The sequence below is a fragment of the Brevundimonas sp. AVps31 genome (genome assembly GCF_058681355.1).
The window spans coordinates 1945946-1999975 of record NZ_CM178736.1 but is presented as its reverse complement, the minus strand read 5'-3'; the positions used below and the strand labels follow the sequence as shown (position 1 = coordinate 1999975).

Genomic DNA, 54030 nt, shown 5'->3' with positions numbered 1-54030 from the left:
CCAGGAAATCGCGGGCATGTCGCTGGAGGTCTATGTCGTGACCTTCGACCACGAGAAGATGACCCTGCGCGTCCCGACCAAGAAGGCGAAGACCGCCGGCCTGCGTTCGCTGGCCGCCGACGACGTCGTGACCAAGGCGCTGACGACCCTCAAGGGCCGCGCCCGGGTCAAGCGGACCATGTGGTCGCGTCGCGCCCAGGAATACGAAGCCAAGATCAACTCGGGCGACCTGGTCTCGATCGCCGAAGTGGTCCGTGACCTGCACCGCGCCGACAGCCAGCCGGAACAGTCGTACTCGGAGCGTCAGCTGTACGAGTCGGCCTTGGACCGCATGGCCCGCGAAGTCGCCGCCGCCAACAAGATCGACAAGGACGCCGCCGTCGAACTGCTCGGCAAGTCCCTGAGCGCCAAGAAGGCCGCCGCCCCGGCCGCCGCCGAGGCCGAAGCCGCCTGATCGACGCGCATCGCTGAAAAGCCGAAGGCCCGGGAGCGATCCCGGGCCTTTTGTTTTGCGCGACGGACGGCGAGAGCGGCCTGCGTCGACAACAGCGTGGCTGCCCCCGCCGCCTCGCGACCGGCCTGACGCGCATCGACAGCCGCTCCGCCATCCCCTACCTCTGCCGACCTCCCTCTTCTGCCTCGCGGACCGCCCATGCCCTCCGGACTTATCGCCCTGCTCGACGACGTGGCGGGGATCGCCAAGCTGGCGGCGGCGTCGATTGATGATGTGGGCGCGGCGGCCGGCAAGGCCGGGGTCAAGGCGGCGGGCGTGGTGGTCGACGATGCGGCGGTGACGCCAAAATATGTCACCGGACTGGAGCCCAGCCGCGAGCTGCCGATCATCGGCAAGATCGCCATCGGCTCGATACGCAACAAGTTGCTGCTGATCCTGCCGGTCGCCCTGCTGCTGACCGCCTTCGCCCCCTGGGCCCTGACGCCCCTGCTGATGTGCGGCGGGACCTACCTCTGCTTCGAGGGGGCCGAGAAGCTGATGGAGATGTTCGGCGGCGGCCACGGTGAGGACGAGGCGCCCGTGCTCGACGACCCCGCCCATCTGGAAAAGAAGACGGTCTCCGGCGCGGTGCGCACCGATCTGATCCTGTCGGCCGAGATCATGGTCATCGCCCTGAACGACGTGGCCGACAGGCCGCTGGCGATCCAGGCCGGGGTGCTGATCGTCGTCGGCCTGGCGATGACCGTCGCGGTCTATGGCGCGGTGGGGCTGATCGTGAAGATGGACGACATCGGCCTGCATATGGCCCAGCGGTCCTCGCGCCTCAGCCAGACGGTCGGGCGCGGACTGGTCAAGGGCATGCCCGTGGTCATGTCGTCCCTGTCGGTGATCGGCACCGCCGCGATGCTGTGGGTCGGCGGCGGGATCCTGATGCACGGCGCCCATACCCTGGGCCTGCACTGGCCCGCCGTGCCGGTCGAGCATCTGGCCCACGCCATCGCCGGGGCCACGGGCCCGTTCGGCGGCCTGCTGGGCTGGCTGACCACCGCCCTGATCTCTGCCGTCATCGGGGTCGTCGTGGGCGGGGTGGTCGCGGTGGTTCTGCACCAGGCGATGAAGCTGAAACCGGGGCGAGCCGCCCACTAGCGTGGAGACACGCGAAAGTTATCCGTCAAGCCTATTTCCGATTGTACAGCCGCTCCGTCGTCTGCACCAATGCGGACCTTCACCAACGGAGGGTCTGACATGAAGCTCATCAAGTCTGTTGTGGTCACCGTGGCCTTGGCCGTGGCGGCCGTCGCCGGCGCCGCGTCGGCGGTTCCGCCGGGCCTGCTCTACGAGAAATTCTATTATAGCGACGCGACCTACACCACGGTCGTCGGGCATCAGCTGGATCGCTGCGTCAACGGCATCGTCGGCTCAGGCGTTCTGGCCGGTTCGAAGTCGGATTATGTGATCCAGACCGCCGCCGGCCAGTGCCCGGGCGGCTACTGGTAGGACCGGACCGTCTCCCGCCGCCGGGCCGGCGGCGGGAGACGACGGACCCTCAGAAATATTCCGCGTTCGCCGGGCAGGCCGCGGCCAGACGGCGCGCGGTGATCGAGGCCGGCAGGTAGGGCGTGCCGCGCGCCAGCTGGGCTCCGCCGCGGAAGGTGAAGCTTTCCTGCGTATAGGTCCCGTTCAGGCGCACGTTCACGCGCCGGTTCTTGTGGTCGGTGCAGACGCCTTCGAATCGGGCGTTGCCGCCGCCGACCTGACGCACCGGATAGGTGCAGCGCCAGCGGCGCGTCGACAGGCCGCCGAAGAACCGGTTGATCTCGCTGGGCCGCACGCATTTCTGCTCGGTGTCGCGCACGCCCACCGCGCTGGTCGTATATTCCCAGTAGCCGGGCAGGACGGTGTCCGCGCTCTGCTGCGGCGCCATGGCGGCCTGCGGCGTCGCGGGCGCGGCCAGGAACAGGGCGCCGACCATCGCGGGAACGGCGACGGCGGCGGCGCGGGTCAGGACGGTTTTCATCTTCGGCCCTCGGGCGGTTGGTCGGATCATGGGTAAAGTGGATATATGGCGGGAATTGAACGGCGGCTGAACGGCGGACCGCGCCCTGACGCCTTGACGCCTCGCGGACTCTTCCTCTATACGCCCCACCTCTCGCGCTGGACGGTGTCTCGCGCGCACCTGTTTCATGCGTTCGCCCCCTTGGCGGACCGCTCCGAAGGATAGTCAGATGTCGCGTCGTTGCGAACTCACCGGTATCGGCCCCATGGTCGGCCACAGCGTGAGCCACTCGAACATCAAGACCAAGCGCCGCTTCCTGCCGTCGCTGAAGACGGTCAAGGTCGCTTCGGAAGCTCTGGGCCAGTCGTTCAGCCTGCGTATCTCGAACGCCGCCCTGCGCACCCTCGACTTCAAGGGCGGCCTGGACCCGTTCATCGTCAAGGCGCGCGACGAGCAACTGTCGGCTGCCGCCCAACGCATCAAGCGTCAGGTCAAGGCCAAGCTGGCCGAGCAAGCCGCCGCCGCCTGAGGCGCGACTGCTTTGAAGTTCTGAAGAGGCCGGCGGAAACGCCGGCCTTTTTGTTTGCCTGAACCGTCCCTGCCCGCCAGTCTGCCCGCCTGTTCGCCGGGAGCCTGTATCGTGTCCAAATCCGTTCGCCGCGCCGCCCTTCTGGGCGCCTCCCTGCTGGCCCTGACCGCCCTGCCCGCCGTCGCGCAGGAGGCCGTGGGCGCCCCGCAGATCACGCGCGAATCGACCGCCTTCACCCTCGCCACCGACCAGCCGCGCACGCCGGAGCAGGAGGCCGTCCGCATCGACAAGGCCGACCTGTCGATCAAGGTCATCCCCGACGACAAAACCATCGAGGGCGTCGCCGTCCTCGACTTCACCGCCACCGCCCCGCTCAGCGTCCTGCCGCTGGAGCTGGACACCCTGCTGACCATCGCCTCGGTGCAGGTGGACGGACGGGAACTGGATCAGGGCGAGGGCGGCTGGCGCAATCCGGAGGGCCGGCTGTGGATCGACCTGGGCCGCGATCTGGCCGCGGGCGACACCGTGCAGATTCGCATCGCCTACGCCGGCGCCCCGCGCGTCGCGCCGCGCGCGCCGTGGGACGGCGGCTTCGTCTGGGCCACCACGCCCGACGGCCAGCCGTGGATCGCCACCGCCGTCCAGCCCGAGGGCTGCGACATCTTCTGGCCCTGCATCGACAGCCCCCTGGCCGAGCCCGGCCGCGTCGATCTGCACATCACCGTCCCGCCCGGTCTGTCGGCCCCCTCCAACGGCCGCTTCATGGGCACCGAGAGCCAGGCCGACGGCTGGACCACCTGGCACTGGTCGGCGGCCCACCCGAACACCTACGCCATCGCCCTGAACATCGGGCCGTACGACGAGGTCCGCGCCGACTATCGCAGCCGCTTCGGCAATACGATCCCGATGTCCTACTGGCATCTGCGCGGCGACGATCCGGCCAAGGTCCGCGCCCTGTTCGCCGAGTTCGCCCCCATGCTGGACTTCTACGAAGCCACCGTCGGCCCCTTCCCCTTCGGCGACGAGAAGATGGGCGTGGTCGAGACCCCGCACCTGGGCATGGAGCACCAGACGATCAACGCCTATGGCAATGAGTACAAGCTGGACGGCCGCGGCTTCGACTGGCTGCTGCACCACGAGCTGTCGCACGAGTGGTTCGGCAATCAGCTGACCAACGCCAACGCCGACGACATGTGGCTGCACGAGGGGCTGGGCACCTATATGCAGCCGCTCTACGACCGCTGGCTGAACGGCGACATGTTCATGCAGTCCGCCCTGCTGAAGCAGCGGCAGGGGCTGGCGAACCAGTTCCCGGTCGTCTCCGGCACGCCCAAGTCCGAGGACGAGGTCTACAAGGGCGACGTCGGGCCCGGCCTCGACATTTACAACAAGGGCTCGCTCATCGCCCACAGCCTGCGCCTGCTGATCGGGGACGAGGCCTTCTTCCGCTCGGTCACCCGGCTGGTCTACGGCCGCCCCGATCCGCGCCCGGGCAATTTCGCCCCGCGCTACGCCACGACCGCCGAGTTCCTGGCCATCGTCAACGAGGAGACCGGGCAGGACCTCGACTGGTTCTTCCGCGGCTATCTCTACAACGCCGCCCTGCCCGACCTGCGCCAGACGCGCGACGGCGACCGGCTGCGGCTGGAGTGGGTCACCGGCGACGGCCAGACCTTCCCCATGCCGGTCGAGATCGAGATCGACGGCCGCCGCGTCACCGCGCCCATGACCGGCGGCCGGGACGAGATCGCCGCCCCCGCCAACGCCCATGTCCTGATCGACCCGGACAACCGGGTCCTGCGCCGCCTCGACTTCATCGAGGTGTGGAAGGGGCGTGAGCCGCGCTAGTCCACCGCCACCGCGCTGACCGACTGACGCACCAGCTGGCACGTCCCCTGGGTCGTCAGGAAGGCGATGTCCGCGGCGTCGCGGCCGCAGGCGATCCGCACCAGCCCCTCGACCGGCGCCAGCCCGGTCGGATCGACCAGCCACCAGCCGTCCGACAGCCAGACCTCGAAGATGGCGTGGAAGTCCGGCGGGTTCAGCTGGTGCGCGAAGGCGCTGACCGCCCGCGCCGGAATGCCCGACGCCCGGCACAGGGTGATGCCCATGTGGGTGAAGTCGCGGCACACCCCGGCCCGGTCGATGAAGGTCCGCGCCGCCGTCGTCTCGCTGTCCGAGGCGCCGGGCTCATAGTCGATATTGGCCTTGATCCACTCCAGGATGGCCAGCACGCGCTCGCCCCCGATGGTGCCGCCGAAGGTCCGCTCCGCGAACCGGCCGAACTGGTCCGACGGGCAATAGCGGCTGGGCCACAGATAGGTCAGCACCTCGGGCGGCAGGTCGTTCCAGTCGTGCTGCACCGTCACCGGCGGCAGGCCCTTCAGCGTGCCGTTGTCGACCACCGCCTCATAGGTCAGGGCCACCTCGCCGTTCAGGTGCGCGCGCAGGGTCCGCGCCCCGAACTCGTCGTCCTCGTTCTCGATGAAGTCGACATGCGGGGTCGTGGTCAGCCGCTCCTCGACCACATGCTGACCCGGCCAGTGCGCGACCTGGATCTTGTAGATGGCGTCGGTGGGCGGATCGAAGCGATAGACGAGGTCGGCGCGGACGCGGATTTTCATAGGGGCTCGACTGCGGCAAGCGGGGGCCTTCGTCAACGCCCCCTTGCGAGCGGCGTTCCGTCGGGAGACGCCTTGGCGTTTCTCCCCTACGGCTCCAGCTCGATGTCCCAGTACAGATAGTCCAGCCAGCTTTGGTGCAGATAGTGCGGCGGGAACTTCCGGCCGTGTTCCTGCAACTGCCAGGCGTTGGGCCGGTGCGGTTGGCGGCGGATCATCATCTGGGCCTGCTGGGGCGTGCGGCCGCCCTTGCGCAGGTTGCAGGGGCCGCAGGCGGCGACGATATTCTCCCACGTGGTGCGCCCGCCCCGGCAACGCGGGATGACGTGGTCGAAGGTCAGCTCGGCGCTGTCGCCGCAGTACTGGCAGACGAAGCCGTCGCGCAGGAAGACGTTGAAACGGGTGAAGGCGGGCTGGCGGTCCTGATCCACATAGCTTTTCAGCGCGATCACGCTGGGCAGCTGGATCTCCATGGACGGGCTGCGCACGACCTTGTCGTAGACGGAGACAATATCGACGCGGTCCTGGTACACCGCCTTGACCACCTCCTCCCACGGCCAGACCGACAGCGGATAATAGGACAGCGGCCGGAAGTCGGCGTTCAGCACCAGCGCGGGCCAACCGGACGGGGGGTGGCTCCGGACCTGCATCAGGTCCGCTCCGGGGTGCGGAGGGTTATCGAGGCGACAGGATTGAAGACACGTCTCCTTCCCTTGTCAGGCGAGGAGAACGGTAGCCTTGATTCGTGGGCTTGGCGATGACCGCACGACGACGCTTTTGCGACGGTGTCCGTCGATAGATCAGCGCGTCACCGTCCCCGGAAACGCCGGCAGGCTCCAGCCCCAGACCAGCGCCCCGGCCCTCAGGCCAAAGCCCATAACCGCGCCGACGAAGGCCGCCGGCCACAGGTCCAGACCCAGGACCCGGGCCAGCACGAACACCGTCGCCGCCAGCAGGGCCGCCGACACCGTGATCTCGCGCCGCAACAGGATCGACGGCTCGCCGGCCAGCAGGTCGCGCACCACCCCGCCGAAACAGGCCGTCAGCGCGCCCATGACGATGCAGATCAGCGGCGCGATGCCGAAGGCGCTGGCCTTGGCCGCGCCCATCACGCCATAGGCGGCGAGCCCGAAAGCATCCAGCCACAGCAGGGCGCGGAACCGCCAGGGCCGCGCCCCGACCAGCCACACCGCCACCGATGCGGCCAGACAGACGGCGATGTAGCGCCAGTCCTTCACCCAGAAGACCGGGGCCCCGATCAGCAGGTCGCGCAGCGTCCCGCCGCCGACCCCGGTGATGGCGCCGAAGAAGGCGAAGGTGACCAGGTCATGCTTCTGGCGCGCGGCGGCCAGGGCGCCGGTCGCGGCGAACACGGCCACGCCCGCGAAATCGAGCGCGCCGAGAACGGTTTCGGGATTGGCGATGGCGGGGTCGACCAGAGGCGTCATGCGGCCGAACCTAGCCTCTATGCGGGCGGGTTCTCCAGTCCGATCTCGCCGCGCTTCACCGCGCCGTACCAGCCCCACAACAGATGGGCCGCCACGCTGCGGTGTGGCGACCACATCCCGGCCCGCAGATTGGCCGCCTTTTCCTTCGGCCGCGTCGGCGATCCGTCGGCCCAGCGCATCGCCTCCTGCAGGGCGATATCGCCGCCCGGAAATACATCTGTCCGCCCCTCGCAGAACATCAGGAAGGTCTCGGCCGTCCACCGCCCGACGCCCTTGATCGCCACCAGCTTCGCCACCGCCTCCGCGTCCGACAGCCGCTCCAGATGGTCGAAGTCGATCCGGCCGTCGACGTGGGCGCGGGCGATCTCATGCCCGTAGGTCGCCTTCTGGATCGACAGCCCCATCGCCCGCAGCGCCTCGATCGGCGTCGCCAGCACCCGTTGCGGCGTCAGCTCCCCGTCCAGCCCCTCGACCACCCGCTTCCAGATGGCGGCGGCGGATTGCACCGACACCTGCTGCTCCACGATCATGCGGAACAGCCCCTCGAAACCGCCCGTCCGCAGGCGCCACTCGAACACCGGCAGGCGTGCATGCGCCTCGGCCAGCGCCGGATCGAGAAGGACCAGGGCTTGGCGCGCGGCGGCGATCTGTTCAGGCGTGGGGCAAACGGGCATCGGACCTCATCGACAGGCGGAAGCGGCTGATCTAGGCGTTGGACATGCCCAAGGCGAATGACCTCATCCATCCGCCCCTGCCCGCACAAGCGGCCCCGGACGACGGCGTCCGAAAATCGCGAGGAGCGCGGGGAAGATGATCACCCGCTTCGCCCCCTCGCCGACCGGGCGCCTGCACAAGGGTCACGCCTTCTCGGCCCTGACCGCCTGGACCACGGCGAAGGCGGCCGGCGGCCGCTTCCTCCTGCGGATCGAGGACATCGACCCCACCCGCTGCCGGCCCGAGTTCGACGCCGGCATCCTTGAAGACCTCGCCTGGCTGGGCCTCGACTGGGAGACGCCGGTGCGCCGTCAGTCAGAGCATCTGGCCGACTACGCCGGCGTCATCGACGCCCTGGATCGGCGCGGCCTGCTGTACCGCTGCTTCCGCACCCGCAAGGAGATCCTCGACGCCATCGGGGACGCCCCGCACGGCAGCGCCGAGGCCGTACGGCCGGGACCCCATCCCGCCGACGAGGAGGCCGCCCTGCTGGCCGAGGGCCGCGCCTTCGCCTGGCGGCTGTCGCTGGACCGCGCCCGCGAGGTCCTCGGCGACCGGGCCTGGCAGGCGCTGGCCTTCGTCGAGGAGGGCGAGGGTCCGGACGGCGAGCGCGGCCTGATCCGCGCCCGGCCCGAGACCGCCGGAGACGTCGTCGTCGCCCGCAAGGACGCCGGGACCGCCTACCACGTCGCCGTCACCCACGACGACGCCCTGCAGGCCGTCAGCCACGTTATCCGCGGCCAGGACCTGTTCGAGGCGACCCATATCCAGATCCTGATCCAGGCCCTGATGGGCTGGGGCGCTCCCGTCTATCGCCACCACCGGCTCATCACCGGCGAGGACGGGCGTCGCTACGCCAAGCGCGACGGCTCCGTCACCCTGGCGCACCTGCGCGAGCAGGGCGTCTCCCCGGCCACGCTGCGGGCCGAGCTCGGGCTCTAGCGGGACAGCCGGTCGCGGTTGTTGGCCGCCGGGAAGACCACGTCGCGGTCCGGCTTCTCCACCGTCTCCCCCGGGCCGCCGACGGTGCGCAGGACGTGGCGGATGATGCTGAGCCGGGCGGTCTTCTTGTCGTCGGTCGCCACCACGGTCCACGGCGCAGGGCCGCTGTCGGTCTCCTCCAGCATCCGGTCGCGGGCCTCGCTGTAGGCGTCCCAGCGCGCCTGCGCCTCCGCGTCCAGCGACGACACCTTGAACCGCTTCAGCGGATCATCGACCCGCTCGGCCAGCCGCCTGGCCTGTTCGTCCTTCGAAATGTCCAGCCAAAGCTTGATGATCCGCACCCCGTCGTCGGCCAGCATTCGCTCGAAGCGCGGCGCGTCCTTCAGGAACTGCTCGTGCTGTTTCGGGGTGCAGAAGCCCATCACCGGCTCGACCCCGCCGCGATTGTACCAGGAGCGGTTCAGGATCACCGTCTCCCCCGCCGCCGGCAGGTGGGCGACATAGCGCTGGAAATACCACTGCGTCGTCTCGCGCTCGGTCGGCTTGGGCAGGGCGATCACCCGCGTCTGGCGCGGCGACATATATTCGGTCAGCCGCTTGATCGCGCCGTCCTTGCCCGCGCTGTCGCGCCCCTCGAACACGATCAGGGTCCGCAGCCCCTTGTCGATCGTCCAGGCCTGCATCTCCACCAGCGCGACCTGCAGTCGCTCCAGCGCGTGCTCATAGTCTTTCTTGCTCATGCCCCACCGTGCGCGCCCCCGCCGGTCAGGGCAAGCGCGGCCCTTCCCGCCTTTGGCCCCTTGCCCGCGCCGCCGGGTCAGTTAACGCTGTCCCGGCATGAAGCGCGACTTCGCCGATTTCTGGAACCTGCTGTGGGAAGCCGCCCTTGGCCTCTGCGCGGCCTTCGCCCTGCTCAACGCCTTCGCCCCGCATCAGGACCTGCCGTGGAAGCCGCTGGACCTCAGCCATCCCATCGGCCAGGCCACCGCCGCCAAGGTCGATGATTTCGAGATCGCCCGCGTCGCCGCCCCGGAGGAGGTCACCGCCGTCACCGAGGCCTGTATGCGCACCTTGCGCGACGCCGGCGTGACCGTGGAGCGGGCCGAGGATCGCGACGACGGCGGCTTCTGCGTCGTCCGCGGCGCGGTCCGCATCACCGGCGGCGCCGTCACCCCCCTGGCCCCCGGCGGTCTGGTCATGCAGTGCCCGCTGGCCGTCCGCTACGTCATCTGGGACCGGCAGGTGCTGCAGCCCGCCGCCCAGGAGATCCTCGGCTCGAAGGTCGCCCGCGTCGACAACTACGGCTCCTACGCCTGCCGCCGCATCTACAACTCCGACAAGCCCCAGGACCGGCCCAGCGAGCACGCCCGCGCCAACGCCCTCGATGTCGCGGGCGTCACCCTCGAGGACGGCCGCACCCTCTCCGTCGCCAACGACTGGACCGCCCCGACGCCGGACGGAGAGCCCCGCGCCCGCTTCCTGCATCGCCTGCGAGACGGCGGCTGCCGGCTGTTTTCGACCGTCCTCAGCCCGGACTACAACGAGGCCCACCGCGACCACCTGCACCTCGACGGGGCCGCCCGCGGCCTGTGTGGTTAAGCGCCGCTCACCCTGTTCGCCTTGCGAGCGAATCTCTTTGCTGTTGACCGTTGCCTTTTTGCGGGTGAGAACTTCGCCCGCAGTCCGGATTTCGCGCGGTCTCCATCCCCGCGCAGCGCTCCTTCTACCGAGAACGAGCTTGTCCAGATGGGCTGACGGACGACCCCGCCGGGGCGTCCGCCTGGAAAGCGCGTTTACGGAGACGCAATTATGGCGACCGGTACGGTCAAGTGGTTCAACCCGACGAAGGGTTTCGGTTTCATCCAGCCTGATGGCGGCGGTCAGGACGTTTTCGTCCACATCACCGCGGTTCAGAAGGCCGGCCTCGCCGGTCTGGATGAAAACGCCAAGGTCGAATACGAGCTGGAATCCCAGCGCGGCAAGACCTCGGCGGTGGATCTGAAGGTTCTCTAGGGACCCGACGACACAATCGATTTGAAAGGCGCGGCAGCGAAAGCTTCCGCGCCTTTCTTTTTGGCCGCGGACCGTCGGCCCCTGCGGGGACCTCCCGACCCGACGCGGCCTGGCGCTTCGCGCGGGCGCCCACCCCTCACCTCTCCCTAAGGCACATCCACCGCCACCCCCGGCGGCAGGCCGACCTCCTCGCGCCAGGCGTCCCGGTTGGCCATCACCGCGCACATGTCCAGATAGTCGACGGGCGACAGCCGCCCCGCCGCGTCCCAGAAGTCCGCCGTCCACGGATGCGCCTGCGTCAGCCAGTCCCGGTCCCGCGCCGCGACCTCCGGCCCCAGATGCCCGGCCCGCCAGTCCAGCACGAAGCCCACATGCCACAGCGGCACGCCCTCCGGCGCCCCCTCGCCCTGCATCCCGGCCGCCAGGGTCAGGGCCAGCGCCCGCGCCTCGGCCAGCTGCCGCTCGAACGCCTCCAGCCGCGCCCGCCCCCACCGGTCCCAGCCCTCCACCGGCTCCGGCCTGGGGTCCGGCCGCTCGGGCCGCGCCCAGCCCTCGGACGCCCGCCGCCGCCACAGGTTGGCCAGCCCGACCTGATACCGCCGCGCCAGCGACGCCCCGGTCTCCCCCGCCTCCCAGCCCCGCCGGACCTCGGCCCAGCCCTCGTCCGACAGGATCTTCTGTTCGCTCCAGTCCATGAGGCAGGATCGTAAACCGCCGATCCGTCAGTTTTGGTCGTAGGGGGGAGGCAGTAGGCAGTAGGCAGTAGGCAGTAGGGGCGCAGCCATTCCCATCCGCAGACTCCGCGTCGGCACTCGCAGACGGCCCTGGCGTCTTCCTGCTCACTGCTGCCTGCCTGCTTCCTGCTGCCTTCCCTACTGCCTACTGCCTACTGCCTACTGCCTACTGCCTCTCTTCCTGCTGCCTGCTGCCTGCTCACTGCTGCCTCCCCTACTGCCTACCTCCGCCGAAACCACGCCGGCCAGTCCCGCCGGTCATGCGGGTCCCAGCGCCAGTGCCGTCTCAGCCGCTCGGCGGTGAAGGGCTCCCCCAGCGCCCAGTATTCGCGCCGCAGCCCGACCTTTTCCGACTCGACCACCTCCAGCGAGGCCGCCGGCCGGCCGCAGCCGGAACAGCGGAACCGCCCGTCCAGCCACCACTCGCCCAGCGCCACCGCGCTCAGCCGCTCCGGCAGGTCCGCGCCCCGCACCACCGACCAGCGGCGACAGAACTCGCACCCGAACCTCAGCGTCATGTCGTGCCGCCGCGCCGACTGCAGGGTGATCAGGGCGGGCGGCTTGTCCGGTCCGAGCGGGCGAAGATGCATGGCTACAGCCACCCGCAGGGATTATCCCGCGTCGGCTTGCGGTCCGCATGGCTGACATGCGCCGTCCGCGACCCGCACTCGCACACGAACCGCCGCGACAGCCCCGGTGGCGGAAGGGCCTCCCCCCCGAACCGCCGCACCGCATCGATCACGGCGTCATGCCCGCACCCGGGACGCAGGCAGCGGACGTGAAGAAAGCGAACAGGACGGGCGGGCGAGGCGGACACGGGGGGGGCTTTCGTCGCGGCAGGGGACCGACGACGAAGGCGTAGCGCGGGAAGGGGCGGCGGCGGAAGACGTTTGTTCGCTTTTTGTTCTGGCGGCTGTGGATCACCGGCCCACCCCACCTCCAGTTGCTTTCGTCATCCTCCGGCGACCCTCGCGAAAGCGAGGGGAGACCGGGGGATCCAGCGGCGCGCGAGAGCGCGAGGCGAGGTTTCGGGACCCCGTTGACTTAACCCATTTCCCCGCAAGCCACATGTCGTGGCGGCGGTCCGGCGATGGGCAAGGAAACGCGAATGATCATCACCGACCCCGCCATCCTCTTCGGCCTCGCAGCGATGCTGAGCGCCGGCGCCACCATCATCTGGGCCATCCGGAGGCGGCCATGATCGCCGCACCCCCTCCGCTATCGTCATCCCGGCGACGAACGCGCCATTCGGCAGTTGCGGCAGGTGGTCCGCCGGGCCGTTGGGACAGAAGCCGTGAGGAGAGACCCAGGCCTCGGTCACCGGCCGCGCGGTCTGGGTCGGCCCCTTGAAGACGGCGCTCGGCTCGGCGAAGCCGAGTTCGCACCAGTGATTGTCGTCATGCCCCATCCATCCACCGTAGCGGGTGGCGGGTCAGGGGTTAGCCCTGCTGCGGAGAGAGAGACAGCTAGCGGAAGCGTCACGCCTCTGAATAGCTATTCCCCAATTGAACGAGAGGATCAGGCTGCGATCGCGTCAACTCGCGGTTAGCTGGCCGAGATGTTGCAGTACCTCCGCTTTCTGGTTAGCCACTGGAAGATGGGAATGGGGCGGAGGGGAAGTGCAAAATCCTTGGTGGATCGCCGTCTGTGTCGGGATTCTGAGCGGAAGCTTCAGCGCCTTAGCTACGTTCACGCTCAATTATAATCGCGAGTCAAACGACTATAGACGGCTTAAGGCGGAAGAATTTTATCTCGCGCTAGATCAGTATGTTTCGCTTTTCAAGGTCGCAACGGTGCATGACTTGTCACCGAAAAAGATTGCAGGGCTTCCGTTGAACGATACCCAGACAAAAGAGATGTCTGATGCATTTACGACTATGAAAATGTCCGTCGCCATTCACTTCACTAACCTTGCTTACCGCGTAGATGTTCTCCTAGGCGCGACTGCCGGACTGAACGTTTACCTAAAAACGCCAGGCCAAAACCCGACCGCGAGGGCAGCGAAAGCGAAGGCACAACTCAAGAATATCGACGCCTGCGCTGAAGACCTCAAGGTCCACATCGCTCGCGCGGCCCGCCACGGCGCTCCGCTTTCGCTAATGGAAGCAGCCGGTCAGCTCATCGGCTTGAAGAAATGACCCCATTCGAACTCGGCACCTTAACTGGCAATGAAACCGCGCCGCCGGTAACCATTCCGACCTTCAGGGCGATACCGGGAGCTCTCGCAGCCCTCCCACCGAGAGGGGTCGGGGTCCTCTGGGGGACGGATGTTGGCGAAGAGCTGCCAGCCTACAGCCGCTCCGTTGGACTGCGACAACCCGCCCAAGCGTTCGTCGGCGGCAAGCGTTTCAGCGTGCGAGATCACGCCGCGAGACGCGCGCCGATGCCGGCACGCTCAAGGTACAAGGTTGAATCGTTCATCTCGCGGCCCGTCCCACGTTCCATATCGATACGGAGAACAGAGGAACTAGTAGCCTTCCACGACATATTTGACTTCGCAGCCGAGGCAACTTGGAAGACTTTAATTGACTACATTAAACCTTTTTATAGAGCCACTAGACGTGTAAAAGACGGCACGGAAGCCGATATTGAGAAGTACATACTCCCCTTCCGAGTTAGCGCCCTACAGGGCGATATGGTGTTGAGAGCAAATCGAGACTATTTTACGTTTGAATTTCTCATCGCTATCTGGACTTACTATCACACACCAGCAATAAGTCGGCTTCTGATTGTCGTCGAAGGCCAAGAACCATCTTGGGCGAAATCGCCCTCGGTTTTTTCTTCAAGGGAACGTGACTATCTTTCTGTAGACGAACTTCTCAACGATTCCGCTCAACATTTCCGTAGATCCCGGGGGATTATTGGATCTGCCTTTCAGATTTGGAAAAAAAGCCGGTCACCGGCAGAGCAAGTCCTTCTGGATTCTGGTAGGATCGGTGAGACCGCCGCCGATCTGTTCTTGACTGCCTTTGCATCTACGGATGCAGACGACGATATGCCGGCGCTGCGCCTTACCGTTCCTCAGCAAAAAGCCGCTCCAATTCAGTTTAGATCGGAGGGCGATGTAATCGACGTCGTGACCGATCGCGAAATGGCCGCACTGGCACCAAAAGTTATAGGTGCCGCCCAAACCTGCGTTCATTCTGTCGATGATCTACTCAACTTTGGTAACTTGTCGAACACGTTGCCGAGCGTTGTTAGCCGCCTACAACGCTTGAGATCCATGTTAGAAAGGATTTCGAAGGACGACTACGATGATGGCTTAGTTGTTCAACTGGGCACCGAACTAGGGGGAATTCAAATTCGGATAGATTCGGCCACAGACATTGTTTCGGAGGATACTCTCGCAGAAGCCGCAACAATGTACGCTGTTGTCGGACGCTTCTTGAGCCAGTTCTCCTCTTGGAACGAATATGAAAATCAAGTTCGTCGCGTCGATATACCTGACTCAGCGCCCGATGCCGCAAAAGAGATACTAGACGTCGTTCGCCTCAAGCAAGACATTATAACAGGTAGAGCTCATCACCGCATTGATGAGTACATCGATGGATTCGACACCACAGCTACGCTTCAGGTCATTGAGGCTGGAGCCGTCATCACAGCAGAAAACCTTTTGTCACAAGCTGCGGGTCAACTGGCTGAAGCCGCCCAGAAGGAGAACCAGCCAGTTTCGCGCGAATTTGCGGGCTCCCTGTCGTCAAGAAAAGATCTTAGTGCTGCCAAGTGGCTCATTGAGAATGAGGAGCTTGCGGTCGAATTCGCCGAGAAAGGAAACCTCAGTTGGCTGAGCAACTTCATGAATGCACTGAAGAGAGACAAGCCAAATCGGTAAGCTTAAGCGCTGATCACCTCTACGTGCATGATGCGGCATCCCGCTAGATCGCCCCCCCCTACAGCCGCCCCTTCCGGAACGCCTCCGCCTTCTCCGCCGCCGCCTCGGCCCGCCAGCGTTTCGGCGCCGACTTGTCGACCTCCTCCCCCGCCCCGGTCATCAGGTCGTTGGCGAACTCCAGGTCGAGGAGCTTCATCTTCTTGATCTCGTCGCGCAGGCGGCCGGCCTCCTCGAACTCCAGGTTGGCGGCGGCGTTGCGCATGCGGCCTTCCAGGTCCTTGAGGGCGGCCTGGAAGTTGGTGCCGACGAAGGGTTTGGACTCGTCGCGGACGCCCGGGTTGGTCAGGCGGTCCATCTCGCGGCTCTCGTAGGGCGAGGCCATGATTTCCTTGATGTCGCGCTTGACCGATTCCGGGGTGATGCCGTGTTCGGTGTTGTACTCGACCTGTTTCTCGCGCCGGCGGTTGGTCTCGGCGATGGCGCGCTCCATCGAGCCGGTCATGCGGTCGGCATAGAGGATGACGCGGCCGTCGACGTTGCGCGCGGCGCGGCCGATGGTCTGGATCAATGAGGTCTCGGAGCGCAGGAAGCCCTCCTTGTCGGCGTCGAGGATGGCGACCAGACCGCACTCGGGGATGTCGAGGCCCTCGCGCAGCAGGTTGATGCCGATCAGGACGTCGAAGGCGCCCAGACGCAGGTCGCGCAGGATCTCGATCCGCTCCAGGGTGTCGACGTCGGAGTGCATGTAGCGGACGCGGACGCCCTGCTCGTGCATGTATTCCGTCAGGTCCTCGGCCATCTTCTTGGTCAGGACGGTGACGAGGGAGCGATAGCCCTGGCGGGCGACCTGTTTGACCTCGTCGATGACGTCGTCGACCTGATTGCGGGTCGTGCCGCTGACCGGACGGATCTCGACCGGGGGATCGATCAGGCCGGTGGGGCGGATGACCTGTTCGGTGAAGACGCCGCCGGTGCGCTCCATCTCCCAGCTGCCCGGGGTGGCGCTGACGTGGACGGTCTGGGGGCGCATGGCGTCCCACTCGTCGAATTTGAGCGGCCGGTTGTCGATACAGCTGGGCAGGCGGAAGCCGTACTCCGCCAGGGTGGATTTGCGGCGGTAGTCGCCCCGGTACATGCCGCCGATCTGGCCCACGGTGACGTGGCTCTCGTCGAGGAACAGCAGGGCGTTGTCGGGGATGTATTCGAAGAAGGTGGGCGGCGGCTCGCCGGGCGCGCGGCCGGTCAGCCAGCGGCTGTAGTTCTCGATGCCGGCGCAGGAGCCGGTGGCCTCCATCATCTCCAGATCGAAGCGCACGCGTTGCTCGAGGCGCTGGGCCTCCAGCAGCTTGCCGTTCTCGACCATCCAGTCGAGCGTCTCCTTCAGCTCGGCCTTGATGCCGGTCATGGCCTGGTTCAGCGACGGGCGCGGGGTGACGTAGTGGCTGGCGGCGTAGACGGTGACCTCCTCCAGGTCATTGGTCTTCTTGCCGGTCAGGGGATCGAACTCCTGGATCGATTCCAGTTCGTCCCCGAACAGCTGGATACGCCAGGCGCGGTCCTCCATGTGGACCGGGAAGATCTCAAGCACGTCGCCGCGCTTGCGGAACATGCCGCGCTCGAAATTCAGGTCGTTGCGCTTGTACTGCAGCGCGATCAGATCCGCCCTCAGCTTCGCCTCATCGATCTGATCCCCGACCTTCAGCGTGAAGGTCATCGCCGTATAGGTCTCCACCGACCCGATGCCGTAGATGCAGCTGACCGAGGCGACCACGATCACATCGTCCCGCTCCAGGATCGACCGCGTCGCCGAGTGGCGCATCCGGTCGATCTGCTCGTTTATCGAGCTGTCTTTCTCGATGTAAGTATCTGATTTTGGTACATAAGCTTCCGGTTGATAGTAGTCGTAGTACGAGACGAAATACTCGACCGCATTGTCCGGGAAGAAGCTCTTGAACTCGGAATAGAGCTGGGCCGCGAGGGTCTTGTTGGGGGCCAGGATCAGGGCCGGGCGCTGGGTCGCCTCGATGACCTTGGCCATGGTGAAGGTCTTGCCCGAGCCGGTGACGCCCAGCAGGACCTGATCCCGCTCGCCGGCCTCGGCGGTGGCGACCAGTTCGGCGATGGCGGCGGGCTGGTCCCCGGCTGGCGTGTATTTGGTCTCCAGCCGGAAGGGGATGTGCTTGCGGCCATTGGGCCGGTCCGGTCGGTGCGGGGCCCAGTCGGCCGGCTTGCCCGGCGCCTCCTCCGGCGTCAGGCGCGGCCCGGTGACCGGGGCGAACATCGGCATGGACCTGGGCTTCGATCCCGCGTCGAAGACGAAGGGGGCCGAGGCCTCCGACACGCCGGCGGGCTCGGCGCGGACATGCTCCGGCTTGCGGGTCCCCTGCGGGGTGACTTGGGTGGAATTCCGGGGAGAACGGGCCATGAACGCAATCTAGTCAGCGGAAGGGGCGTGCGCCAGTGAACGCACGCCCCTCATGTTGGCTGCTGACAGCAGGGTGGCGGCAGGCCTAGCGCCGGATGCGGGCGCGGACTTCCAGTTCCCCGATACGACGCTCCAGATAGGTCCGGTCGTCCGACGAGGGCTGGGTGCGGCTGTAGGCGGCGTCCAGACGCATCAGATCGCCGGCCTCGACGCGGATATCGGCGACCTCGGTGCGGCTGAGGCCCGAGTTGGAAGCCGATACGGCGCGCTCGATGTTGGACAGGCGGGTGCGGTTGTCGAGATAGCCGTTGTTGCCGCCGCCATTGGTCGGGCCGTCGCCGACGCGGGCGTCCAGCGCATCCAGGCGGCTGTCGAGATCGTCACGCTCCTGGGCGGTCAGGCGACCGTCGCGCATATAGCCGCTCTCGACGCGGATCAGGTCCTGATAGTCGGTCTTGAGACGGGTGGCCTCGGTGCGGGTCAGGCGGCGGTTGCGCAGGGCGGCGTCGACGCGGGCGTCGAACTCCGCGCGGCCATCGGCGACGGAGGTGCGACCGCCGGAGTAGTCCGACCCGCCGGCTTCGACGCGCTGCGAGAACTCACGGTACTGGGCGACGAGATCGGCCCGTTCCTGTGCGGTGACCCGACCGTCGGACGTATAGCGCGCCTCCAGCCGGACCAGATCATCGTACTCGCCGCGCAGGCGGTTGGCCTCGCTGCTGGACAGGCGGCCGGAGCGGACGTCGGTGTCGAGCCGGGTCTGGAACTGGGCGCTCTGGGTCGAGAGCGGACGGCGGCCACGGCTCCACTCGCTTTCCAGCGAGGTCGAGACGCCGAGACGGTCACCGAAAAGGGCGCCGAGGATGGCGCCGAAGGCGTCCTGCTGGCTGGAGGGCTGTTGCTGCTGGGTCGAGGAATAGGGGGTCTGGGCGACCGCCAGCGGTGCGGCGGCCAGAACGAAGGCGCCGGCGGCGATGGCGGAAATGGTTTTGGGGGAAGGCATCAGGTCTCTCCGACCGTTGTCGAGACCGGCAGAACGGTAGCCAGCCGTTAAGGTTGCCGTCAGCGGGCGCGGCACGCTCGGGGAAGGGCGCCCGAAAGCCGCGAGCGGAACGCCCCCGGCGGGACTATCATGCGCGGATGATCCTGATCGTCTCCACCCTGCCCTCGCCCGTCGGCCCGCTGGCTTTGGCCTGCGACGAACAGGAGCGCTTGCGCGGCGTGTCGTTCGGCGACGGCCTGTCGAGGGTCATGCACCGGGAGTATCCGGACGCGCGATTGGCCGACGGCGGAACGCCGGGGCCGATCCGCGTCGGGCTGGAGGCCTATTTCGACGGCGATCAGGCCGCGCTGGGCCGCACGCCCTGGTCGCTGGACGGCGCCGTCGCAGCGAACGGCTTTCAGGCGCGGGTCTGGCGGGCGCTGGCGGATATCCCGGCGGGCCTGACCATCAGCTATGGCGAAATGGCCAGGCGCGCGGGTGAACCGGGCGCGGCGCAGGCGGCGGGCGTGGCGCTGAACCGCAACCCGATCGCGGTGGTTTTGCCCTGTCACCGGGTCGTCGGCGCGGACGGCGCCATGGTCGGCTTCGGCGGCGGGCTGGAGCGCAAGACCTGGCTGCTGCGGCATGAGGGAGCGCTGCTGCTCTGACCGCTTGACTCATGTAACCCTGAGGTGACATGTAACCCGTAGGTGACACGGGGAGACGGGGTCATGGCCATGGAAAACGGAGCAGCGACCGAGCGGCGGCGGGCCTTCCGGCACCGAACCGCCATGGCGGTGTGCGGATTTGGCGCGCTGCTCGCGGCGGCCTCGGGCGTCCTGTGGGAGAAGAACGGTCTCGACCGACACGCTCTTCTGGGTATCGCGACCTTCTCCGGGATCGCCATCGTCTGTGCCGGAGTGATCGGGCTGTTCGCCTACCGCCCCGACACGGCGGAACAGACGCGAAACCACACCGGCAGCTATCGCGATCGCGTGCAACGCAGTTGGGTCGGCGGGATCACCATCCTGCCGGCGGCCACCTTCGGCCTGACGGTGATCGCGATGACCCGTTCACAGGAGTGGCTGAGCGGCGAGGATACGAGCTGGAGCGGCGTCATCCTCGCCGGGATGGCGGTGGTGAACCTGTTGCTGATCCCGCTGATGCTGATGGGCTGGGACGGGGGGTCGAAGAAGATCAAACGCCTGATCGAGGACGAACTGACCCGATCCTATCGCGCCAGCGCCATCACCTGCGCCTTCTGGGTGCTGCTGGTCGGCGTGGCCGGCGCCTATCTGGTCGGATTGTGGAACGCGGAAGCGGTGATCGTGGCCCTGCCGATGATCCTCTGGGTGTCGGCTACCACGGCGGCGCTGAGATTCGCGCAACTCCATCGCCGGGCGGAGCGGGAGATGGAAGCCGATGAGTGACCCGCGGCTGGCCTCGCGGCTGAAGGAGGCGCGGCAGGCGGCGGGGCTGACGCAGGCGGAACTGGCCGAGAAGGCCGGGGTGTCGCGCAAGACCGTCAATACGGTTGAGAACGGCGTCTTCATCCCCTCGACCATCCTAGCGCTGTCGCTGGCGCGGGCGCTGGGGGTGACGGTGGAAGAGCTGTTCTGGCTGGCGGATTGAGAGCGGAGAGGCAGTAGGCAGATAGGCAGTAGGCAATAGGGCGACGGCGGAGTGTCGACCAGGGCGGCCAATCCCTACTGCCTACTGCCTACTGCCTACTGCCTACTGCCTATTGCCTTCTCGACCCGCTACACCCGCCAACATGACCACCCTCCCCCTGTCCGAAATCCTCATCCTGCTGGCGGCGCTGGTCGCGGCCGGGCTGGCGGGGGGCGTGGTGGCGGGGTTGTTCGGCGTGGGCGGCGGCACCGTGATCGTGCCCGCCCTCTTCTATGCGTTCGAGGTGCTGGGCGTCGGCGGCGAAAGCAATCTGCACGTCGCCGTCGGGACCTCCCTGCTGACCATCGTGGCGACCTCCCTGCGATCGCTGAAGGCGCATCGCAGCCATGGCGCGGTGGACGAGGCGGTGCTGAAAAGCTGGACGCCCTGGGTCGGGATCGGCGCCCTGATCGGCGCGGCCGTCGCCGGGGTCGCCTCAATGGAAGGGCTGGCCATCGTCTATGGGGTCTGTCTCGCCCTGATCGGGCTGCAACTGGCTCTGCTGCCCGAGCGATTCACCCTGGCGAAGGGCGTGCCGACCGGCTGGATGCGACGCGTCGTGGGGACGGCCATCGGCGGGCTGTCGGCCATGATGGGGATCGGGGGCGGTAGTTTCGGGGGACTGATGCTGACCCTGTGCGGGCGGCCGATCCACCAGGCGGTCGCGACCGCGTCCGGCTTCGGCGTGGCGATCGGCGCGGCGGCGGCGGCGGGCTTCGTCGTGTTTGGCTGGGACGCCGTCGGACGTCCGCCCTTCTCGATCGGCTACATCAACATTCCCGCCGCGATCATCATGGGCCTGCTGACCACGGCGGTGGCGCCGTGGGGCGCCCGGCTGGCGCACCGGCTCGACAAGCGCGTCCTGCGCAAGGTGTTCGCCGTCTACATGTTGGCGACGGCGCTGTCGGTGGTTGTGAAGGCGGTTTGAGGCAGCAGGCAGCAGGCAGCAGGATTTCGGATCGGCGCCGGCAGGCAGGCGTTCCGGCCTCCTGCTCTACCGCCGCCTCTACGGCGTCAGCGTCAGAGCCGCCGGGGTCGCGGTGAAGGCGGACAGGCGGCCGAGGTAACTCATGCCGAGCAACGAGTGCGGCAAGCCCTTTTCGACCACAACGGCCTCGACCTGTTCAACGCGGGCCCCGGCGACGGAGACGGACCGCAGGCGGACCGGCGCGGCGCGAACCGGGCCGGAGGCGGTCGTCAGCCGGGTGGTGAAAGCATCGGCGTCGAGGTTCAGCCCCAGGCGCGCGGCGTCGGCGGGCGTCAGGACGACCAGACTGGCGCCAGTGTCGACCATGACCTGAACGGTGCGCCCCTCGATCCGGGCCTCAGCCCAGTAATGACCGTCGGAGGCCTTGAGCACCTCACCGGGGACGCCCGAGGCATGGACGGCAGGCCGCTCAGCCGCCTGGGCCTCGCTGTGGAGGCCCGCCCGGTCCATCCACCACAGGACGCTCAGCGACGAGGCGACAGCGAGGGACAGGACCCCGAGAGAAGACAGGTCGAAACGCATCGACGCACGCATCCGCGGCTACCACCGCTAACTGCGGGCCCGACCGGTGTCGCACACGCCGATTGGGATGCGGTGAAGGAGGATGGTGGACGGAATCTGAACGCGCGGCTTCAGACCGGCCCCAGCTTCGCCGGATCGATGCGAGCCCGTCGCGCGGTCAGATCGGCCATGATCCCGGCGCGCTGCTCATCGGTCAGGGCGCTCCAGCCGCCGATCTCCTGCAAGGTGCGGTAGCAACCGAGGCAGAGCCCTGTCGGGCCGTCGACGATGCAGACCTTGACGCACGGCGTGGCGACCGGGCGCGGCGGTTGTCGGGAGGCGTCGGAGGGCATTGATGACATCTGAAAGAAATATGGTCCGGTAGCGGAGTAAAAAACAGTTGCAATCCGGCCATGGTTATCCTACCTTGACCGTGACGCGAAACGACTATGACGGTGAGACTCCCGATCAGCACGACGTGTCTCTTTTCATCGTTCAACGAAAGGAGACATCAAGATGAACGACAAGGACCGTAATCTGCAGCACGCCATGATGAGCTTTGCGCTCTGGGGCGGCATGCTGGTGAACACGAAGAACACCAACGGAGCCGGCGATCGCGTGATCAGCCACCCCTCCAACTTCGTGCCGATCAAGATGGACAAGGCGCGCCGTTAAGGGCGAGACCTCTCCTCGGAAGATTGAACCCCGGTCCGCAAGGTCCGGGGTTTTGCATTTTGGCAGGGCGCTGTCGCTCGCGACGCGGTCGCTCGCTGCTTGAGCGCAGATTGTAGCGCTGGCGCGACGGGCGCCTTGAGCGCGCTCCATGAATGCGGCACTGCTGCCCCATGACCCTGATCCATATCGAACGCCGTGGCCCCATCGAACTCTGGACGCTGGATCGCGCCGATCGGCTGAACGCCCTGCCCGATCCACAGGACGGCGAAGCGTTCGCCTCGGCCTGCGAGGCAGTGAACGCGGATCGCGAGGTGCGCTGCGTGGTGCTGACCGGCGCGGGCCGGGCCTTCTCGGCGGGCGGCGACCTGCGGGCGATGCAGGAGAAGCGGGACCTGTTCGAAGGCGACGGCATCCGCATTCGCGACAGCTATCGCCGCGTCGTCCACCGCATCGTGCGGTCGCTCTACGGGCTGGAAGTTCCGCTGGTGGCGGCAGTGAACGGGCCAGCCATGGGGCTGGGCTGCGACATCGCCGGACTGGCCGACATCCGCATCGCCTCCGAAGCCGCCTCGTTCGGGGTGCCCTTCCTGAAACTGGGCATCCTGCCGGGCGACGGCGGGACCTGGCTGATGCCGCGCAACGTCGGTTATGCACGGGCGGCGGAGCTGCTGTTCACGGGCCGGACGCTGGACGCGAAGACGGCGCTGGAGTGGGGACTGGTCAACCGCGTGGTTCCGGCCGAGGCCCTGCTGGACGAGGCCATGGCCACGGCGACGCAGATCGCGGCCCAGGCGCCCCACGCCCTGCGCATGACCAAGGCCCTGCTGCGTCAGGGCCGTGACGCCACCTTCGACCAGATCCTGGAGATGACGGCGGCCATGCAGGCGCTGGCCCACCTGACCGAGGATCACGCAGAGGGCGTGGCGGCGGTGCTTGAGAAGCGGCCCGCCGACTTCACGGGGCGCTAAACGCGAGCGAAAGCCGTGGCCGAAAAGCCAAGGGCCGCCCGGCGAACGCCGGACGGCCCTGTTGGCGCGTGCGTGAGGCCGGGCGTCAGCTCTGGGCCGGGGCCTGCATGGAGCGGTCGGCGGGGACGCCGACAGTGACGGCGCGCGGGGCGCCGGCGGTCTGGCCGGGCTTCATGAACTTGACCAGCACGCGCTGGCCGATCAGCAGGGGCGCGTCACCGGCGGTGACCACGACCTCGATGACCCGTTCATCCGAGCGCTGCGAGGGATCGTCGGAGGCCAGCTTGCGGGCGCCGAAGACGGCGGCGCGACGCAGGACCGTGCCGACATAGACCTTGGAGGGATCGCCTTCGGGCGTGATCTCGACCTGCTGGCCGTTGGTGACGTTCGGGATGTCGCTCTCGACGATCTCGGCGCGGGCGATGCGGGGGGCGTCGGGCTCGAGGTCAAACATGTTGGACACGTTCAGGGTCGAGGCGCCGGCGCCGGGGTTGGCGTAGCGGCGGACGATACGGCCTTCGGCGGGCGAGCGGATGACGGTCAGCTCGACGTTATAGGCGGCCTGATCGCGGCGGGCGCGGGCCGTCTGCACGGCAGCCTGCTGCGAGCCGAGACGGGCCTGGGCCTGGGCGATGGCGTCGCGGGCCTGATCCATGCGGGCGGCGGCGACGAAGTTGGTCGCGACCAGACGCTCAAGACGCTCGTATTCGCGCTGGGCGGTGCGGATGTCGACCTGGATCAGGCGCAGCTGGCTTTCCGCGGCAGAGAGGTCGGCATTGGCGGTCTGCAGGGCGAGACGCGGCTCGTCATCCTCCTGACGCGCGAGAATCTGGCCGGTGACGACGCGGTCGCCCTCCTGCACCAGCACCTCACGGACGACGCCGCCACGGCGGGCCGCGATCTGGATGATGCCGCCCTCGATGTCGACCTTGCCGTTGGCGATGGCCGCATAGGGGCTTTCGACCTTCTCGGCGTCAGCCTTCTCGTCGGCAGCCTTCTTCTTGGCCGCATTGCCCTGGACCATGCTGAATCCAACGACCGCGAGGATGATCGCGATCAGGCCGATCCAGAGCCATTTGTTCTTCAGGAAGCGCATGTCGTTTCTCGGTCCGAAGGCGTTCAGTGCGACGCCAGAACGGCGTCAGGATTGGGAGTTCGGCGTTCGTCACTGATGATGACGCCGTCCTCGATGTGGATGACCCGGTCGGCCCAGGCCTCAAGGCGCGGATCGTGGGTGACGCAGATGACGGCGGCGCCGTGTTCGGTGGCGGCGCGCCGCAGCAGGCGGATGACCACCTGACCGTTCTCGCCGTCCAGCGCCGAGGTCGGTTCGTCGGCGAACAGAATTTGCGGGTCCTTGGCCAGGGCGCGGGCGATGGCGACGCGCTGCTTCTCGCCGCCGGACAGGGCGGACGGCCGCTGGTGCAGGCGGTGGCCGAGGCCGACCTCCTCAAGCGCCAGCTGGGCGCGCTTGCGCGCGTCGCCCTTGGACAGGCCCTGGAATTTGAGCACGATCTCGACCTGTTGCAGGGCGGACAGCGCAGGGAACAGGTTGAAGCCCTGGAAGATGAAGCCGCAGTGGTCGAGGCGGAATCTGTCGATGCGGCCGGAAGACAGCTTCCACATGTCATCGATGTCCAGCGCGTCGACCCGGCCCTGTTCGGGGCGGAGCAGGCCGGACAAGGCCGCGATCAGGGTCGACTTGCCGGAGCCGGACGGCCCCATGACCATGGTGAGGTCGCCGTGGCGGGCGTCGAAATCCACGCCCTTGAGCACCTCGACGAAGCTCTTGCCGGACTTGAACCGCTTGACGAGCCCCTTGGCCTCGATCGCGAAGTCGCCGTGCCGGCCGTGAACCTTGGTGTGACTGGTCATCGCAGCAGGTCCGCCGGTTGGCTGTTCTTCAGGATGCCGAGCGACAGCAGGCCGGACAGCATGGCGATAATGATCAACCCGCCGCCGACGATGATCAGAAGCGGGATCGGCAGGGCGATGATGACCGCGTTCGAGAGGGCGAAGAGCTGCACCAGCCAGGTGAGGAAGATCGCGGCGAACACGCCGACGCAACCGACCCAGAAGCTCAGTTCCATGACGATCCAACGCAGCGAGCCCATGCCCACGCCGAGGGCGCGCAGGGACGCGAACTCCTTGATATTGGCCATGATGGCGCCGCGCAGGGTCTGCCAGGTGATGGCCACGCCGATGATGGTGCCCAGGACCACGCAGCCGCCGATGATGATGACGAGGATGCCCTCCTCGAACATGGCGCCGGCGTTGGCGTCGGCCAGTTGCTGGCGGGTCCAGGCCTTCCACTGACCGTCCCCCTGGACGTTCAGCTCATTGGCGACGCGCTCGGCCTGGGAGGGGTCGGACAGCTTGACCATCAGAGGGCCGACGCGGGGACCGGTGTCGGCCTGCCCCACCATCCGCAGGGTGTCACGCGACATGATGACGGTGGATTGCATCATGTTCGGATAGCCGCGGGTGATGCCCGCCACGGTCACGGTCTGGCCGTTGTAGAGGGCCTTGTCGCCCAGCTTGACGCCGAGCTTGCGCACGGCCGTTTCGTCGATGGCGACGGTGTAGGGCTGACGCAGGGCATCGACCAGTTCGGGGGAGTAGTCGGTCGGGATGGTGACCGAGCCCGGCGTGGTGTCGATGATGCTGGCCTGCACGAACTCCTGACGCGGCGCGCCCATCTTGGCGCGATCAGCCTGCGACATGGTGGGGTCGACGTTCTTGACCGACTGGAAGGAGCCGCCAGCGCCGTCCAGCGGCTGGACCTCGACCACCGCCGGATTGCGGTAAGCCAGCGGAATGAACCGGCGCGGCACGCCCGACGGTCCGCCGATCAGGCTCTTGGCCCCCGGCTGCATGATAATGATGTCGGCGCTGGAGCGCTCGATGGTCGCAGTGAAGCCCTTGCCGATGCCGATGAAGACACCCGTCATGGCCAGCACCAGCAGGCCGGACAGGGCGAGCGCCATCACCGCCGCCATATAGCGGCGCCACTCGTACAGAAGGGTTGAAAGCGCGAGCGACATGTATTCAGCGGGCCCCGGACAATGACCGCTATCTGACGACCCCTGCGGTTGTGGCCAAGTTAAATCGGGGTAAGGCGACCGATGGTCGGGGAAAGACCTGTGCGGTAAACCCGTGGACGACCGGCGAAGTCTGGCGCTAGTTACGCGCCCAAGAGGGCTGGCGCAGGAAAGTCAGGCCCAGAGGAGACCACTGCATGCTGTTCCGTTCGTTGCGCGCCGCCTTCCAGGTGACCGCTTCCATCGTCGCCGTGGGCGGCGTCATGGCCGTGATGGCCGCACCCTCGGCCGCCAAGGCCGACGAGGGCATGTGGACCTTCGACAACTTCCCCATTCGCACGGTCAACGAGCGCTACGGCACGCGTATCGACCAGGCCTGGCTGGACCGCGTCCGCAACGCCTCGGTGCGGATCCAGGGCTGCTCGGCCTCGTTCGTTTCGCCGGAAGGCCTGATCCTGACCAACTGGCACTGCGTCGTCGGCTGCGCCCAGGAACTGTCGACCCCGACGCAGGACTTCGTGAAGAACGGCTTCATGTCGGCGACCCGTGAGGAAGAGCGTCGCTGCCCCGGCCAGACCGCCGAGGTCCTGACCGAGATCGTCGACGTCACCGACCGCGTGCTGGGCGCCGGGACCGGGCTGGAAGGCGCCGCCTTCAACGCCGCCCGCTCCGCCGAGATCAACAAAATCCAGACCGAAGCCTGCGCCGGCGACGCCAAGTTCAACTGCCAGGTGATCAGCTTTTACCGCGGCGGCAAATACGCCCTGTACAAGTTCCGCAAGTATGACGACGTCCGTCTGGTCTTCGCGCCCGAGAACCAGGCCGCCTTCTTCGGTGGGGACCCCGACAATTTCAACTTCCCGCGCTACGCCCTGGATGCCGGTTTCCTGCGCGCCTACGAGAACGGCCAGCCGGTCGACGTCGGCCAGAACTATCTGCGCTGGAATCCGAACGCCCCGGCCGAGGGCGATGTCACCTTCGTGTCCGGCAACCCGGGCACCACCCAGCGACTGCTGACCATGAGCCAGCTGGAGCGCCTGCGTGACCAGCAGCTGCCGGTCACCCTGATCCAGACCTCGGAACTGCGCGGCCGCCTGCTGGAATATTCGCTGACCGGCGACGAGGCCAAGCGCGTGTCGTTCGACCCGGTCTTCGGCCTGGAGAACAGCTTCAAGGTCTATTACGGCCAGCAGGGCGCCCTGACCGATCCGGCCTTCATGGCCCGCAAGCGCGAGGAAGAGACCGAGCTGCGCGCCCGCGTCGCCGCCGACCCCGCCCTGCTGCAACGCATCGGTGATCCGTGGGCCGACCTGGAGCGCGTGCAGGGCGTCGCCCGCGATCTGTACCTGCCGTACCGCCAACTGGAACAGGGCGCCGGCGGCGGTTCGCAGCTGTACGCCTACGCCCGCAGCATCGTCCGCGCGGCCAAGAACACGACCCTGACCGCCGAGCAGCGCGCCCGGCTGTCGGCGGCCATCGCCGCCGAGACGCCGATCTATACGGATATGGAAGAGATCCGTATGCGCTACTGGCTGTCCAAGACGCGCGAGTATCTGACGGTCGACAATCCGCAGGTGAAGGCGATGCTGGGCCGTGAAAGCCCGGAAGCGCTGGCGGACCGCCTGATCTCGGGCACCAGGCTGGCCGACCCGGCCTTCCGCGCCCAGGCGCTGACCCTGACCACCGAGCAACTGGCCGAAGCCGACCCGCTGCTGGCCTTCGTTCTGGCCAACGACGATGCCGCCGCCGCCGTCGGCGCGCGCTGGAACGCCGAGATCAACGCCCCGACGGCCCGCGCCGCCGAAAAGGTCGCCCAGGCCCGCTTCGCGGTCTACGGCACCAACCTGTATCCAGACGCCACCTTCAGCCTGCGCCTGTCCTATGGCCAGGTTCAGGGCTGGAGCTACCGCGGCGTGACCGTGCCGCCCTTCACCAACATGGGCGGCCTCTACGAGCGGGCCACCGGATCGGAGCCGTTCAACGCCGCCCAGGCCTTCATCGACAACGAAGCCCGGGTGAACAAGGCGACGGTCTATGACTTCACCTCGACCAACGACATCATCGGCGGCAACTCGGGCTCGCCCGTGATCAACGCCAACGGGGAAGTCATCGGCGCGGCCTTCGACGGCAACATCCACTCGCTGGGCGGATCGTTCGGCTACGATCCGGAGCTGAACCGGACGGTGTCGGTGTCGACCGCCGCCATCACCGAGGCGCTGCGCAACATCTACCCGAGCCCCCGCATCCTGCAGGAGCTGGGCGTGGACCGTCCGCAGCGTCGCACGCGCCGGTAAGACTGAAAGCCTTCTCTCCTCCGGGGGAGAAGGTGTCAGGCCGCGGGCCTGACGGATGAGGGGTCGCACCGGTCTTGCCGGGCGACCCCTTCGTCATTCATGGTCGCGCCCAACCCGGCGCAGGCCGGAGAAACCCCTCATCCGACCCGCTCCGCGGGCCACCTTCTCCCGCAAGGGGAGAAGGAAGGAGTTCAATATGCGTCACCTCACCCCCGCCCTCGCCGCCGCCGTCCTGACCCTCGCCGCGGGCTCCGCCGCGAAGGCCGAGGAAGGCATGTGGACCTTCGACAACTTCCCCGTCGCCCGCGCCAACCAGACCCTCGGCACGAACATCGACCAGGCCTGGCTGGACCGGGTGCGGCTGTCGTCGGTGAAGTTCGGCGGCTGTTCGGCTGGACTGGTGTCGGCCGAGGGCCTGGTGATGACCAATAACCACTGCGTCGCCACCTGCGTGGCCAACCTGTCGACGCAGGCGGTGAACTACGCCGAAACCGGCTTCACCCCGCGCAACCGCGAGGAGGAGCTGAAATGCCCCGGCGGCACGGCGGAAATCCTGACCGACATCAGCGACGTGACCGAGCGCATGCATGCCGCCGGCGCCGGGCTGAGCGGTCAGGCCTTCACCCGCGCCCGTGACGCCGAGGCCGGCCGCATCGAACAGGAAGCCTGCGGCGACGACGCCGGGAAGCGCTGTCAGGTGGTGACCCTGTATCGGGGCGGTCAGTTCAAGCTGTACACCTACAAGAAATACTCCGACGTCCGCCTGGCCTTCGCGCCGGAAGACCGGGCGGCCACCTTCGGCGGCGATCTGGACAATTTCAGCTTCCCGCGCTTCGCCATCGATGCGGCCTTTATCCGCCTGTATGAGAACGGCGCCCCGGCGCAGACCCCGACCCATTTCCGCTGGAACGCCGACCGCCCGGTCGAAGGCACGCCGGTCTTCGTCTCGGGCAGCCCCGGTGCGACCCAGCGCCTGCTGACGCAAGACCAATTGTTCAGCGTACGGGACGTGGTCCTGCCGATGGACCAGTTGATCGCGTCCGAACTGCGCGGCCGCCTCATCCGCTATTCCGAGGAGGGCGAGCGTCAGGCCTTCGAGGCGATGGATCCGATCGTGTCGCTGGAGAACACCTACAAGCGCGGGCTCGGCCGGATGCGGGCGCTGACCGACGCGTCGTTCATGGCGATGAAGGCGGAACAGGAGACCGACTTCCGAGGTCGCGCCGAAGCGGGTGTGGGGACGGACAATCCGTGGACCACCCTGACCGGGGTGCAGCCGATCCTGCGCGAGAGCTATCCGGCCTACGCTCTTCTGGAGGGTGGGACCGGCATCGGCACCACGCCGGTGGCGGGCGGTTCGCAGCTGTTCCTGTGGGCGCGGACGTTGGTGCGCGGCGCCCAAGAGCGGGGCAAGCCCTCGGCCGAGCGCCTGCCGGAGTTCGCCGACAGCCGTCTGGCGGGCGTGCAGAGCGGCCTCTTCGCCGAGCGTCCGGTCTATCCGGGGCTGGAACAGGTCCGCATGGAATGGTGGCTGTCCAAGACCCGCGAGTGGCTGACCGTCGATAACGCCAACGTCCGCACCCTTTTGGGCCAGGACTCGCCCGAGCAACTGTCGGCCCGCCTGATCGAGGGTACGACCCTTGCCGATCCGGCGGTGCGGCGCGCCCTGTGGGAAGGCGGCCTGGCCGCCGTCGAGGCGTCGACCGATCCGCTGATCCAGTACCTGCTGCGCATCCAGGAGCCGACCCGTGCGGTTCGCGCCGCCTGGGAGGAGCAGGTGCAGGCCCCGACCGATCGTGCGTCCGAACGCCTCGCGGCCCTGCGCTTCCAGACCTATGGCGACAGCGTCTATCCGGATGCGACCGGCACCCTGCGCCTGACCTACGGCAAGATCGAGGGCACGGACGTTCCGGGCCAGCGGTTCGGGGCCTTCACCACCTTCGACGGCCTGTGGGACCGCGCGACCGGCGCCGCGCCGTTCGATGTCGCGCCCAAGCTGCTGGCCGCGCGCGGTCGCATCGACGGCTCGACGGTGCTGAACATGGCCGTGTCGTCCGACACCATCGGCGGCTCGTCGGGGTCGCCGGTCGTGAATGCGGCGGGCGAAATCCTGGGCGCGAATTTCGACTCCACCGTCCTGACCCAGCGCAACGCCTACGGCTACGACCGCAACGTCAACCGCTCCGTGATCGTGACCACGGGCGCGGTGACCACCGCCCTGCGCGATGTCTACGGCATGGACGGACTGGTGCGGGAACTGGGCGTTCGGTGAGCTGGTGGCTCGTCGCTAGTGGTCAGTGGATCAGGCGGTCATTCGCCGTATAGGCATAAAGAAGCCCCGCACGGCATGCCGGCGGGGCTTCTGTTATTCGCAGGCTGGCGTTTGCAGCGCTGACCAGTCACTCGCCACTCGCCACGCCTTAGAGCTGGCTCATCTTCTGCTGGGCCTTGGAGAAATACTGCCAGCCGGTCCACAGGGTGACGACGGCGGCGAGCCAGGTCAGGGCGACGGCGAAGGTTTCGAAATGACCCTGCCATTCGGGGGTCGTGCCGTCCGGGTTGGTCAGGCCGAAGGCGTCCCACAGCAGGGTCAGTTGCAGGGCGCCGAGCGCGAACATCTGCAGGGTGGTCTTCCACTTGGCCAGCAGGGTGACCGGCAGCTTGACCTTGCCGGCGACGGTTTCGCGCAGGGCCGAGACGGCGAACTCGCGGAACAGGATCAGGCCGCAGGGAATGGCGATCCCCGGCAGGGAGCCGGAGGCCAGAACGCCCAGGATGGCGCCCGTGACCAGCACCTTGTCGGCGATCGGGTCCAGAATGGCGCCCCAACGGGTTGTGGCGTGCCAGCGGCGGGCCAGGAAGCCGTCGACCCAGTCGGTCGAGGCCGCGACGGCGAAGATCCAGAAGGCCCAGACGCCGAAGCTGAGCTGCTGCTCGGGCGACAGGAAGCCGTCCATGAACCCGGGCGCCGCGCCCGCCAGCATCATGAACATCACCACCCCGGCGGCCAGGCGCAGGCCGGTCAGGATGTTGGGGATGGGATTGGCGTGGTGGGTTGGGGTCATCACAGCTTTCCGAAAAGAGGCGTCCCGTGTGCCACGCTTCGCAGGGCGAGGCGAGGCGTCAGAACGGCGCTCAGGTAAGAGGCTCGAACCGCCCCGGCCCCATCAACGCGCGAAGCACGCCATCGGCGATGCCGAAATGCAGGCCGATCAGCTTCAGCGCGCCCGCCGCCTCACGCTCGGCGATCCACGGGAAGGTGCGAAGGTTGTCCAGCGACAGTCGAACCACCGCCTCCTCCGCGGCCTGGCCCTGCTCGTCCTCCGAGACTTCCTCGCAGACGCGGCGCACGACCGGCGCGCCCTGCGCGACCCAGGGCGCGACGAAGTCCTGCACATTGTCGGGCGCGCCGTGGATCATGGCGTTCACCCCGCCGCAGGACGCGTGGCCCATAACGACGATGCGGTCGACGTTCAGCACCTTCACGCCGAACTCCAGCGCGGCCGAGACCCCGTGCAGGTGGCCGTCCGGCTCATAGGGCGGGACCAGATTGGCGACGTTGCGCACCACGAACAACTCGCCCGGCGCCGCATCGAAGATCAGGGCCGGGTCGGCACGGCTGTCGGAACAGGCGACGATGAGGGTGTGCGGTTTTTGCCCCTTGGCGAGCGCTTCATATTCGGCGCGGGCCTCGGGCCAGGTGTCCTTGCGGAAGCGGCGATAGCCGGCTGCGATCTGGTCGGTCATGGGTGCGGTATAGGCGATCGTCTGAAGTTGGGGGAGAGGGCGGAGCGGGTCGGCTCTGCTAGCGACGCCTGCGCGCCGGCGCGTCGATGAGGACAGCCTGTTGCCACCGGCCGGGCGGCTTGTCGGTGCGGTGGATACAGCCGACCCAGCAACAGGGCCGCGTCTTGCCCTCCAGCAGTTCCTCGACTGTGCGTCCGATGCGACGCTGGCGGGTGGCGGGCTGTTTGGCGTCATCGACCCAGCAGATGAATTCGTTGCGTCCCAAGGGCGTCAGACCCTGCCAGAGCGCCAGCACGTCCTCCCGGGATTGCAGGGCGGACTTCAGGTCCTCACCCGCGACGTGGACCGTGCCCTGCGCGAACTCGCTCATGCTGACAGCCTCCCCGCTCGACACCCTATCCTAGCCCCGTGTCTCCGGATGGAAAAATCCGTGAATGCGTTCGGCCAGCGGCTGGTTGATGCCCTCGACCTTGACCAGATCGACCACCGAAGCCCGGCCGACGCCCTTGGCGGAACCGAAGGCATGCAGAAGGGCCTTCTTGCGGCCCGGCCCGACGCCCTCGATCTCGTCGAGCGGGTTCTTCTTGATGTCCATGGAGCGGCGCTTGGCGTGGGCGCCGTTGGCGAAGCGGTGGGCCTCGTCGCGCAGACGCTGGATGTAATACAGCGCCGGCGACTTCAGCGGCATCATGAAGGGCGCCTTGCCCGGCATGAAGAAATGCTCCTTGCCCGCGTCGCGGTCCGGCCCCTTGGCCACGCCGACGGCCAGGATGTCGTCCAGACCCAGATCGGCCAGCACCGCCAGCACCTCGGCCAGTTGACCCGCCCCGCCGTCGATCAGCAACAGGTCCGGGCGTTCGACCTCCTCCCCCTCGTCCTCGTCCTTCACCAGACGGCCGAAGCGGCGGCGCATCACCTCGCGCATCATGCCGTAGTCGTCGCCGGGGGTGAGGTCCTCGCCGCGGATGTTGAACTTGCGGTACTGGTTCTTGCGGAAGCCCTCTGGCCCCGCGACCACCATGCCGCCGACGGCGTTGGTGCCCGAAATGTGGGCGTTGTCGTAGATCTCGATCCGCTCCGGGCGGCTGTCCAGACCGAAGGCCTCGCACACCTCGTCGAGGATTTTCGACTGGGCCGAGCTCTCCGCCATCTTGCGGCCCAGCGCTTCGCGGGCGTTGGTGAGGGCGTGATCGACCAAGGCCTTGCGGTCGCCACGCACGGGCTTTTCGATGCTGACCACCCGACGCCCGTCGTCGATGCGCGCCTTCATCGAAAAGGCCTCCTCCAGCAGTTCCTTCTCGAACGGGACGATGTTGGACAGGATTTGCCGGGGCACCGGCTTGTCCTCGTAGAACTGGCCGAGGAAGGCGGAGAGGATTTCAGGATCGGTGTCGGCCTTGTCCACGCGCGGGAAGTAGGCGCGCCCGCCCCAGTTCTGGCCCCCGCGATAGAAGAAGACCTGCACGCAGGCCTGTCCGCCGTCGGAATGCAGGGCGAAGACGTCGGCTTCCGCCACGCCCTCGGCGCTGACGGAGTTCTCCATCGAGATGGCCGACAGGGCGCGGATGCGGTCGCGGACGCGAGCGGCCTGTTCGAAATCCATATCGTCGGACGCCGCCTGCATCTCGGTCGACAGGCGGCTGATCACGGCCCGTGACTTGCCGCGCAGGAAGGCCTCGGCCTCGTCGACCAGACCCTCGTAATCCTCCAGCGAGATCAGGCCCGTGCAGGGCGCCGAGCAACGCTTGATCTGGTGCAGCATGCAGGGCCGGGTGCGGGTCTCGTAGACGCTGTCCGAGCAGGACCGTAGCAGGAAGGCCTTCTGCAGGGTGGTCAGGGTGCGGTTGACCGCCCAGGTCGAGGCGAAGGGGCCGAAATAGTCGCCCTTGATCGTGTGCGCCCCCCGGTGCTTGCGAACCTGGGGCGCGCGGTGGTCGCGGCGGATCATCAGCTCGGCGAACGACTTGTCGTCGCGCAGCACCACGTTGAAGCGCGGCTTCAGCTTCTTGATGAAGTTGGACTCGAGCAGCAGGGCCTCGGTCTCGGACGCCGTCACCACGAGCTCCATGGAGCGGGTCAGGCTGACCATCAGGCCGATACGCTGGGTGTGAAACCGCCCCTGCGCGTACTGGAGGATGCGCTTCTTGATCGACCGCGCCTTGCCCACATACAGGCAGGTCCCGTCCTCGCCGTACATGCGATAGACGCCCGGCTTGTCGGGCGCGCGCCGGGCCTCATCACGGATCAGGTCGGCGGCCTGAAGCCGCGTCTCCGGCAGCGGCGAATCGGTGGCGGGGGTCTCCTCGGTCATCAGGGGCAATATAGTCGTCCCGGCGCTGCCGCGAAGCGTCAGCAGAGCTCCTGCGCCCGATTCATGATCGGGCCCCGGAATTGATTTCGATTCTAGAAGCGACGAACCATCAGGACGCCGGCGATGACCAGCGCCACGCCCGCCACGCGTCCGAGGTTCATGGGATGCGCCGGGGCGCCGAACGCGCCGAAATGGTCCAGGATCAGGCCGATCAGAAGCTGGCCCGCCACCATCAGGGTGATGGTCAGGGCGACGCCGAGGCGCGGCACGCCCCAGGCCGCCGCCACCACGAAGATCGCGCCATACAGCCCGCCGACCCAGGCGTACCAGGGCAGGTTCCGCGCCGCGACCATGTCCGGCTTGGCCTGCAGGATCACCGCCAGAATGCCCAGCGCGGCCGTCCCCACGGCGAAGGACACGAAAGCCGCGTTCACCGGCGAGCCGACAGCGCCCATCATCTTGGCGTTCGTGGGCGCCTGGAGCGCGGTGGCGCCGCCCGCAAGGACGACGGCGATCATGGACAACAGCATGGGGTTCATGCCGTCACCGCTACCAGCTTGTCGCGCGGCTCGCACCGGTGAAGATTTCCGCCAGCCGGTCCCGCGTCGCGCGGTGGGTGTCGTCGGGCAGGTCGGTCGGATGGAACCAGCCGACGTCGGCGATCTCGCCATGGCTGGAACGGTCAGTCAGGGTGAAACGATCGATCCGGTAAACCAGCACATGGTCGCCCCGGAAGTAGCGCTCGTTGGAGTGGGCGCTGACCAGAACAGGTCGTCTCTCGACGATCAGGCCGGCCTCCTCGCGCATCTCGCGGACCAGGGCCTCCTCGGCGGTCTGGCCGCGCTCGACCCCGCCGCCCGGCAGCCACCAGCCGTGGACATAGGTGTGCTTGACCAGCAGCACCCGCCCGTCTGCGTCAACCGCCACCCCGCGCACACCCAGCGTCATGCCCCGGCTGAGACGGGCGTAGGCGAAGAAGAGGGGCCGCGTGAAGGGCTCGATATGGGTCCGCCAGGTCGTCATCCGGAAACGATAGGCTTTCGCATGGCCTTGAACAGCGGGTGAGGCCGCTTTATTGCCGGTCTCATCAAGGAGCTTTCCATGCTGGCCCTCTACGTCATCCTCGGCTTCGTCGCCGTTCTCGCCCTGATCAACTTCCTCGAGTTCGGCCGGGTTGACTAAGTCCCTCGCCGATCGCGGCGCCGCGCTGGTCACCGGCGGCGGCAAGCGGATCGGCAGGGCGATCTGTCTGGAGCTGGCGCGCGCCGGCTTTGATGTTGTGATCCACTATCGCGGATCGGAAGACGCGGCGCAGGCCGTGGCCGACGCTGTGCGCGCGCTGGGCCGCCGGGCGGCCGCCGTGCAGGGCGACCTGTCGGTGGAGAGCGAGGTCCGGACGGTCGTCCCGGCCGCCGTCGCGGCGCTCGGCCCGCTGGCCGTCCTGGTCAACAACGCCTCCGTGTTTGAGGACGACCGGGTCGGGACCTTGGGGCGCGGAACCTGGGATGCCCATATCGAGACCAATCTGCGGGCGCCCATCGTGCTGGCCGAGGAATTCGCGGCCCAGGCCCCTGACGGCGGCTGCATCATCAACCTGCTGGACCAGCGGGTGCTGAAACCCGACCCCCGCTTCTTCTCCTATGCCCTGTCGCGCAATGGGCTGTGGTGGGCGACGCGGACGATGGCGCAAGCGCTGGCGCCGCGCCTTCGCGTCAACGGCGTCGGCCCCGGGCCGACCCTGCCGTCCATCCACCAGAGCGCCGAGGAATTCGCCGCCGAGGGCGCTGCGGTGCTGCTGCAACGGCCGGGCAGTCCGGAGGCCGTGGCCTCCGCCGTGCGCTGGCTGGTTGAAGCCGACCTCGTTACGGGCCAGATGATCGCCGTCGACGGGGGCCAGCATCTGGCCTGGCAAACCCCGGACATCGTGGAGTAGCCCGTGGCAATCCCGGCCCCCCTTCCCTTTCCGAATACAGGCGCACCTGTTCGCGAAGCCCTGACCGTTTTTGTGCGGGGGCTGGAGGTCGCCGCCGGCATCGGCGTCTACGACCACGAACAGGGACGGCTGCAACGGCTGGTCATCGACGTGACCCTGGAGCTGACGCCCGCGCCGATCGAGCGCCTGGGCGACACCATCAACTACGAAACCGTGGCCGAGGCCGCCCGGAGCATCGTGGCGGCCGGGCATATCGGCCTTGTCGAGACCTTTGCAGAACGACTGGGGCTGGCCATGCTGGAGGACGCCCGCGTCCGACGCTGCACGGTTCGGATCGAGAAGCCGGGCGCGCTCGGCGGCGAGACGGTGCCGGGCTGTGAACTGGTGCTGGCGCGCTGAGGCTCAGCCTGCCGGTTGCGCGGCGCGAGCGGGGCCGTCATACCTGACGACGGACTTGAAGGACCTCCGATGGCCGAACCCGGCGATCCCCAGCACCCTGACGATCACGACGATCATGTCGGCTTCTCCTCGGCGGCTTCGCTGCAGGGGCGTCCGCGCGAATCGGCGCCCGAGCCCGTGGCTGAGCCTGAGCCGACGCCGGAACCCGCGCCGGAGCCGCGACCGGCGGTCAAGGCGCCGCGGGAGCCTGAGCCGGACCTGTTTGATCCACCCGCCCCACGCCCGGTCGTCGCCGCGCCGGAACCGCTCGAGTCCGCGCCGGTCACGCCCGCGCCGGAGCCCGCCCCAGAGCCCGCTCGCCGTCCGGCCGACGCTGATTCGATCTTCAAGCCCTCGCCCGAGTTCACCGGTCGCTCGCGTCATCGCGGCGCCCCGGTGCAGGACCCGCCCGGGGGCGGCATGGGGCTGTATGCCGTCTATGCGCTTATCCTGCTGGCCGTACCGACGCTGGGCGTGTCGGCGATCATCGCCTTGCTGGCCGTGACCGGCCGGCCGGGGCCGGAAGACGCCCTGTCGCGCTCGCACTTCATCTATCAGCAGCGCACCCTGTGGGCCGCCGCCGTGGCCGCGGGCGCGGGCGTGATCCTGCTGGCCGCGCCCTTCGCACTGGGTGTGCCGATCCTGTTCCTGTCGGCCCTTTGGGTCGTGCTGCGCGGCGCCACCGGCGTCTGGAACCTGAAATCGGGCGCCGCCATTTCCAATCCCCGAAGCTGGTGGATCTAGAAGGACGATCTGATGTCAGACCTGCCCCCCGAAGACCGGTCGCCGCGCTATGGCTCCGGAAATTCCGAAGACGGCCGCGTCGCCGCCATGCTGACCTGGGGGCTGTACATCCTGTCCATCCCCAGTGCGAACGTGCTGGTGCTGGTTGGCCTGGTCGTCGCCTATGCCTCGCGCGACAGCGCCAGCGGCCTCGTTCGCGAGCATTTCGAGGCGCAGATCAAACTGTTCTGGTCGGTCTTCTGGTGGACCATCGCCTGCTGGGTGGCCATCGCGGTCAGCGCCGTCCTGTCTGTGCTGCTGATCGGCATTCCCTTCCTGATCCTGTTTGGCGTTCTTTGGCTGCTGATCACCATCTGGTTCACGGTGAAGAGCATCCTCGGCCTGCTGCGCCTGCTGAACAACCAGACGCCCTGAGTCCCCTTCAAGACGACACCCGATGATCCGGCGCGCGACGGGAACACCGTCGTGCGTCGCGGATTGGTTCCGGGACGTTTGACCGACGCCGGTCCTCAGGAGCTCTCACATGTCCACCTTCCGCGACATTCGCGCCGACAACCGTTTCGAGCAGGCGTTCGCCGATGCCGACGGCGAAATGCGTTCGGTTTTCGCCGACTATGCGGTGCAGGGCGACACGCGCGTGATCCTGCATGTCGAGGCGGACCCGGCCCTGCGCGGCGGCGGCGCGGCCGGGCGCTTCATGCAGTCGCTCGCCGCCCATGCGCGGGCCGAGACGCTGAAGCTCCAGCCGCGATGCAGCTATGCCGTGCTGTGGCACCGCCGCCATCCCGAATACAACGACGTGCTGGCCTGAGGCCCGGGGCGGCTCAGCCGCCGCCGTAGCCGCCAATGATGGGCAGCACCTCGCCGGTGATGTAGCTGGAGCACTGGGGCGAGGCGAGGAAGACGTAGGCCGGGGCGATCTCCTCCGGCTGGGCCGGGCGTTTCATCACGGTCTGGGCGCCGAATTCCGAAACGCCCTCGGCGTCCTTGTCCGCGGGGTTCAGCGGGGTCCAGACCGGGCCGGGCGCGACCACGTTCACCCGGATCGCCTTCGGCGCCAGATGCGTGCCCAGCGAGCGAGCGAAGGCATGGATGCCGCCCTTGGTCATCGAATAATCGAGCAGCGCCTCATTGCCCATGATGCCCGTCACCGAGCCGGTCATGACGATGCTGGCGCCCGGCTTCAGATGCGGGACCGCCGCCTTCACCAGGTTGAAATAGCCATACAGGTTGGTCTTCAGCGTCCGGTCGAAATGCTCGAACGTCAGGTCCTCCAGCGCCTCGACATGCTCCTGGAAGGCGGCGTTCGGGACCACGACATCCAGCCGGCCGAAGGCCTCCAGCGTGGCCTTCACCGCGGCGTCCGAGAAGGCGGGGTCGGAAACGTCGCCCTTCAGGATGATGGCCTTGCGTCCCTCCGCCTCGACGGCGGCCCGGGTGTCCTCGGCGTCCCGGTCCTCGTCCAGATGGCAGATGGCGATGTCGCAGCCTTCCCGGGCGAACAGCACGGCCACGGCGCGGCCGATGCCGGAGTCGCCGCCGGTGATGATCGCGGCCATCCCGTCCAGCTTGCCCGACCCCTTCCAGAAGGGGGCTTCGTACATCGGGGCCGGATCAAGCCTGAACTCCTCGCCCGGCTTTTTCTGATGCTGCTTCGGGAAAGGCGGCTCCGGGTATTTGCGGGCCCCGGCCTGCACCGCGCCTTCGGGCTTGTCACCGCCGGAACCCTTGCCGTCGATCTCCGCCTGAATCTCGCGCTCCTGGTCAGCGATGGCGTCGGCGGCGGTTTCGAAACGGTCAGTCATGGCGATCTCCTTGCAACTGGCCGATGAAAGCAGAGGGAGCGCCGACTGTTCCCGCGCATTATCCTGTGCGACCGGCCGCGAGCGCCGGAGGGAGGCGAAATGCCCGAACTGGACATCAACGCGCTGGGCGTGGCGGCGGGGCCGCTGCAAACCTGGGTCCTGCCCGCCCTGCTGGGGCTCGGGCTGGCTTCAGCCACCGGCCTGAGGACTTTCCTGCCCTTGCTCATGCTGGCGCTGGCGGCGCGGTTCGAGGTCTTCGGCGTCAGGCTGATCGATCAGATGGACTGGCTGGTGTCGTGGCCGGCGATCGCCGCGCTGGCGACGGCGACGGTGGCCGAGTTCGCCGGCGACAAGGTGCCCGCCATCGACCACGCCCTGAACGCCGTCGGCTATGTCACGCGCCCGCTCGCCGGCGCGGTGGCGGCGGGCAGTGTGTTCTGGGCGGTCGATCCGACGGCGGCGGCCGTCGCCGGATTGATCGTGGGCGCGCCGACGGCGCTGGCCTTCAACGCCGCCCAGACCGGGGTCCGGATCGGCTCCACGGCCACGACCGGGGGGTTGGGCAATCCGGTCGTCTCCCTGATCGAGGATGTACTCGCCTTCGTCACGGTAATCGTGGCCTTCCTGGCGCCGTTCCTGATCCCGCTGGTGCTGATCGCCCTGGCGGTCATCGTCTTCCGGCTGGCCAATCGCATCCGCGAAGGCGGTGTCCGTCGGGTCAGAGCGCCCGGCTGACGATGGCCTTCAGCGTTTCCGACTTCGAGGGCAGGTCGGAGGCCAGGCGGTTGGCGATCTCCCGCGCGCCGACCGGATAGGCGTCGCCGCCCTCGGCGATCTCGCGCGCCATGTCGGCGGCCTTGATCAGCAGAACCTCCAGGGCCTCGACCTGTTCAACGGCCAGGGCGCGAGCCTCGAGCTGCAGACGCTTGACGCGGTCCGCCGTGGTCTCCGGCTGACGCATCAGGTCATAGACCTCGGCCTGGGCCTGAACGAGGCGCAGATCAGGCTGGGCGGTCGGCGTGCGCTTGGGCATGGCTCTCTCTCCTGCAAAGCCAATGCGGAGTGAGTCCGGCGAGTTCCCACCTTGGCCGTGGGGATGGTCCGGAGAAGCGCTGCTGTGACTTTCACGCCGCAGGGGGCCGGCGGTCAGGCCGCGTCTTCGCGAAGCTCCATCCTGGCCTCGGCTTCGCGGACAGCGTCGACGGCGCGGTCCACGACCTCGATCCCGGCGCCGGACTTCACGCCCTCGACCGTCAGGATCCGGCGGAAGCCACGCGCCCCGGGCCGGCCATGCATGACGCCCAGCAGGTGCCGGGTCATGTGCGCCAGATGCACCCCCTCCTCGAGCCGGGCCAGCAGATAGGGGCGGTAGCGATCCAGCGCCTCGAAGGCGTCCACGTCCGGCGTCGTCGCACCGAACAGGCGGCGGTCGGCCTGCCCCAGCAACGCCGGCTCATGGTAGGCGGCGCGGCCCAACATCACGCCGTCCAGTTGCACGCCGTCGTCGGCGGCCATGTGCGCCTCGGCCTCTTCAAGGGTCGCGATGCCGCCGTTGATGCTGATCGACAGATGCGGACGCTCGCGCTTCAGGCGGCGCACCAGCGCATAGTCCAGCGGCGGCACGTCCCGGTTTTCCTTCGGCGACAGCCCCTTCAGCCAGGCCTTGCGAGCATGGACGATGAAGGTGTCGATGCCGACCGCGGCGCTGGCGTCGACGGTGGCGAACAGGCTGACCGCGGGATCCTGATCGTCGACGCCGATGCGGCATTTGACGGTGGCGGGCACGGTGACCGCCTCGCGGATCGCCGCCATGCAGTCGGCGACCAGGTCCGGTTCGCGCATCAGGCAGGCGCCGAACTTGCCGGACTGGACCCGGTCCGACGGGCAGCCCACGTTCAGATTAATCTCGTCATAGCCATAGGCCTGACCGATCTTGGCCGCCTCGGCCAGTTGCGCCGGGTCCGACCCGCCCAGTTGCAGCGCCACCGGATGTTCGACGGCGTTAAAGCCCAGCAGCTTGTCGCGGTCGCCGTGCACCACCGCGGGGGCCGTCACCATCTCGGTGTACAGCAGGGCCTGCGTGCTCAGCGCCCGGTGGAAGGCGCGGCAGTGCCGGTCGGTCCAGTCCATCATGGGCGCGACGGAGAGGCGGCGGTTGGGAGCGAGCGGATCGGACAAGCGGCGGACCTGCGGTGAACAAGGCGGCGGCTTTTACGCCATCCGGGCCACAAACGCGACCGTCCGGCTCGCGCGGCCCCAAAGGTCTGGCGACCGTGGGGTGTTTAATGGACCTCTGACATGGCCTCTGCGACCGATCCCGACATTCTTCTGACCGGCGCGATCAGGCGCCGGACTTCTCGCGCTCGTCCTCTTCCTCCAGCGCATCGGCGGCTTCCTCGTTGAGGGCCCGACCTTCGCGATGCGGCTTGATGTAGGGCTCCGGCCGGGTGGTGCGGATGTTTCCCCGCATCAGCGAACGCCCGCCGGTGATGCCCTCGACCATCTGGATCGACAGCCGCTCCTCGTCGCGACGGCGGACGTCCTCGATGGTCTCCTCGGCCTGCTGGTGGGTGAAGCCCAGGTCGATCAGCACCTGATAGCCGAACACCAGTGCGCTCTCGAAGGTCTCGCGCAGCTGATACTCGACGCCCGCCTGCACCAGACGGATGGCATGGCCGCGATCGTAGGCGCGGACGAACAGCTTGGTCAGCGGGAACTCGGCCTTGACCAGTTCCACGATCTTGTCGGCGTCTGCCTGTTTGTCGACGCAGACCAGAATGGTCTCGGCCTTTTCGGCCCCGGACGCGCGCAGCACGTCCAGCCGGGTGCCGTCGCCGTAGTAGACCTTGAAGCCGAAATTCCCGGCGGCCTGGATCATCTCCACATCCATGTCGATGATCGAGACGTCCACGTCACGGGCCAGCAGGGGCTGGGACACGACCTGGGCGAAGCGGCCGAAGCCGATGATCAGAACACGCTCCCGCAGATTGCGGGCCTTGTCGACGCCCTCCGCATCCTCGGGGTTGAGGGTCGAGGCGGGCATCAGGCGGCTGACCAGAATGCTGGTGATCGGCGTCAGCATCATCGACAGGATGACCACCGCGCTGGCGATGGCGGAGATACGGGCGTCAAACACCCCGGTCGCCAGAGCGGCGGCGTACAGCACGAAGGCGAACTCCCCGCCCTGCGCGAACAGCACGGCCCGCTCCACCGCCTCACGCTCGCTGGCCTTGAAGATGCGGGCCACGCCGTAGATGGCCACGGCCTTCACCGCCATGAAGGCGACCACGCCGCCGACCACCACGCGCCAGTCGGCGAACACCACCGCCAGATCCAGCGACATGCCGACGCTGAGGAAGAACAGGCCGAGCAGGATGGCGCGGAAGGGCTCCACGTCCGCTTCCAGCTGGTGCCGGAAGGTGGACTCGGACATCAGCACCCCGGCCAGGAAGGCGCCCATGGCCATCGACAAGCCGCCGAGGTCCATCAGCCAGGCCGCTCCGACCACGACCAGCAGGGCCGCCGCCGTCATCACCTCGCGACCGCCGTAGCGCGCCAGCAGGCGGAAGATCGGGTTGATCAGGAACTTGCCCGCCAGGAAGACGATGGCCACCGCGCCGATGGCCAGACCGACGGTCCGCCACAGGGGCGGCGCAGCCTCTCCCGCCAGCCCCATGACCGAGGCCATCACCGCCACCACCGCCAGCAAGGGTACGATGGCGAGGTCTTCGAGCAGCAGGATGGAAATGGCGCGCTGGCCCTGGGGCGCGGCCATCTCGCCGCGTTCATCCAGCATCTGCATGATGACCGCCGTGGAGCTGAGCACAAAGCCCATGGCCGCCACGAAGGCGACCGGGATGCTGAGCCCCGCCGCCATGCCGGTGAATGTCAGCAGAACGCCCGCCGCCAGCACCTGCGCCGCGCCCAGACCGAAGATGTCCTTTCGCAGGCTCCACAGGCGGCTTGGACGCATCTCCAGCCCGATAATGAACAGGAAGATGACCACCCCGAACTCGGCGACATGAAGGATGGTCTCGGGCTCGGTAAACAGGCCGACGCCGAAGGGACCGATGGCCAGACCCGCGGCCAGATAACCCAGCACCGAGCCCAGTTGCAGCCGCCGGAACAGGGGCACGGCCACCACGCCCGCGGCCAGCAGGGCCGCGACGTGCCCAAGCTCAAGTCCGCCCGTCGCATCGGCCATGCGTGATCCCCGTGTCAGTCGAGGCCCCATAGTGGGGAAGGACGCCCTGAATCGCCACCCCGTAACGTCAGGCTTCGTCAGGCTTCGTCAGGCCCCGCCGCCACAGTTTGGACCGAGGATGGCTCGCCAGATGGCAGGACCAGCAAGGGAGACACGACATGAGCCGACGCATGCTGAAGCCAACGATCGCCGTGGCGGCGCTGATGGCGACCGGCCTTGCCGCCTGCGCGCCGGGCGAGGCCGGCTATATCCCGCCGCCGACCCAGGTCGGCGAGGTGGTCGTCACCGGCAGCCGGATCAGCCGCAACGACAGCGCCGCCGCATCACGCCCGGCCAGTCCCCCGAGCGCCTATCCAGCGCCGCCTCCTCCGCCGCCGCCCCCGATGCCCGATACCGAGCGGTATCCGGACGCCCTGCCCAATCCGGTCCGCCGCGTGGTCGAGGAGCCGGTGTCGACCTTCTCCATCGATGTCGACACGGCCAGCTATTCGAACGTCCGGCGCTTTCTGGACAACGGGACCCGCCCGCCGGTCGACGCGATCCGGCTGGAGGAGATGATCAACTATTTCGACTACGGCTATGCGCGGCCGCGGTCGGGAAGCGAGCCGTTCGCGATCAGCACCACCGTCGCCGCCGCGCCCTGGGCGCCCGGGCGGCAGATCGTGCACATCGGCTTGCAGGGCTATGAGTTGCCGGCGGGCGAGCGGCGGCCCCTGAACCTGACCTTCATGGTCGATGTGTCGGGGTCGATGATGACGCCGGACAAGCTCGCCCTGGCGCAGCAGTCGATGAACCTGATCATCGACCGCCTGCGGCCCGAGGACCGGGTGGCCATCACCACCTATGCCTCCGGCGCCGCCGTCGTCCTGCCACCGACGTCGGGCGATCAGAAGCCGGCGCTGCGAGCCGCCGTGGCCGGACTGCGCGCCGGCGGCGGCACCGCCGGGGCCCAAGGCATGATCACCGCCTACCAGCAGGCGGAAGCCGCCTTCGGCAAGGACAAGGTCAACCGCATCCTGATGTTCACGGACGGCGACTTCAATGTCGGTACGACCGAGAACCAACGGCTGGAGGACTATGTCGCCGCCAAACGCGAAACCGGCATCTACCTGTCCGTCTACGGCTTCGGCCGGGGCAACTATCAGGACGCCCGGATGCAGGTGATCGCCCAGGCGGGCAACGGGACCGCAGCCTATGTCGATGACCTGAACGAGGCGCGCCGTCTGTTCGGTCCGATGTTCGACCGGGGCGCCTTCCCCATCGCCGACGATGTGAAGATCCAGGTCGAGTTCAACCCGGCGCGTGTCTCGGAATACCGCCTGATCGGCTACGAGACCCGCTTGCTGAACGAGGCGGACTTCAACAATGACCGCGTCGATGCCGGCGAGGTCGGGTCCGGCGCGTCCGTGACCGCCATCTACGAAATCACCCCCGTCGGCGGGCCCAGCCAGATCCCGGAGCGCCGCTATGACCAGAACAGGATCGGCGTGGGCGGCGGCGACCCTACCGGCGAGATCGGCTTCGTGCAGGTGCGCTACAAACTGCCTGGCGAAACGGAGTCGCGCCTGATCCAGCGCGTGGTTTCGAACGGCGGTCAGCAGCCCCGCTCGACCCAGCCGCCGGAGAACACCCGCTGGGCGCTGGCGGTCGCGGCCTTCGGCCAACGGCTGCGCGGCGATCCCTGGATGCCCGCCGACTACGGCTGGGCGCAAATTCTCGAGCAGGCGCAAGGCGCGCGCGGCGACGATCCCTACGGCGAGCGGGCCGAGTTCGTTCAGCTGATCCGCGCCGCACAAAACCTACCCGCCCGGACGGCGCCGTAGCCGCTTTCCGCCATCCCGGCGCGTCATCCCCATGGCGCGCCGGGGCGGTTTTGGGCAGGCTGGTCGCGTGACCGACACCCTCAGCCTCAGGACCGCCCGCCGCATCGCCCTGGCCGCACAGGGTTTCGGGCGCGCTCGTCCCGGCTCGCCGGGGCGGAGCCATGTGCGCGACCTCGTGCGCAAGCTGGGCGTAGTCCAGATCGACAGCGTCAACGTCGTGACCCGCACCCACTATCTGCCGGGCTTCTCGCGGCTGGGCGACTACCCCCGCGAGGCGCTGGAGGCCGAGGCCTGGGGGCCGAAACGCAGTCTTTTCGAGTACTGGGGCCATGAGGCGTCGCTGATGCCGCTGGAGCTGCAGCCCCTGTTCCGCTGGCGCATGCAGCGGGCGCAGGAGGGCGCGATGTGGACCGGAATCGCCCGCTTCGGCCGCGAGAAGCGGGCCTATATCGACGGGGTCCTGGCCGAGATCGAACGACGCGGACCGGTGACCGGCGGCGACTTCGCTGAAGGCCCGCGGGGCCAGCCGGGCTGGTGGTCCTGGTCGGACGGCAAGCGGGCGCTGGAGTGGCTGTTCTGGGCCGGGCTGATCACCACCAGGACCCGCAACGGCTTCGAGCGGGTCTATGACCTGACCGAGCGCGCCCTGCCCGCCCGCATCATCGACGCCCCGACGCCGGAGGAGCCCGACGCCCAGCGCGAACTGATCCGCATCGCCGCGCGGGCCATGGGGGTCGCCACGGAGGCCGATCTGAGGGACTGGTTCCGCATGCCGGTGGCGGACACGAAGGCGCGGATCGCCGAGCTGGCCGAGGCGGGCGAACTGACGCCGGTCACCGTCAGCGGATGGCGGCAGAGGGCCTGGCTGGCGCCCGGCGCTAAGACGCCCCGCAAGATCAGCGGACAGGCCCTGTTGTCGCCTTTCGACAACCTGATCTGGGCCCGTGACCGCACCGAGCGACTGTTCGGCGTTCGGGTCAGGCTGGAGATCTACACCCCCGCCCACAAGCGGGAGCACGGGTACTATGTCCTGCCCTTCCTGGAGGACGAAGCCATCACCGCGCGGGTCGATCTCAAGTCGGATCGAAAGGCGGGCGTCCTGCTGGTGCAGGCGGCGTGGCGTGAGCCGGACACGACGCGTGACACCGCCGCGCGCTTGGCCGCGGAGCTGAAACGGATGGCCGGCTGGTTGGGGCTGGAGAGCGTCAGGGTCATGGGCAAGGGCGATCTGGCGGAGGCGCTGAACGCGAGTTTGGCGACGGAAGACCCGTAAGAGTCTGTGAGAGCCCGGCGACGACCTCGCGGGAGTTTTCGGCGACAATAATTCCAGACACGAACGACTCCGGCTATTGACGAAGTGGACACGCGTGTCCACTTACCCCGCGTCATGGAGAAGCCCCTCAGAAAAGACGCCGCCGAACGCCGCGAGGCCCTGCTGGCGGCGGCGCGCGATGTGTTCGCTCAGGAGGGGATCGACACACCCCTGGACCGTATCGCCGAACGGGCGGGCGTCGGGCGCGCGACCCTGTACCGGAACTTTGCGAACCGGACCGAGATCGCCCTGGCCGTGCTGATGGACGAGGTGGCGGTGCTGGGCGAGCGGTTCGCCCGACCGACCGAGCCCACCGCCTTTCTGGACTTCATCGGCGCCCTGTCGGAGACGCTGACGCGCAACACCGCCTTCGGCGGCGTCGTCCGCGCCGCGCCGACCCCCGAAATCCTGACGCCGTTGCGCGCCGCCCTGGTCAAGGCCGCGACCCCCGCGCTGAAGGTGTCACGCGCCGCCGGTCTGGTTCGTCCGGACTTCAAACCCGCGGACATCCGTATCGTCACCGCCATGCTGGGCGCGGCCCTGCATAACGCCGCTCCGGCGGAGCGGAACGCCCTCGCCCTTCGAACGCTAGAGCTTGTGCTGGACGCCGTGAGGGCGCGCGTCGGAGACGGGGCATGAGCCGCCGCAACTTCAATCTGCCGTGGGCCGAGTACGTCCAGACCCTGAAGCCGCACGAGCGGCCCATGTTCCCCGGCTCGCCCGCCACGCCGGACCACACCTGGCCCTATCGCATCGCCTATCTGGCCGTCGGCATGCTGGTCACCGCGACCGGCAGCATCGGCTCGGCCATGGTGACCGCCAATACCCAGCAACTGGCGGGCGCGCTGGGCGTGTCTCTGACCGAAGCCGCATGGTTGCCGGTCGTGTTCGTGATGACCAACGTCTGCATGAACCTGCTGCTGGTCAAATTCCGGATGCAGTACGGACTGAGGCTGTTCGCGCAAATCTTCCTGATCGCCTATGCGCTGATCAGCGTCGGCGCCCTGTTCTTTGAGGATTATCAGTCGACCCTGATCGTGCGCGGCTTCGCGGGCATGGCTTCCGCCGCCCTGTCCACCCTGGGCATCCTCTACACCATTCAGGCCTTCCCCGCCGCGCACCGCCTGAAGGGGCTGGTGCTGGGCATCGGCGCGTCCAGTCTGGCCGTGCCGGCGGTGCGCATCTTCTCCAACGATCTGGTCGACCTGTCGGAGTGGCGCGGCTTCCACGTGTTCGAGCTGGGGCTGGCGCTGATGTCGCTGGCGGCGGTGTTCGCGCTGAAGGCGCCGCCGTCCGAACGGTTCAAGGCGTTCAGCCCGATGGACTTCGTCACCTTCGCCCTCTTCGCGCCCGGGATCGCCCTGCTGTGCGCCGTGCTGGGGCTTGGCCGGATCGTCTGGTGGACCGAAGCGGCGTGGATCGGCTGGGCGCTGGTCGGCTCGATCGTGTTGCTGACCGTCGCCATCGTCATCGAATACAATCGCGCCACCCCGCTGATAAACCTGAAATGGATGGCGGGGCCGGACATCGTCCGACTGGCCCTGATCATCATCGGCATCCGCGTGGTCCTGTCCGAACAGACCTATGGCGCGGTCGGCCTGATGACCCAGATGGGGCTCGGCCCCGACCAGATGCACGGGCTGTTCTGGCTGATTTTGATCGCTACCGCGGCCGGGTCGGTGACCAGCGCCCTGACCATGAACCCGGCCAAGCTGTACAAGCCCATCGCCATCTCCCTCGCCCTGATCGCCGTCGGCGCCTTCCTGGACTCGCACTCGACGGTGCTGACCCGCCCGTCCCAGCTCTATTTCAGCCAGGCCTTGCTGGCCTTCGCCGCTGCCTTCTTCATCGGCCCGGCCATGATGAGCGGCGTGGTGCAGGTGCTGCAGAAGGGCGCGCAGAATTTCGTCAGCTTCATCGTCATCTTCGGCATCGGCCAGAATGTCGGCGGCCTGCTGGGCTCCGCCGTCGTCGGCACGCTGCAGACCTGGCGCGAGAAATTCCACTCGAACCAGTTGTCGGAGGCCATCACGCTGGGCGATCCGAACGTCACCCTGCGTCTGCAGCAGCTGTCCGGCGCCTATGCCCGCGTGATCGGGGACCCCGCCCTGCGCACCGCCGAGGGACAGGTGCTGTTGCAGCAGCAGATCACCCAGCAGGCCCATGTGCTGGCCTACAACGACGTCTTCCTGCTGATCTCGGTGTTCGCCGCGATCGGCTGCCTGTGGGTGACCTTCCATCACCTGAGACCCCGCTTCCAGGCCCGTCGCGCCGCGCGACAGGCCGCCAGAACCGGACCTGACGCCGAAGCCGTTTCGGCAGCCGCCGGCGCTATCGACTGACCCCCCAATTCACGACGAACCACACACGCCCATGACCGACACAACCGCCCCCGCCGCCGCCGCTCCGCAACCGGCCCCTCCGCCGCCTCCCGCGCCCGCACCCGCTGCGGCCGAGCCGCCGAAGAAGCGCGTTCTCATCAGTGTCGGACTGGTCGTGATCGCCCTTGTCGGCGTCCTGCTGGTGCTGTGGGCCTGGCGGTTGCCGCCGTTCACGTCCGGCGTTCAGCATACGGACAATGCCTATGTCCGGGGGCAGGTGACGGTGATCGCGCCGCAGGTGACCGGCTATGTCACGGCTGTCGAGGTGCAGGATTTCCAGATGGTGAAGCAGGGCCAGTTGCTGGCCACCATCGACGACCGCATCTACCGCCAGCGCCTCGAACAGGCCCGCGCCCAACTGCACGCCGCCCAGGCCGCGCTGGCCAACTCGGCCCAGAGCCAGACCTCGGCCCGCGGATCGGTGGCCCAGACGCAGGCCAGCATCGCCGGCGCCCAGGCCAGCGTCGCCAAGGCCCAGGCCGATCACAACCGCGCCCGCACCCTGTTCGAGGGCGGCTGGGTCGCCCAGGCCCAGGTCGACGTCACCCGCACCGCCCTGCAGGCCGCGCAGGCACAATTGGCCGCCGCCCGCGCCTCGGAAGGCATCGCCGAAACCGGCGTGACCTCCGCCGTGGTCAGCCGGGGCTCTCTGGAAGCCGCCGTGGAGAATGCGCAGGCCGCGGTGCATCTGGCCGAGATTGACCTGTCCAACACCCGCATCGTCGCGCCCCGCGACGGGCGGCTGGGCGAAATCAGCGTCCGGCAGGGCCAGCAGGTCGCTGTCGGCACGCAGTTGATGGCGCTGGTCCCCGACCGCATCTGGGTGACGGCGAACTACAAGGAAAACCAGCTGCGCGACATCCGCGTCGGCCAGCCGGTCGAGCTGTCGGTCGACGCCTTGGGCGGCCGCACCCTGACCGGCAAGGTCGAGCAGATCGCACCGGCCACGGGATCGGAGTTCAGCGTCATCCGCCCTGATAATGCGACGGGCAACTTCACCAAGGTGGCCCAGCGCGTCCCGGTCCGCATCGCGCTGGACCCTGGTCAGGACGGGCTGGACCGCCTGAGGCCGGGCCTGTCGGTGGTGGCGCGGGTGGAAACGCGGGGAAGGGATTAGGGACTAGGGATCAGGGATCAGGGTGTTCGAGGGTCGCCGGGCTGTCTGATCCCGTGCTCGATCAACCTAATCCCTAATCCCTAATCCCTAATCCTTTGTCGCTGGTCCCTAATTAGACGTCGAACTTCACGCCCTGCGCCAGCGGCAGGGCGCTGCTGAAATTCACGGTCTGGGTCTGGCGGCGCATATAGGCCTTCCAGGCGTCGGAGCCCGACTCGCGGCCGCCGCCGGTGTCCTTCTCGCCGCCGAAGGCGCCGCCGATCTCGGCGCCGGACGGACCGATGTTGACGTTGGCGATGCCGCAGTCCGAGCCCCAGGCCGACAGGAACTGCTCGGCCTCGCGCACGCTGTCGGTGAAGACGCAGGAGCTCAGGCCCTGGGGGACGGCGTTTTGCAGGTCCACCGCCTGATCGAAGTCGGACCAGGTCAGGACATAGAGGATCGGGGCGAAGGTCTCGTGCTGGACGACCGCCGTCTGGGACGGCATGCGGACAATGGCGGGCCTGACATAGGCGCCCTCGGCCTCGACGCGGCCACCGCCGGTGATGATCTCGCCGCCCTGCTGGACGGCCTGCTCCAGCGCCGCTTCGAAGGCGACCACGGCGTCGATGTCGATCAAGGGGCCGACCAGGGTCCCGGCCTCGCGCGGATCGCCGATGGGCAAGGTCTCGTAAGCGGCCTTCAGGCGGGCGACCAGCGCATCCGCCACGCTCTCATGCACCAGCAGACGGCGCAGGGTGGTGCAGCGCTGGCCCGCCGTGCCGACGGCCGAGAAGGCGACGGCGCGCACCGCCATGTCGAGGTCGGCGCTGGGGGTTACGACCATGGCGTTGTTGCCGCCCAATTCCAGCAGCGAGCGCCCCAGTCGCGCGGCGACGGTCTGCGCCACCGCCTTGCCCATGCGGGTCGAGCCGGTAGCCGAGACCAGCGGAATGCGCGGATCGGCGGCCAGCGTCTCCCCGGCCTCACGCCCGCCGATGACGACCTGCGACAGCCCTTCCGGCGCGTCCCCGAAGCGGGCCAGGGCGCGGTCGAAGATGGCCTGGGTGGCCAGCGCGGTCAGCGGCGTCTTCTCCGACGGCTTCCAGATCACCGGATCGCCGCAGACCAAGGCCAGGCAGGCGTTCCAGGCCCAGACCGCGACGGGGAAGTTGAAGGCAGAAATGACCAGCACCGGCCCCAGCGGCTGCCAGGTCTCGCGCATGTGGTGGCCGGGCCGTTCGCTGGCGAGGGTCAGGCCGTAAAGCTGGCGCGACAGGCCGACGGCGAAGTCGCAGATGTCGATCATCTCCTGAACCTCGCCGAGGCCTTCGGAGACGATCTTGCCCGCTTCCAGGGTGACCACCCGCGCGAGGTCGTCCTTGGACGCGCGCAGCTCCTCGCCCAGCAGGCGGACCAGTTCACCGCGGCGCGGGGCGGGCACACGCTTCCAAGCGTGGAAGGCGCTGACCGAGCGGGCGATAACGCCGCCGATATCGGGCGTCTCGGCCACCGATCCGGCCGTGGAGCCGTCGATGGGCGAGCGGGTCGGCAGGTGGCCGGTCCAGACCGCGGCGTCGACGCCCAGTCGCTCAAGGATGGCCTTCGCCTCGTTCGCCGCCGTCATCGTCATCGCTCCCGTTTCGGAGCGGGCTGTAGCCCGGTCACGCGTCGGGCGGAAGCGGAACCGCAGCGCCGGGCAAGGGTTCTGTCGGCGAACCGACCCAAGGAGAGACCCGATGAAGGTACGCGATCTGATGAGCAAGGACGTGCAGGTGGCCCGTCCCGGCGACACGCTGCAGGAGGTCGCGAGCCGCATGCAGGCCGGCAATTTCGGCTTCATGCCCGTGGCCGACGGCGACACCCTGATCGGGACGATAACCGACCGCGACATCGTGGTGCGCGCCGTCGCCGGCGGCGTCTCCACGACCGCCCCGGTGGTCGAGTTCATCACGCGCGACCCGCACACAGCCCGCGCCGATGACGACCTGAAGACCGTGCTGGACGCGATGGGCAGCCGCCAGATTCGCCGCCTTCCCGTCCTCGACAAGGACAACCGTCTGGTCGGCGTCGTCTCGCTGGGCGACCTGTCGACGCGGGTGAAAGAGAAATACGCCGGCGAGGCGCTGGAAGACATCTCACGCAACTGAAGCGGTTGTCGGACGGAGAAAGGGTAAACGCCCGCTTCACCCTTTCGCCAAACCGGACGTTCACTCGCAGGCCTCAAGGTACGCCGTCGCAGGACGGGAGTGACCAATGGCGCGCGCGCAGTTCCAGAAGGGCCAGAAGGTCTGGGTCGAGTGCGTCGGCGCGTGGGCCACGATCGAGAAGGTCCAGCCTGTTTGGGCCAAGGGCTTCGAGGAGCCCGTGCGCGTCACCTATGACGTGGGACTGGGCCGCGAGTTTCTGGGCCATGAGCTGTTGCTGCCCGTGGAAGACCCGTCCGCGGACTTGGGCCAGCAATGGCGGCTGATGCGCGCGCGGAACAAGTGGCAGGCGGCGGAAGACACCCCGCATCACCCCTTCCCCGGCACCTATCCGGTTGTGGTCACGGACAAGGCGGACTGGGGCGGCTGGCGCGTGCCGGGCGCGGAATATGACCGCGACCCTGACCAGATCGAATTTCAGGCCCGACTGATCGCCGCCGCCCCGCGCCTGATGGCGCTGGCGACCCAGCTTGTGGGGTCGGTCGACGAAGCGCCGGACGACGCCCCGCCCGAGATGCGGGCGCTGGCGCGGGAAGCGAGAACTGTCCTGAAAACCATTACCGACGTGCTGGCCGCGCCGAGCGGTGAACAGACCGCCGGGCCGTCAATCCGGGCCGCCTGAGCCTACCCGGCGTCGGAGTGCGACTCTTCTGACTCACCCTGTTCAGGAATGTTGAGTCAGGGTTAACCCTGCTCGACACGAATCCGCGACGCAGCCTAGATTCGGACCTGGTTGTCGAATCGTTCGGGAGAGCGCCTTGCGGGGTGAGGAGCGCCGCATATCACCGCAGGGGCGGCGCGCATCGGATCGCGAGCGTGGAGCCCCCGCGTGGCTGCGCATTTCCATCCTCGCGCTGGCGCTGGCGATCACCGCCCACGTTCTTCTGGTCGCCCGCGGCGTTTCCGGAGCGCAGACGGCCTCGACCGGCTTCTCACTGAACGACCTCTGGGTGCTGGGCCCGCCGATCGGCATCGGCCTGTTCACCCTTGTGCTGGTCGTCATCATGCAGCGCCGCCAGATGGGCATCAGTCGCGAGTGGGCCGCGTCTGAGCGACGCTTCCGCGGGGCGGTCGAGGCCGCGCACTGCGGCGTCTGGGACTGGGATCTGGCCGCCGGTCAGGTGATGATCTCGGACTATATGGCCAGCCTGATGGGTCTTGATCATAGCGGCGCCCTGCCCGAAGACGTCATCATGGAGCG

General features: G+C 67.9%; 58 protein-coding genes (2 of these 58 only partly in view). 32 read left to right on the top strand and 26 right to left on the bottom strand.

All coding sequences use genetic code 11. The annotated features are described in order from the left end of the window. From ACW174_RS09675 to ACW174_RS09665, 3 genes are all read left to right on the top strand, one after another. Positions 1-454: the 3' portion of a CarD family transcriptional regulator gene (locus tag ACW174_RS09675; RefSeq protein ID WP_492014221.1), read on the top strand. 89 nt of this gene lie to the left of the window's left edge; the window shows 454 of its 543 coding nt (coding positions 90-543); the start codon falls outside the window, past its left edge; its stop codon occupies positions 452-454. Positions 455-652: 198 nt separating this feature from the next. Further along, complete coding sequence (locus ACW174_RS09670; RefSeq protein WP_492014220.1) at positions 653-1600, top strand: DUF808 domain-containing protein; 948 nt, start codon at positions 653-655, stop codon at positions 1598-1600. Between the two features lie 99 nt (positions 1601-1699). Further along, a complete protein-coding gene (locus ACW174_RS09665) occupies positions 1700-1951 on the top strand; it encodes a hypothetical protein (protein WP_492014219.1) in 252 nt (83 codons plus the stop codon). A gap of 49 nt (positions 1952-2000) precedes the next feature. Here the strand turns inward: ACW174_RS09665 and ACW174_RS09660 are convergent, their stop codons facing one another. Beyond that, the gene (locus tag ACW174_RS09660) at positions 2001-2471 is read right to left on the bottom strand and encodes a DUF3617 domain-containing protein (protein ID WP_492014218.1); all 471 of its coding nucleotides are present in this window, start codon (positions 2469-2471) and stop codon (positions 2001-2003) included. A gap of 208 nt (positions 2472-2679) precedes the next feature. On the opposite strand from ACW174_RS09660, the gene rpmB reads away from it, so the two are divergent. Together rpmB and ACW174_RS09650 are read left to right on the top strand one after the other, a co-directional pair. Further along, positions 2680-2979, top strand: coding sequence for a 50S ribosomal protein L28 (gene rpmB / locus ACW174_RS09655; protein ID WP_492014217.1), 300 nt, complete (start codon positions 2680-2682; stop codon positions 2977-2979). Between the two features lie 111 nt (positions 2980-3090). Further along, the gene (locus ACW174_RS09650; RefSeq protein WP_492014216.1) at positions 3091-4827 is read left to right on the top strand and encodes a M1 family metallopeptidase; all 1737 of its coding nucleotides are present in this window, start codon (positions 3091-3093) and stop codon (positions 4825-4827) included. On the opposite strand, the gene ACW174_RS09645 is transcribed toward ACW174_RS09650, so the two are convergent. The 4 genes from ACW174_RS09645 to ACW174_RS09630 all read right to left on the bottom strand — a co-directional run bounded on the left by ACW174_RS09645 (position 4824) and on the right by ACW174_RS09630 (position 7722). Next, positions 4824-5603 carry a transglutaminase-like domain-containing protein gene (locus tag ACW174_RS09645; RefSeq protein WP_492014215.1) on the bottom strand — a complete coding sequence of 260 codons (780 nt, stop codon included), beginning with the start codon at positions 5601-5603 and terminating at the stop codon, positions 4824-4826. The two genes, ACW174_RS09650 and ACW174_RS09645, sit on opposite strands and share 4 nt — an antisense overlap. A gap of 86 nt (positions 5604-5689) precedes the next feature. Next, positions 5690-6250, bottom strand: coding sequence for an HNH endonuclease (locus tag ACW174_RS09640; protein WP_492014214.1), 561 nt, complete (start codon positions 6248-6250; stop codon positions 5690-5692). A 150-nt stretch (positions 6251-6400) separates the two neighbouring features. Beyond that, complete coding sequence (locus ACW174_RS09635) at positions 6401-7048, bottom strand: trimeric intracellular cation channel family protein (protein WP_492014213.1); 648 nt, start codon at positions 7046-7048, stop codon at positions 6401-6403. Positions 7049-7065: 17 nt separating this feature from the next. Next, entirely contained in the window at positions 7066-7722 is a 657-nt protein-coding gene (locus ACW174_RS09630) for a DNA-3-methyladenine glycosylase family protein (protein WP_492014212.1), read from the bottom strand. A gap of 136 nt (positions 7723-7858) precedes the next feature. On the opposite strand from ACW174_RS09630, the gene gluQRS reads away from it, so the two are divergent. Further along, the gene (gluQRS, locus tag ACW174_RS09625; RefSeq protein ID WP_492014211.1) at positions 7859-8704 is read left to right on the top strand and encodes a tRNA glutamyl-Q(34) synthetase GluQRS; all 846 of its coding nucleotides are present in this window, start codon (positions 7859-7861) and stop codon (positions 8702-8704) included. Here the strand turns inward: gluQRS and ppk2 are convergent. Beyond that, positions 8701-9444: a polyphosphate kinase 2 gene (gene ppk2 / locus ACW174_RS09620; RefSeq protein WP_492014210.1), complete on the bottom strand. Its 744-nt coding sequence runs from the start codon at positions 9442-9444 to the stop codon at positions 8701-8703. The two genes, gluQRS and ppk2, sit on opposite strands and share 4 nt — an antisense overlap. 97 nt (positions 9445-9541) lie before the next feature. Here ppk2 and ACW174_RS09615 point away from each other — a divergent pair, with 97 nt between their 5' ends. Next, a complete protein-coding gene (locus tag ACW174_RS09615; protein WP_492014209.1) occupies positions 9542-10303 on the top strand; it encodes an extensin-like domain-containing protein in 762 nt (253 codons plus the stop codon). Between the two features lie 210 nt (positions 10304-10513). After that, the gene (locus ACW174_RS09610) at positions 10514-10717 is read left to right on the top strand and encodes a cold-shock protein (protein ID WP_492014208.1); all 204 of its coding nucleotides are present in this window, start codon (positions 10514-10516) and stop codon (positions 10715-10717) included. A 146-nt stretch (positions 10718-10863) separates the two neighbouring features. Here the strand turns inward: ACW174_RS09610 and ACW174_RS09605 are convergent, their stop codons facing one another. Together ACW174_RS09605 and ACW174_RS09600 are read right to left on the bottom strand one after the other, a co-directional pair. Further along, positions 10864-11412 carry a hypothetical protein gene (locus tag ACW174_RS09605; protein ID WP_492014207.1) on the bottom strand — a complete coding sequence of 183 codons (549 nt, stop codon included), beginning with the start codon at positions 11410-11412 and terminating at the stop codon, positions 10864-10866. A gap of 260 nt (positions 11413-11672) precedes the next feature. Further along, positions 11673-12041: a hypothetical protein gene (locus tag ACW174_RS09600; RefSeq protein WP_492014206.1), complete on the bottom strand. Its 369-nt coding sequence runs from the start codon at positions 12039-12041 to the stop codon at positions 11673-11675. A 1029-nt stretch (positions 12042-13070) separates the two neighbouring features. Between ACW174_RS09600 and ACW174_RS09595 the strand changes: the two genes are divergently transcribed. Continuing rightward, positions 13071-13589: a hypothetical protein gene (locus tag ACW174_RS09595; RefSeq protein WP_492014205.1), complete on the top strand. Its 519-nt coding sequence runs from the start codon at positions 13071-13073 to the stop codon at positions 13587-13589. Continuing rightward, the gene (locus ACW174_RS09590) at positions 13586-15283 is read left to right on the top strand and encodes a hypothetical protein (RefSeq protein WP_492014204.1); all 1698 of its coding nucleotides are present in this window, start codon (positions 13586-13588) and stop codon (positions 15281-15283) included. The genes ACW174_RS09595 and ACW174_RS09590 overlap by 4 nt, the downstream gene beginning before the upstream one ends. Positions 15284-15341: 58 nt before the next feature. Here the strand turns inward: ACW174_RS09590 and uvrB are convergent, their stop codons facing one another. Beyond that, complete coding sequence (gene uvrB / locus ACW174_RS09585; protein WP_492014203.1) at positions 15342-17708, bottom strand: excinuclease ABC subunit UvrB; 2367 nt, start codon at positions 17706-17708, stop codon at positions 15342-15344. 85 nt (positions 17709-17793) lie between these two features. After that, complete coding sequence (locus ACW174_RS09580; RefSeq protein ID WP_492014202.1) at positions 17794-18711, bottom strand: hypothetical protein; 918 nt, start codon at positions 18709-18711, stop codon at positions 17794-17796. A gap of 137 nt (positions 18712-18848) precedes the next feature. Between ACW174_RS09580 and ACW174_RS09575 the strand changes: the two genes are divergently transcribed. The 4 genes from ACW174_RS09575 (at position 18849) to ACW174_RS09560 (ending at position 21289) form a co-directional block, all read left to right on the top strand. After that, entirely contained in the window at positions 18849-19358 is a 510-nt protein-coding gene (locus tag ACW174_RS09575; RefSeq protein ID WP_492014201.1) for a methylated-DNA--[protein]-cysteine S-methyltransferase, read from the top strand. Positions 19359-19421: 63 nt separating this feature from the next. Further along, positions 19422-20120 (top strand): hypothetical protein, encoded by a 699-nt coding sequence (locus tag ACW174_RS09570; RefSeq protein ID WP_492014200.1) that lies wholly within the window; start codon positions 19422-19424, stop codon positions 20118-20120. Further along, positions 20113-20322 (top strand): helix-turn-helix transcriptional regulator, encoded by a 210-nt coding sequence (locus ACW174_RS09565; protein ID WP_492014199.1) that lies wholly within the window; start codon positions 20113-20115, stop codon positions 20320-20322. Before ACW174_RS09570 ends, ACW174_RS09565 begins: the two co-directional genes overlap by 8 nt. Positions 20323-20464: 142 nt before the next feature. Further along, positions 20465-21289, top strand: a complete 825-nt coding sequence (locus ACW174_RS09560) for a sulfite exporter TauE/SafE family protein (RefSeq protein WP_492014198.1) — start codon at positions 20465-20467, stop codon at positions 21287-21289. A 78-nt stretch (positions 21290-21367) separates the two neighbouring features. On the opposite strand, the gene ACW174_RS09555 is transcribed toward ACW174_RS09560, so the two are convergent. Together ACW174_RS09555 and ACW174_RS09550 are read right to left on the bottom strand one after the other, a co-directional pair. Next, positions 21368-21883: a retropepsin-like aspartic protease family protein gene (locus tag ACW174_RS09555; RefSeq protein ID WP_492014197.1), complete on the bottom strand. Its 516-nt coding sequence runs from the start codon at positions 21881-21883 to the stop codon at positions 21368-21370. A gap of 98 nt (positions 21884-21981) precedes the next feature. Further along, positions 21982-22212: a DUF1289 domain-containing protein gene (locus ACW174_RS09550; RefSeq protein WP_492014196.1), complete on the bottom strand. Its 231-nt coding sequence runs from the start codon at positions 22210-22212 to the stop codon at positions 21982-21984. Between the two features lie 154 nt (positions 22213-22366). On the opposite strand from ACW174_RS09550, the gene ACW174_RS09545 reads away from it, so the two are divergent. Beyond that, positions 22367-22525 (top strand): hypothetical protein, encoded by a 159-nt coding sequence (locus ACW174_RS09545; RefSeq protein ID WP_492014195.1) that lies wholly within the window; start codon positions 22367-22369, stop codon positions 22523-22525. A gap of 170 nt (positions 22526-22695) precedes the next feature. Further along, positions 22696-23493, top strand: a complete 798-nt coding sequence (locus ACW174_RS09540) for a crotonase/enoyl-CoA hydratase family protein (protein ID WP_492014194.1) — start codon at positions 22696-22698, stop codon at positions 23491-23493. Positions 23494-23578: 85 nt separating this feature from the next. Here the strand turns inward: ACW174_RS09540 and ACW174_RS09535 are convergent, their stop codons facing one another. Genes ACW174_RS09535 through ACW174_RS09525 form a run of 3 tightly spaced genes read right to left on the bottom strand, consistent with a single transcriptional unit; the run spans position 23579 to position 26537 of the window. Continuing rightward, positions 23579-24589: an HlyD family secretion protein gene (locus tag ACW174_RS09535; protein WP_492014193.1), complete on the bottom strand. Its 1011-nt coding sequence runs from the start codon at positions 24587-24589 to the stop codon at positions 23579-23581. Between the two features lie 23 nt (positions 24590-24612). Then, positions 24613-25368 (bottom strand): ABC transporter ATP-binding protein, encoded by a 756-nt coding sequence (locus ACW174_RS09530; protein ID WP_492014192.1) that lies wholly within the window; start codon positions 25366-25368, stop codon positions 24613-24615. Next, on the bottom strand, positions 25365-26537 hold the full coding sequence (locus tag ACW174_RS09525; RefSeq protein ID WP_492014191.1) for an ABC transporter permease: 1173 nt from the start codon (positions 26535-26537) through the stop codon (positions 25365-25367). Before ACW174_RS09525 ends, ACW174_RS09530 begins: the two co-directional genes overlap by 4 nt. Positions 26538-26731: 194 nt before the next feature. Here ACW174_RS09525 and ACW174_RS09520 point away from each other — a divergent pair, with 194 nt between their 5' ends. Together ACW174_RS09520 and ACW174_RS09515 are read left to right on the top strand one after the other, a co-directional pair. After that, positions 26732-28828, top strand: coding sequence for a S46 family peptidase (locus tag ACW174_RS09520; protein ID WP_492014190.1), 2097 nt, complete (start codon positions 26732-26734; stop codon positions 28826-28828). Positions 28829-29024: 196 nt separating this feature from the next. Next, positions 29025-31100: a S46 family peptidase gene (locus ACW174_RS09515; RefSeq protein WP_492014189.1), complete on the top strand. Its 2076-nt coding sequence runs from the start codon at positions 29025-29027 to the stop codon at positions 31098-31100. 148 nt (positions 31101-31248) lie between these two features. On the opposite strand, the gene pgsA is transcribed toward ACW174_RS09515, so the two are convergent. From pgsA to ACW174_RS09485, 6 genes are all read right to left on the bottom strand, one after another. After that, positions 31249-31893, bottom strand: coding sequence for a CDP-diacylglycerol--glycerol-3-phosphate 3-phosphatidyltransferase (gene pgsA, locus ACW174_RS09510; protein WP_492014188.1), 645 nt, complete (start codon positions 31891-31893; stop codon positions 31249-31251). A 70-nt stretch (positions 31894-31963) separates the two neighbouring features. After that, on the bottom strand, positions 31964-32575 hold the full coding sequence (locus ACW174_RS09505) for a carbonic anhydrase (protein WP_492014187.1): 612 nt from the start codon (positions 32573-32575) through the stop codon (positions 31964-31966). Between the two features lie 58 nt (positions 32576-32633). Further along, the gene (locus ACW174_RS09500) at positions 32634-32945 is read right to left on the bottom strand and encodes a YdeI/OmpD-associated family protein (RefSeq protein WP_492014186.1); all 312 of its coding nucleotides are present in this window, start codon (positions 32943-32945) and stop codon (positions 32634-32636) included. 30 nt (positions 32946-32975) lie between these two features. Continuing rightward, positions 32976-34886, bottom strand: coding sequence for an excinuclease ABC subunit UvrC (gene uvrC, locus ACW174_RS09495; RefSeq protein ID WP_492014185.1), 1911 nt, complete (start codon positions 34884-34886; stop codon positions 32976-32978). A gap of 92 nt (positions 34887-34978) precedes the next feature. After that, the gene (locus ACW174_RS09490; RefSeq protein WP_492014184.1) at positions 34979-35416 is read right to left on the bottom strand and encodes a DMT family transporter; all 438 of its coding nucleotides are present in this window, start codon (positions 35414-35416) and stop codon (positions 34979-34981) included. 19 nt (positions 35417-35435) lie between these two features. Further along, positions 35436-35909 carry an NUDIX domain-containing protein gene (locus tag ACW174_RS09485; protein ID WP_492014183.1) on the bottom strand — a complete coding sequence of 158 codons (474 nt, stop codon included), beginning with the start codon at positions 35907-35909 and terminating at the stop codon, positions 35436-35438. A 151-nt stretch (positions 35910-36060) separates the two neighbouring features. On the opposite strand from ACW174_RS09485, the gene ACW174_RS09480 reads away from it, so the two are divergent. The 5 genes from ACW174_RS09480 (at position 36061) to ACW174_RS09460 (ending at position 38812) form a co-directional block, all read left to right on the top strand. Then, positions 36061-36819, top strand: a complete 759-nt coding sequence (locus ACW174_RS09480) for an SDR family oxidoreductase (RefSeq protein WP_492014182.1) — start codon at positions 36061-36063, stop codon at positions 36817-36819. A 9-nt stretch (positions 36820-36828) separates the two neighbouring features. Then, entirely contained in the window at positions 36829-37218 is a 390-nt protein-coding gene (folB, locus tag ACW174_RS09475; RefSeq protein WP_492017265.1) for a dihydroneopterin aldolase, read from the top strand. A 69-nt stretch (positions 37219-37287) separates the two neighbouring features. Beyond that, positions 37288-38001: a hypothetical protein gene (locus ACW174_RS09470; RefSeq protein ID WP_492014181.1), complete on the top strand. Its 714-nt coding sequence runs from the start codon at positions 37288-37290 to the stop codon at positions 37999-38001. 12 nt (positions 38002-38013) lie between these two features. After that, the gene (locus tag ACW174_RS09465) at positions 38014-38415 is read left to right on the top strand and encodes a hypothetical protein (protein WP_492014180.1); all 402 of its coding nucleotides are present in this window, start codon (positions 38014-38016) and stop codon (positions 38413-38415) included. A gap of 109 nt (positions 38416-38524) precedes the next feature. Further along, complete coding sequence (locus ACW174_RS09460) at positions 38525-38812, top strand: GNAT family N-acetyltransferase (protein WP_492014179.1); 288 nt, start codon at positions 38525-38527, stop codon at positions 38810-38812. A 13-nt stretch (positions 38813-38825) separates the two neighbouring features. On the opposite strand, the gene ACW174_RS09455 is transcribed toward ACW174_RS09460, so the two are convergent. Continuing rightward, the gene (locus ACW174_RS09455; protein WP_492014178.1) at positions 38826-39806 is read right to left on the bottom strand and encodes an SDR family oxidoreductase; all 981 of its coding nucleotides are present in this window, start codon (positions 39804-39806) and stop codon (positions 38826-38828) included. Between the two features lie 99 nt (positions 39807-39905). On the opposite strand from ACW174_RS09455, the gene ACW174_RS09450 reads away from it, so the two are divergent. After that, positions 39906-40541 carry a DUF4126 domain-containing protein gene (locus ACW174_RS09450; RefSeq protein WP_492014177.1) on the top strand — a complete coding sequence of 212 codons (636 nt, stop codon included), beginning with the start codon at positions 39906-39908 and terminating at the stop codon, positions 40539-40541. Here the strand turns inward: ACW174_RS09450 and ACW174_RS09445 are convergent. From ACW174_RS09445 to ACW174_RS09435, 3 genes are all read right to left on the bottom strand, one after another. Further along, positions 40525-40839, bottom strand: a complete 315-nt coding sequence (locus ACW174_RS09445) for a hypothetical protein (protein ID WP_492014176.1) — start codon at positions 40837-40839, stop codon at positions 40525-40527. The genes ACW174_RS09450 and ACW174_RS09445 overlap by 17 nt on opposite strands. Positions 40840-40952: 113 nt before the next feature. Then, positions 40953-41939 (bottom strand): tRNA dihydrouridine(20/20a) synthase DusA, encoded by a 987-nt coding sequence (gene dusA, locus ACW174_RS09440; RefSeq protein ID WP_492017264.1) that lies wholly within the window; start codon positions 41937-41939, stop codon positions 40953-40955. A gap of 208 nt (positions 41940-42147) precedes the next feature. Continuing rightward, positions 42148-44010 carry a monovalent cation:proton antiporter-2 (CPA2) family protein gene (locus ACW174_RS09435; RefSeq protein WP_492014175.1) on the bottom strand — a complete coding sequence of 621 codons (1863 nt, stop codon included), beginning with the start codon at positions 44008-44010 and terminating at the stop codon, positions 42148-42150. A gap of 158 nt (positions 44011-44168) precedes the next feature. Here ACW174_RS09435 and ACW174_RS09430 point away from each other — a divergent pair, with 158 nt between their 5' ends. The 5 genes from ACW174_RS09430 to ACW174_RS09410 all read left to right on the top strand — a co-directional run bounded on the left by ACW174_RS09430 (position 44169) and on the right by ACW174_RS09410 (position 50643). Then, positions 44169-45833: a vWA domain-containing protein gene (locus ACW174_RS09430; RefSeq protein WP_492014174.1), complete on the top strand. Its 1665-nt coding sequence runs from the start codon at positions 44169-44171 to the stop codon at positions 45831-45833. A 67-nt stretch (positions 45834-45900) separates the two neighbouring features. Further along, positions 45901-47106 carry a winged helix-turn-helix domain-containing protein gene (locus ACW174_RS09425; RefSeq protein WP_492014173.1) on the top strand — a complete coding sequence of 402 codons (1206 nt, stop codon included), beginning with the start codon at positions 45901-45903 and terminating at the stop codon, positions 47104-47106. Positions 47107-47220: 114 nt separating this feature from the next. Next, positions 47221-47784 carry a TetR/AcrR family transcriptional regulator gene (locus ACW174_RS09420; protein ID WP_492014172.1) on the top strand — a complete coding sequence of 188 codons (564 nt, stop codon included), beginning with the start codon at positions 47221-47223 and terminating at the stop codon, positions 47782-47784. After that, positions 47781-49487, top strand: a complete 1707-nt coding sequence (locus ACW174_RS09415; protein WP_492014171.1) for an MFS transporter — start codon at positions 47781-47783, stop codon at positions 49485-49487. The genes ACW174_RS09420 and ACW174_RS09415 overlap by 4 nt, the downstream gene beginning before the upstream one ends. Positions 49488-49518: 31 nt before the next feature. After that, on the top strand, positions 49519-50643 hold the full coding sequence (locus ACW174_RS09410; protein WP_492014170.1) for an HlyD family secretion protein: 1125 nt from the start codon (positions 49519-49521) through the stop codon (positions 50641-50643). Between the two features lie 112 nt (positions 50644-50755). On the opposite strand, the gene amaB is transcribed toward ACW174_RS09410, so the two are convergent. Continuing rightward, positions 50756-52255 carry an L-piperidine-6-carboxylate dehydrogenase gene (amaB, locus tag ACW174_RS09405; protein WP_492014169.1) on the bottom strand — a complete coding sequence of 500 codons (1500 nt, stop codon included), beginning with the start codon at positions 52253-52255 and terminating at the stop codon, positions 50756-50758. A 106-nt stretch (positions 52256-52361) separates the two neighbouring features. Between amaB and ACW174_RS09400 the strand changes: the two genes are divergently transcribed. The 3 genes from ACW174_RS09400 to ACW174_RS09390 form a co-directional block, all read left to right on the top strand. Further along, positions 52362-52772 carry a CBS domain-containing protein gene (locus ACW174_RS09400; RefSeq protein WP_492014168.1) on the top strand — a complete coding sequence of 137 codons (411 nt, stop codon included), beginning with the start codon at positions 52362-52364 and terminating at the stop codon, positions 52770-52772. Between the two features lie 106 nt (positions 52773-52878). Next, positions 52879-53451: a hypothetical protein gene (locus tag ACW174_RS09395; protein ID WP_492014167.1), complete on the top strand. Its 573-nt coding sequence runs from the start codon at positions 52879-52881 to the stop codon at positions 53449-53451. A 136-nt stretch (positions 53452-53587) separates the two neighbouring features. Then, a protein-coding gene (locus ACW174_RS09390) for a sensor histidine kinase (protein WP_492014166.1) crosses the window boundary here: on the top strand, positions 53588-54030 show its start. It continues 1405 nt past the right edge of the window; 443 of the gene's 1848 nt are visible here — the first part of the coding sequence; its start codon is at positions 53588-53590; the stop codon falls past the right edge of the window.

What these genes read in the sequence shown, in the direction of transcription:
- ACW174_RS09670 (WP_492014220.1), top strand. Translation starts at nt 653, where the DNA reads ATGCCCTCCGGACTTATCGCCCTGCTCGACGACGTGGCGGGGATCGCC.
- ACW174_RS09665 (WP_492014219.1), top strand. Translation starts at nt 1,700, where the DNA reads ATGAAGCTCATCAAGTCTGTTGTGGTCACCGTGGCCTTGGCCGTGGCG.
- ACW174_RS09660 (WP_492014218.1), bottom strand. Translation starts at nt 2,471, where the DNA reads ATGAAAACCGTCCTGACCCGCGCCGCCGCCGTCGCCGTTCCCGCGATG.
- rpmB (WP_492014217.1), top strand. Translation starts at nt 2,680, where the DNA reads ATGTCGCGTCGTTGCGAACTCACCGGTATCGGCCCCATGGTCGGCCAC.
- ACW174_RS09645 (WP_492014215.1), bottom strand. Translation starts at nt 5,603, where the DNA reads ATGAAAATCCGCGTCCGCGCCGACCTCGTCTATCGCTTCGATCCGCCC.
- ACW174_RS09640 (WP_492014214.1), bottom strand. Translation starts at nt 6,250, where the DNA reads ATGCAGGTCCGGAGCCACCCCCCGTCCGGTTGGCCCGCGCTGGTGCTG.
- ACW174_RS09635 (WP_492014213.1), bottom strand. Translation starts at nt 7,048, where the DNA reads ATGACGCCTCTGGTCGACCCCGCCATCGCCAATCCCGAAACCGTTCTC.
- ACW174_RS09630 (WP_492014212.1), bottom strand. Translation starts at nt 7,722, where the DNA reads ATGCCCGTTTGCCCCACGCCTGAACAGATCGCCGCCGCGCGCCAAGCC.
- gluQRS (WP_492014211.1), top strand. Translation starts at nt 7,859, where the DNA reads ATGATCACCCGCTTCGCCCCCTCGCCGACCGGGCGCCTGCACAAGGGT.
- ppk2 (WP_492014210.1), bottom strand. Translation starts at nt 9,444, where the DNA reads ATGAGCAAGAAAGACTATGAGCACGCGCTGGAGCGACTGCAGGTCGCG.
- ACW174_RS09615 (WP_492014209.1), top strand. Translation starts at nt 9,542, where the DNA reads ATGAAGCGCGACTTCGCCGATTTCTGGAACCTGCTGTGGGAAGCCGCC.
- ACW174_RS09610 (WP_492014208.1), top strand. Translation starts at nt 10,514, where the DNA reads ATGGCGACCGGTACGGTCAAGTGGTTCAACCCGACGAAGGGTTTCGGT.
- ACW174_RS09605 (WP_492014207.1), bottom strand. Translation starts at nt 11,412, where the DNA reads ATGGACTGGAGCGAACAGAAGATCCTGTCGGACGAGGGCTGGGCCGAG.
- ACW174_RS09600 (WP_492014206.1), bottom strand. Translation starts at nt 12,041, where the DNA reads ATGCATCTTCGCCCGCTCGGACCGGACAAGCCGCCCGCCCTGATCACC.
- ACW174_RS09590 (WP_492014204.1), top strand. Translation starts at nt 13,586, where the DNA reads ATGACCCCATTCGAACTCGGCACCTTAACTGGCAATGAAACCGCGCCG.
- uvrB (WP_492014203.1), bottom strand. Translation starts at nt 17,708, where the DNA reads ATGGCCCGTTCTCCCCGGAATTCCACCCAAGTCACCCCGCAGGGGACC.
- ACW174_RS09580 (WP_492014202.1), bottom strand. Translation starts at nt 18,711, where the DNA reads ATGCCTTCCCCCAAAACCATTTCCGCCATCGCCGCCGGCGCCTTCGTT.
- ACW174_RS09575 (WP_492014201.1), top strand. Translation starts at nt 18,849, where the DNA reads ATGATCCTGATCGTCTCCACCCTGCCCTCGCCCGTCGGCCCGCTGGCT.
- ACW174_RS09570 (WP_492014200.1), top strand. Translation starts at nt 19,422, where the DNA reads ATGGCCATGGAAAACGGAGCAGCGACCGAGCGGCGGCGGGCCTTCCGG.
- ACW174_RS09565 (WP_492014199.1), top strand. Translation starts at nt 20,113, where the DNA reads ATGAGTGACCCGCGGCTGGCCTCGCGGCTGAAGGAGGCGCGGCAGGCG.
- ACW174_RS09560 (WP_492014198.1), top strand. Translation starts at nt 20,465, where the DNA reads ATGACCACCCTCCCCCTGTCCGAAATCCTCATCCTGCTGGCGGCGCTG.
- ACW174_RS09555 (WP_492014197.1), bottom strand. Translation starts at nt 21,883, where the DNA reads ATGCGTGCGTCGATGCGTTTCGACCTGTCTTCTCTCGGGGTCCTGTCC.
- ACW174_RS09550 (WP_492014196.1), bottom strand. Translation starts at nt 22,212, where the DNA reads ATGTCATCAATGCCCTCCGACGCCTCCCGACAACCGCCGCGCCCGGTC.
- ACW174_RS09545 (WP_492014195.1), top strand. Translation starts at nt 22,367, where the DNA reads ATGAACGACAAGGACCGTAATCTGCAGCACGCCATGATGAGCTTTGCG.
- ACW174_RS09540 (WP_492014194.1), top strand. Translation starts at nt 22,696, where the DNA reads ATGACCCTGATCCATATCGAACGCCGTGGCCCCATCGAACTCTGGACG.
- ACW174_RS09535 (WP_492014193.1), bottom strand. Translation starts at nt 24,589, where the DNA reads ATGCGCTTCCTGAAGAACAAATGGCTCTGGATCGGCCTGATCGCGATC.
- ACW174_RS09530 (WP_492014192.1), bottom strand. Translation starts at nt 25,368, where the DNA reads ATGACCAGTCACACCAAGGTTCACGGCCGGCACGGCGACTTCGCGATC.
- ACW174_RS09525 (WP_492014191.1), bottom strand. Translation starts at nt 26,537, where the DNA reads ATGTCGCTCGCGCTTTCAACCCTTCTGTACGAGTGGCGCCGCTATATG.
- ACW174_RS09520 (WP_492014190.1), top strand. Translation starts at nt 26,732, where the DNA reads ATGCTGTTCCGTTCGTTGCGCGCCGCCTTCCAGGTGACCGCTTCCATC.
- ACW174_RS09515 (WP_492014189.1), top strand. Translation starts at nt 29,025, where the DNA reads ATGCGTCACCTCACCCCCGCCCTCGCCGCCGCCGTCCTGACCCTCGCC.
- pgsA (WP_492014188.1), bottom strand. Translation starts at nt 31,893, where the DNA reads ATGACCCCAACCCACCACGCCAATCCCATCCCCAACATCCTGACCGGC.
- ACW174_RS09505 (WP_492014187.1), bottom strand. Translation starts at nt 32,575, where the DNA reads ATGACCGACCAGATCGCAGCCGGCTATCGCCGCTTCCGCAAGGACACC.
- ACW174_RS09500 (WP_492014186.1), bottom strand. Translation starts at nt 32,945, where the DNA reads ATGAGCGAGTTCGCGCAGGGCACGGTCCACGTCGCGGGTGAGGACCTG.
- uvrC (WP_492014185.1), bottom strand. Translation starts at nt 34,886, where the DNA reads ATGACCGAGGAGACCCCCGCCACCGATTCGCCGCTGCCGGAGACGCGG.
- ACW174_RS09490 (WP_492014184.1), bottom strand. Translation starts at nt 35,416, where the DNA reads ATGCTGTTGTCCATGATCGCCGTCGTCCTTGCGGGCGGCGCCACCGCG.
- ACW174_RS09485 (WP_492014183.1), bottom strand. Translation starts at nt 35,909, where the DNA reads ATGACGACCTGGCGGACCCATATCGAGCCCTTCACGCGGCCCCTCTTC.
- ACW174_RS09470 (WP_492014181.1), top strand. Translation starts at nt 37,288, where the DNA reads ATGGCCGAACCCGGCGATCCCCAGCACCCTGACGATCACGACGATCAT.
- ACW174_RS09465 (WP_492014180.1), top strand. Translation starts at nt 38,014, where the DNA reads ATGTCAGACCTGCCCCCCGAAGACCGGTCGCCGCGCTATGGCTCCGGA.
- ACW174_RS09460 (WP_492014179.1), top strand. Translation starts at nt 38,525, where the DNA reads ATGTCCACCTTCCGCGACATTCGCGCCGACAACCGTTTCGAGCAGGCG.
- ACW174_RS09455 (WP_492014178.1), bottom strand. Translation starts at nt 39,806, where the DNA reads ATGACTGACCGTTTCGAAACCGCCGCCGACGCCATCGCTGACCAGGAG.
- ACW174_RS09450 (WP_492014177.1), top strand. Translation starts at nt 39,906, where the DNA reads ATGCCCGAACTGGACATCAACGCGCTGGGCGTGGCGGCGGGGCCGCTG.
- ACW174_RS09445 (WP_492014176.1), bottom strand. Translation starts at nt 40,839, where the DNA reads ATGCCCAAGCGCACGCCGACCGCCCAGCCTGATCTGCGCCTCGTTCAG.
- dusA (WP_492017264.1), bottom strand. Translation starts at nt 41,939, where the DNA reads ATGATGGACTGGACCGACCGGCACTGCCGCGCCTTCCACCGGGCGCTG.
- ACW174_RS09435 (WP_492014175.1), bottom strand. Translation starts at nt 44,010, where the DNA reads ATGGCCGATGCGACGGGCGGACTTGAGCTTGGGCACGTCGCGGCCCTG.
- ACW174_RS09430 (WP_492014174.1), top strand. Translation starts at nt 44,169, where the DNA reads ATGAGCCGACGCATGCTGAAGCCAACGATCGCCGTGGCGGCGCTGATG.
- ACW174_RS09420 (WP_492014172.1), top strand. Translation starts at nt 47,221, where the DNA reads ATGGAGAAGCCCCTCAGAAAAGACGCCGCCGAACGCCGCGAGGCCCTG.
- ACW174_RS09415 (WP_492014171.1), top strand. Translation starts at nt 47,781, where the DNA reads ATGAGCCGCCGCAACTTCAATCTGCCGTGGGCCGAGTACGTCCAGACC.
- ACW174_RS09410 (WP_492014170.1), top strand. Translation starts at nt 49,519, where the DNA reads ATGACCGACACAACCGCCCCCGCCGCCGCCGCTCCGCAACCGGCCCCT.
- amaB (WP_492014169.1), bottom strand. Translation starts at nt 52,255, where the DNA reads ATGACGATGACGGCGGCGAACGAGGCGAAGGCCATCCTTGAGCGACTG.
- ACW174_RS09400 (WP_492014168.1), top strand. Translation starts at nt 52,362, where the DNA reads ATGAAGGTACGCGATCTGATGAGCAAGGACGTGCAGGTGGCCCGTCCC.
- ACW174_RS09395 (WP_492014167.1), top strand. Translation starts at nt 52,879, where the DNA reads ATGGCGCGCGCGCAGTTCCAGAAGGGCCAGAAGGTCTGGGTCGAGTGC.